Source organism: Longimicrobium sp. (genome assembly GCA_036377595.1).
Lineage (GTDB): Bacteria > Gemmatimonadota > Gemmatimonadetes > Longimicrobiales > Longimicrobiaceae > Longimicrobium.
This window is the reverse complement of record DASUYB010000029.1, coordinates 1-55,452: the sequence shown is the minus strand read 5'-3', so window position 1 is coordinate 55,452 and position 55,452 is coordinate 1. Positions and strand designations below refer to the sequence as shown.

Genomic DNA, 55,452 nt, shown 5'->3' with positions numbered 1-55,452 from the left:
GTCTGGCGACCTCGGAATGACATTTCCGGGAAGAGGGAGCGCATCCGCGGCGTTGCCCGGAGCGCTCCCGACAATTAATGTGTTTACGCCACAACGTCTTCGACGCGGCACCCCTTCCGCCGCACACGCCGATCTCCATCATCCTCCCGAACTTTCCCGCCACGCAGGAGCAGCACCATGCCCGCACCCATTCGGACGGTCCGAGACCCCAAGCTCTCGGCCTGGCAGTCCGCCGTCCAGGAGACGCTGCGGCGCCGCGCCGAGAAGGAGCAGCCCGCCGCGGCCGCCGAGAACACGCCCGTTCCCACCGACCTCCTCGCGGGCGACGCGCGCCTGCTGGGCACCACCGCCTTCGCGCTGGCGCACGCGCCGGGAACGCGCGGCGCGGTGCTCACCGAGGAAGGCCTCGCCATCCCGGCGGCGACGGGCGGCCCGCGGGCGATGAAGAGCGTGGACGGCGCCGCCGCGCCGCAGGGGCTGATGTCCGCGCCGGCGGCGGCCGAGCTTCCCGGCGCGCCCGCCGCCAACCAGCAGCCCGCGCCGCAGACGCTGGAGTCCGCCGCCGCGCAGGTCACCGAGTCGGCCACGGAGGCGGACGAGACGGAGGTGAAGAAGCAGGCAGTGCTCTCGGCTCACTTCTACGACATGGCCGAGTCGGCGCGCACCGGGCACTGGATCCACGCGCTGGCGCTGCTCTTCAAGACCATCTTCTGGTGGGGGATCCGGAAGTACAGCACCGGCGATCTGACGGGATGGATCACCACCGTCACGCAGTACATCAAGACCTACTCGTTCGGCACCCGCCAGCCGATGTACCGCGACTGGAAGACGGACGGCGGCGGCAACTCGCACTACTCCGTGGTCGAGCAGCGCCTTCCCGCCAACGCCACCGTGGCCATCGTGGGCGACTGGGGGACGGGGATGCCGGACGCCATCGCCCTGCTGCGGCACACGCTGGCGGTGCACAAGGTCGACGCGGTGCTGCACCTGGGCGACGTGTACTACTCGGGGACGCGCGGCGAATTCCGCAACAACGTGCAGAAGGTCTACAGGAAGCTCTGCCCGAAGCCGGAGAGCTGCCCGCCGTTCTACCAGATTCCCGGCAACCACTGCTACTACTCGCGCGGCCCCGGCTTCTACGAGACCATCGACCGGATGAACGCCACCGCGCCGGGGCAGCCTGACCGGCACCAGAAGGCCAGCTACTTCTGCCTGCGCACGGCCGACGACGCCTGGCAGTTCCTGGGGATGGACACCGGAATCAACGACCGCGATCCATTGAAGGGGAACAGCAGCCCCGGCGTGCGCGACAGCGAGCTGGACTGGCACCTGGACAAGCTGGCCAACTTCAAGGGGAGCAGCGTTCTCCTCTCGCACCACCAGCTCTTCTCCTCCAACGGCAAGGTGAACCCGGACGCGCAGGCGGGACAGCAGACGCCGGTGAACGTCAATCCCAACCTGCTGCAGCAGTTCGGCGGCGCGCTGGGGCGGGTGGTGGCCTGGTTCTGGGGACACGAGCACAACCTGGTGATCTACGACCCGGTGCGGACCGACGACGGGCGCGCACTGCCGCCGGGGCGCCTGGTCGGCTCGAGCGCCTACGAGGAGACCAGGTTCGAGGACCCGTACGCGCAGAAGTTCCCGTCGGTGAGCTTCAACGCGGTGCGGCTGACCAACCGGAAGGGCTACTTCTGGCACGGCTACGCCATCGCGAAGCTGGGCCCGACGGCGATGGAGGTGGACTACTACCAGTTCCCCTCGTCGGGCACGGACGACTGGGAGAAGTACCAGAAGGCGCCGCGCACGGACACGGGCTTCGGACACCTCTTCCACGAGACCATCCCCGCCGCCGGCCAGCCGCCCATCGCGGTGGAGATCGCCCAGCCGGTAGCCGAGCCCGCGCCGCAGGGCTGAGTCACAAAAAGAAGGGCTCACGCAGAGTCAGCAGGGTTAGCAGAGAACAGCTGTTTTTCTCTGCTAACCCTGCTGACTCTGCGTGAGACTTTCTGTTTCTGTCAGGCCGTCGCCTCGGCGGCCTCGGGAGCGGACTTGGCGGCGGGGAAGACGCCTTCCTCCGTCTCGGCGATCAGGTGGTCGACCACGGCCTCCAGGCTGCCGGTGCGCTCGTAGACGGCCAGCTGGCGGTCGGCGCTGGAGCCCTCGTCCATGATGCGGAAGGCGTACTCGATCGCGTCGCGGCTCCCCAGCTCGTCCACCACGTCGTCCAGGAACCACTCCAGCATCTCGCGGATCAGGTCGCGCGCGGGGCACTCCGCCTTCTTCCCGAAGTCGATCAGCTTGCCGTCGAAGCCGTAGCGCACCGCGCGCCACTTGTTCTCCTCGATCAGGTCGTGCGCGTACACGCGGAAGGTCATGTTGTCGCGCCGCAGCTTCCACAGCTTCAGCACCACCGCCTGCAGCAGCGCCGCCACGCACACCGCCTCGTCGATGCGCGTGCACACGTCCAGGAAGCGGAACTCAAGCGTGGGGAACTTGTGGTGCGGCCGCACGTCCCAGTAGATCTTGCTCCCGTCGGGGATGCAGCCGGTAGCCGCGAGGGTGCTCTGCAGCGACTCGAACTCGCGCCAGTCGCGCATCACGCGCGGCACGCCGGTGCGCGGGAAGTTGCGGAAGATCACGCTGCGGTAGCTCTTCAGCCCCGTCGAGCGACCCATCCAGAACGGCGACGAGCTGCACAGGCAGAGGATGTGGGGAAGGAAGTAGCGCGCGACGTTCATGGCGTCGATCATGAACTCGCGGTCCTCGATCCCCACGTGCACGTGCGTGCCGAAGATCAGCAGCTGCTGGGCGAGGTCCTGCATGTCCTGCTTCACGCCCAGGTAGCGCTCCAGCGGCGTGATCTCCTGCGTCATCCAGCTGCTGAACGGGTGGGTGCCCGCGGCCGCCACCTTCAATCCCTTCCGCGCGGCCAGGTCCATCACCATCCCGCGCAGCCGCGCCAGCTCGGCCTTCACCTCGGCCGGCGTCTGGCAGATCTGGCTGCCCACCTCCACGATGCTCTGGTGCAGCTCGGGCTTGATCTCGCCCAGGATCAGGTGGTCGTGGTCCAGGATCTCGGTGATGTACGAGCGCAGCTCGCGCGTCTCGGGGTCGATGATCTGGTACTCTTCCTCGATGCCGAGCGTCAGCGACGGGGCCTGCATCATGGCGGGTCCTCTCCGCGGGTGGAGATGGAGACGAACGAATCCTGTCGGGATGATGCACCACACCTCACGCCCGCGCCAGCCGCAAAATGTTTACCGCCGTGAGGGGATGGGGATTCGGAGGGGAGACGGGCGAATGGAATTCGCGGCAACAACTGCACGAAGTCCCTGCGGGACTGCCGCCCAGGCATCTGGCGACTCTACCAAGCTCGCCGCACCGAAGGTGATCTTCGCGCTGAGGTCTCCCCTCCCCTGCGAAGCGGGGGAGGGGCCAGGGGAGGGGGCCAGCCGCGGCGGGCGGGATGCATCCTTCGCGAGCCGCCGCCTCTCTCCACGCTGAGGTCTCCCCCTCCCCCAGTCGGTTTTGGGGGAGGGGGCCGGGGGGAGAGGGCCTCCGCGCCGGGCGGGCAGGATCTGTCCGAAGCGGCAGGGAGAGGGCCCCTACCGCCGCTCCACCAGCATCGTGGCCACGGACGAGCCGCCGCCGGCGGTCACGTTCAGCAGCGGGTCGGTGGCGATGCGGGTCAGCGCGCCGTCGATGGTGGCCGTGCGGGTGACGAAGGGGGCGACGTCCACCATCCGGTCGTAGATCTCCACCTTCCCGTCCACCCAGCTGGGGAAGGGCTCCGTGGGGAGGATGATGCGCTCCTGCAGCACGTACGGCGTCTCCAGCGCCGTCTTCAGCGCCGCCCGCCACGCGTCGTCCGACACCAGCCACCCGAGCACGATCCCCCGCCCGCCGTAGTCGTCGTTCGGCTTCAGCACCAGCCGCTCGCGGTTCGATTCCGCCCACGGCAGCAGGTCGATCTCCGTGCCGTGGAAGCGCGTGCGCCGCTCCTCCACGATGCGCGTCCACGGCACGTGCGCCTCGATGGCCGCCTGCTCGTCGGGGGTGAACAGGCGGTCGTTGCGCTCGTCGCCGAGCACGGCCAGCGAGGCCTTCTTGTACAGCACCTTGCAGCGGAACGGGTTCACCATGCACACGGCGCCGTCGCGGACCGCGCGGACCACCGGGTTGTCGATCCCCATCCGCAGCACCAGCTCGTCGATCAGCACGCGCTTGTAGATGAGGGTGACGTGGAAGTCGCCCGCCATCAGCTTCCCGTCGCGGTACTCCAGGTTGCGGGGATCGGCGATCTCGCACGCCACGCCGTGCGCGCGGAAGTAGTCGCGGAAGAAGACGAACTCGCTGTAGGTGGGCACCTCGGCCCAGTCCAGGATGCCGATGCGCGGCGGCTCGCGGCGCCCGCTCCACTGCGCGTGCGCGCCGAGCAGCGCGTGCAGCACCCCGTGCCGCGCGGGGAGCGGATGGACCACGTGCGTGCGCAGGAACTCGCCGGTGACGGGAAGCGCCAGGAACACCTCGCTGAGCGTGTCCATGTACGCGGGCCCGGCCGGCGTCTCGGCGTTGTACTCGGTGAAGCGGAGCGACCCGTCGTCGGGGTTGAAGAACGCGTCGAGCCGCGAGGTGGGGCAGGGAGATTCGAAGCCCGGGTCCTGGCCGATCAGCTCGCGCTCCCAGTCGAGGAGGCGGAACTGCTCCAGCAGCGCGGGCTCGTGCATCGCGGCCACGTGCGCGCGGCGGAAGGCGCGCATCAGCGTCTCCACGCCGCGGCGGATCCCCGCCCACTGCGCGTGGGTGAAGAAGCGCGGGCGGATCACCGTGCAGAGCGCCCGGTCGCCGAAGTACATCCCCAGGCTGCGGTGCTCCTGGTCGAGCCGCTCCGCGCTTTCGCCCGCGAGGTCGGCGTCGTCGAGCAGCGCGTGCCAGGCGTCGATCGCCCGGCGCAGCGCGTCGGCGCTCACGCCTGCTCCCGCGCCGACCGCGAGGCCGCGTCGGGCGACGTGTCCTCCCCCGCCCGCTCCGTCCCCTCGCCGGACGCCGAAGCGCCGATCGCGCCCGTGCCGCGCGGCGGTTCGGAGACGGCGGGCGGCTCCAGGTCCGCCGCGGGCGATTCGTCCACGTACACGCCCGGCGCGCGATCCGACACCGGCGATCCGGGCTCCGTGCCGCCGAGCGCCTCGGCCGTCGAGCCGCTGTAGCCACCGCCCCCGGCGTCGGACGTGGCGGCTGCGCGGCCGCCGGAACCCACCGTCCCGCCGTTGTCCGCGTCGGCCGTCGTGGATTGGGCACGCCCGCCGGTGCCGGACCCATGGCCCCCGCCGGACGGGTCCGTAGACGCACTCGAAGTGGTGTCCACCCGGCCGGCAGACGAGCCGACCTGGCCCGTATCCGCCGCGGAGGTGCCGGCCGCGCGGCCGCCGCTGCCGGACCCCTGCTGCCCACCCGGTGCCTCCGGGGCAGTGCTGGGCGCCGTCGCGCCGGTGCCGCCACCGCCCGAACCGCCCTCCTCCTCGTCATCTCCCCCGCCCTCGAACCCGCCGCCGCCCAGGTAGCCGGGACCCGCGGCGCTGGGCGATCCGCCGCCGGCGCTCGAAGCACCAGCCTCCCGCGAGCCGGAGAAGAGCGCGTCCCAGCGGAGGTCGCGGACCTGGCGGCGAGGGTTCCTCGCGAGATCGATCGCCATGTCCGCCATCGCGCTCACCGCCCACTCGAAGTAGTGCGGGGTCAGCGAGTAGATGTCCATGTCGGGCGCGGGGTTCATGAAGTCGATGGCGTAGGGGATGCCGTCGCGCACCGCCCACTCCATCGAGTTCATGTCGTATCCCAGCGCGCGCACCAGCTTCAGCGAGTCGGCCACCACGCGCGAGCCCAGCTCGGGCGACAGGTGCTCGTGCTCCACGTGGTACTTCCGCTCGCGCGGGTCGTACTTGATGGGCATCACCTTGTCCTGCCCGATGCAGATGCAGCGGATGACCTGGTCCCACTCGATGAACTCCTGCACCACCATCGTCAGCAGCCCCGACGTGTCGTAGTGGTGGATAAGCTCCTCGAGCGAGCGGCAGACGTACACGTCCTTCCACCCGCCGCCATGCGCGTCCTTCAGCACGCAGGGGAGGCCCACGTACTCCACGATCCCCTGCCAGTCGAGCGGATACTGCAGGTTGCGCAGCGACTCCTCGTGCACGATGCCGGGGATGTACTCCTTGTTCGGCAGCACGACCGTCTTCGGGTGCGCGATCCCGAGCCTGGTGGCCAGCGCGGCGCCGAAGAACTTGTCGTCGGCGGTCCACATGAAGGGGTTGTTGACCACGGTGCACCCCTGCAGCACCGCCTGCTTGAGGAAGGTGCGGTAGAACGGCACCTCGTGCGAGATGCGGTCGATGATCACCGCGTACTCGCAGGGCTCGTCCATACGCGGCGCGCCGAGCTTGATGTACTCGGCCACGACGCCCTGGTCGCGCCGCTGCACCTCGTCGATGAACGCGGGGGGGAACGACCACTCGCGCCCCACGATCAGGCCGACCTTCAGCGTCATCTTCATCCCCCCGTGCGAGTTACGATCTACGAGAAACTGATTGGACTTCGTGGTTCGGGCGTGTCCCCCGCTGCGCGGGGGCCGGGCTGCGCGCGCGGTAGGGCACGATACAACTGTGCCCAACCGCGCCGGGCCACCGCCGCGCCCGTCATCCTCGCGTCACGCGGCGACGGTGCAAGCGCGGCGGCGTCCCGGCCCTCCGGGCGCGCATCCCTCACGCAAATGCCCGCCCCGCACTGAGTTCTCCCCTCCCCTGCGCAGCGGGGGAGGGGCCGGGGGAGGGGGCCGCCCGCGGCCGCGCCGGCGCCCCTCGCAGCAGCCTCCGTCCGTCCCCTCCCTGCTGTCCCTGTCCCCTGTGCCCTGTCCCCTAATCGTGCCCGCCGACGTACATCCGCACCATGTCCTTCCACCAGGGCCAGTCGTGGGCCCAGCCGTCCCACAGGCGCAGCGCGTTGCCGATCCCCTTCTCCCACAGGATCCGCGACAGGTACTCGTTGTTGCCCACGAAGCTGTCGTCGCGGCCGGTGGCCAGGATGACGTCCATCCGCCGCATCGCCTCCAGCCGGTGCGGGTCGTCGATGCGGCTGACGTAGTGCGAGGGGTTCTGCGCCGCGATGGCGTCGTCGTAGTAGCCGTCGGTCTGCTCGCGGATGTCGTACAGGCCGCTCATCCCCAGCACGCGGTTGAACGTCCACGGGTTGCGCAGGCCGATGTTGACGGCGTGGTAGGCGCCGAAGCTGGCGCCGGTGGCGATCAGGTAGGAGTTGCCGTTGCGGCCCTGGCTGAAGGGGAGCACCTCGCGGAGGATGTAGTCCTCGTACTGCCCCTGCCGCACCGCGCGGTCGTGCGGATGCCTTCCCTTGGCGTACCAGCTCTCCGCGTCGACGCTGTCGACGCAGAACACCTGCAGCCAGCCGCGGTCGATGTGCTCGCCGAGCGCGTCCATCATCCCGCGGTCCTCCCACTCGAAGTAGCGCCCCATCGAGGTGGGATACACCAGCAGCCGCGCGCCGCCCCAGCCGAACACCAGCATCTCCATGTCGCGGCCGAGCGACGGGCTGTACCAGCGGTGGTACTCTCGGTTCACCGTCAGTCCATCTCCGGAAGGGTCGTGCGTCGGCGGGCTCCACCGGCGGATTCGTGCCCCGCGCGCCGATGCAATCCGCAGGCCCCGCCAACCTACGCGGCGGGCGGGAAAGCGAAAGAGGCGCCGACCGGGGGGGCGCCTCTCCATTGATCGTTTTCGTCCGATCGCGTCAGGGGTACGGGAAGACGGCGCGCGGGGCGCCGAGCTCCCTGTCCCATCCCAGCCACGCCACGTCGGTGGGGCCGATGGCGATGCGCACGACGCGCCACTGGCCGCCGGTGCGGTGGAGGACGGCCACGCTGGCGTCGTCCATCATCCCCTCGTTGCGGGCCTCCTCGTAGCGCGTGCCGCGGTAGTCGAACGGCGAGCCGTCGGGCTTGCGCGGCACCACCTCGGCGAACGCCCAGCTCCCCAGCACGCGCAGCTGGCGCACCTGGAAGATCATCGGCCGGTTCAGCTCGCGCTGCATGCGGATGCGCAGCGCGTCCATCAGCAGCCGCCGCTCGGGCGACCCCGGCTCGGGCGTGTGCACCCGCTGCGCCTCCGCCCGCCCCGCCGCCACCGCGACGACGAGCGCGACGCACGCCGATCTCAGGATTCGCGAAGGAGTTCTCATCTCCAGATGCGGTTGAGGTTCAACGTTTCGATCGATGGAGACACCCCGCCGGGCGCCCCGCCCCGGACCATCGTCAAGACCGAAGCTCGCATCCTCGCGCTGAGGTCTCCCCCCTTCTCCCGTTATCGGGAGAAGGGGGGCCGGGGGGGATGAGGGGCCCTCGCGCGCAGCGCGACCCCGCTGTTCTGGACTGTCGCCGGATTACGTCCGCAGCACCGTGGCCTCGATCAGGCCGTAGGGTTCGGTGGTGGGGACGAACACCTCGTTGGGGTTCTCCAGCCCGAACCGCCCGATGTCGAACAGCAGGTGGTGGCGATTGGGAAGGGAGAGGCGGATCTCGCTCACCTCCGGCGCGGCGTCGATGGCTGCGGCGCCCATCGCGTAGAGCGTCTGCTGCACGGACTTGGAGTCGTGGTCCGCGAACGTCTCCAGCATCGCCGTGCGGACGGCCTCGAAGGTGGCGTCGAGGTCCGCCGGCTCGCTCGCGTACTTCCAGCGCGCGGAGACGATGGTGGCAAAGATGCGGTCCTTCGTCTCCGGCAGCGTCGTGTACTGGTTCCGGATGTAGCCCTCGAACGCGGACTGGGTGGTCTTGAGCACCTCCAGCTCCTCGATCCCCGCCTCGAAGCGCACCGCGCCACGGTCGGCGAAGACCCAGGCCATCCGCCGCTCGCCCGATCCGCGCACGAAGCTGTGCGTGTGCGGCCGCCCGCCCACCGTCATCCGCCCCCATCCATGTTTGGCGATGCGGATGCGCACGCGCTCGGCCTCGCGCGCCTCACCCAGGAAGTGCTGCGCCAGCGCGCGCCCGAACCCCTCGACCGGCTCCACGGGATGCAGCTTCGCGAACGCGTAGACGGTGTTGCGCATGGTGTCCGTTGGCAGCACCTCGGCGTTGTCGCCCTGGAGATGGACGGCCTCGAAGCGCCCCTCGACGGCGACGTCCACGGTGAGGTCGCTGACGTCGTGCCGCGGGCCGTCGCGCGTGACGCGGAACAGGCGCACGCGCGACTTGCCGTAGTTGTTGGGGCCGAGCGCCGCGGGCATGCGTCAGCTCCCGCGGTAGGTGGAGTAGGCGTACGGGCTCAGCAGCAGCGGCACGTGATAGTGCGTCTCGCCCTCGCGCGCGGCGAAGACGATGGACACCTCGGGATAGAAGCCCTCCCCGCCCGTGGCGGTGAAGTACGCGCCGGTGTCGAAGCTCAGGCGGTACGTCCCCGGCTCCAGCGTCTCGCCCGCGGGGAGGAGGTCGAGCACGCGCCCGTCGCTGTTGGTGATGCCGCGCGCGACGGTCTGCATCTGCGCGTTCTCGTCGGCGCGCTCCAGCAGAACGGCGATGCCCATCGCCGGCAGCCCGCGCATGGTGTCCAGCACGTGCGTGGTGATCGCGCTCATCGTGGTCGTGGGTTAGGTGGTGATGATCCAGAACAGCGGGGTCGCGCTGCGCGCGAGGGCCCTCAACCCCCCTGGCCCCCCTTCTCCCGATAACGGGAGAAGGGGGGAGACCTCAGCTCGGGGAAAGGCTTCGGCGGGTTGGGGGGATGCATCGTACCTGCCACGCGACCCCTCCCACGGCCAAACCGCTGCTCGAAACCCTACCCTCTCCCGTTATCGGGAGAGGGCGAGTGCTCTAAGGCACGGGGTGAGGGCGCCCGCGGCCGCGCAAATCTCCGCCCAAAGCACGAATGCAGCCCCCGCCATCACCCCGCGATCAGCTTATCCAGCCGCAGGCGGGTGATCTTCGCCTGCTCGCCCGCGGCCACGCGCAACTCCGTCCGGGGATCATTATCGAGGCGCGCGCGGAGGATGGACAGCATCTCCTCCGCCGTCTTTCCCGTGGCGCAGACGATGTAGATGCGGCCGAAGCGCCGCTCGTACGCGCGGTTCCCCTCCGCCAGCGCGGCGGCCACGTCCTCGCCCGCGGAGGCGGCGCCGGCCTGCTCCTGCGCGGACCACGCGGCGGCCTGCGCGGTCTGCGCCGGCGCCGCCTTGCGCTCGCCGATGCGCGGGTGCGCGGCGAAGGCGTCGTCCCAGTCCGCCGGGTCCAGCGCCCACCAGGTCTCGTCCGCCGCGGCCAGCACATCGTCCATCCCCGCGAACGGGCGCCGCGCCGCCATCCCGCGCGCCCAGCGGGGCGAGCCGCAGCAGGTGAGCAGCGCCGCGGCAGCCTCGTCGTCCGGGAGCGCGTTCAGCTCGGCGAGCGTCACCGCTCGGGCTCCTCCAGCGTGCCAAACACCCGCAGCCGCGCCACGCCGCCGTCGGGGAAGATAGAGAGGCGCACGTGCGTCACCGAATCCGTCTCCGCCAGCTCGTCTTCCCAGCGATGCCGGGCGTGCGGCTGCAGCTTCCGCTCGGGGAGGAGCGGCCGCCAGAAGTCCGCCGCGGCGAGAGCGTCACCGTCCAGCTCCGGCGCGTAGATCCCCTCCAGCGTGCAGCGGTCCGGAGCGTTCCCCTTGAAGTGATCGGTGTCGATCTCCACCCGGTGGATGGTGCCGGGCGCGGCGAGGCGGACGATGGTCCAGTCGTGGCCGGGGCCGCGGCGGCGGCGCGTCTCCCATCCGTCGCCCATGAACCGCGAGCGGCCGGGGAGGATCAGGTTCTGGCGGTGCCCGAAGAACATGTCGCTGCAGATCTCCACCCAGCCGCCGTTCTCCATCGCCGCCAGGTCGATCTCGCCGCCGGCGCGGACGAAGGCGGGGAAGTCGGGACGCGCCACGCCGTGCACGCGCAGCCGCGCCACGCCGCCGTCGGGGAAGATGTTGAGCCGCAGGTGCGTCCACCGGCGGCCGTCGCCGACGATGAACGGGTTGGGCGCGTTCCCCTGCAGCGGCGTCCTGCGGATGATCTCCGTCCACTCCGCCGCCGCCAGCGCCTCGGGCGAGGGGACGCCGGAGAGGTCGCACGCCTCGAGCGAGAACTCCTCGGGATAGTTGCCGCGGAAGAAGGCGGTGTTGACGACCACGCCGTGGATCACGCCGGGCACGCCCAGGCGGATGATGGCCCAGTCGTAGCCCGGCTCGCGGCGGCGGCGCGTTTCCCAGCCGTCCATCCACTTGCCGCGCTCGGTGTACTCGCCCTCGCGCCACTCGGGTTCGGACGGCTTGAGCAGGTTCTCCTTCGGCGCGAAGAACTCGTCGTTCGCCGCCACCACCGCGCCGCCCAGCCGCTCGGACGCCAGGTCCACCATCTCGGTGAAGTCGATCATTTACGAAGCAGCGCTGGAGATGGCGATCCCGCCGTCGCGGATCTGGTCCTCGATCGACTTCGTCATCGGCGATTCGACGTCGCCGGTGTGCGTGGTCTGCGCGGGCTCGACCAGCATCACCCACGTCTCTTCCTCGGCCACGGGGCAGTGCTCGACGCCCTTCGGCACGACGTAGAGGTCGCCTTCGCCGAGCACGGCGTCGGGGCGGTCGCGGAACTTCAGGGTGAGGCGGCCGCGGAAGACGATGAAGACCTCGTCCTCGGCCGCGTGGTCGTGCCAGACGAACTCGCCCTGCACCTTGGCCAGCTTGATGAACTGTCCGTTGGCCGCCGCGATCACCCGCGGCGACCAGTGCTCGCCGATGCGGCCGTACTCGGCGGTGATGTTGCGCACGGTGCTCATCTGCTCATCTCCAACTCTCAACGGCGGATCGGGGTCGGACGATGCGACTGAAGTCGCGGCTACAACCACACGCAGTCCGCCTTCGCGGACTTCACCCCGGCGCGGCTCAGATCTCCGTGCGCAGCAGCAATCGCCCCGTCGCGGGGGAGACGATCTCGCCGGCATTGAACACCTTTGCGCCGCGCACCCAGGTCTGGTGGACGACGCCGGGGAGCACGGAGCCCACGTACGGCGACAGCTTGTGGCGATGGAAGAGGCGGCCGGGCTCCACCAGGAACTCGGCGTCGGGCTCCCACACCACCAGGTCGGCGTCGCGGCCGGGGGCGATGGCGCCCTTGCGCGCGTGCAGCCCCGCCAGCCGCGCCGGCGCGGCCGACATCCACTGCGCCAGGTGCGCGGGAGTGTAGCCGCGCTCCCGCGCGCCGCGCCAGACGGCCGCCAGCCCCAGTTGCAGCGACGCGATCCCGCCCCACGCGCGCACGAAGTCGCCCTGCTCGCGCAGCTTCATCTCCGGCGGGCAGGGCGAATGGTCCGTCGCCACCAGGTCGATCCACCCCGCGCCGAGCGCCGTCCACAGGTCCTCGCGGTTCCCCGCGCCGCGGATGGGCGGCGCGCACTTCATCTCCGTCGCGCCGTCGGGCACGTCCTCCGCCGCGAAGTGCAGGTAGTGCGGGCAGGTCTCGCAGGTGATGGCGACGCCCTCGTCGCGCGCGGCGTGGATCGCCTGCAGCGCCTCGGCGGCGGAGACGTGGACCACGTGCACGTGCGCGCCGGTCTCGCGCGCCAGCCGCACCAGCATCTCCACCGCCGCGACCTCCGCCTCAGGCGGGCGCGACGCGAGCCAGGTCTCGTAGCGCGTCGGATCCGCATCGCCCAGCCCCGCCGCGGCCGCGTCGAGCACGCGCGGGTCCTCGGCGTGGACGAGGAGCGGGGCACCGAGCTCGCGCAGGATCGGCATCGCCCGGCGCAGGTCGGCCTCGGATGCGTGCGGGAACTCGTCCACGCCGGAGGGGGAGAGGAAGCACTTGAAGCCGAGCACGCCCGCGTCCCACATCTCCCGCAGCTCGCCCGCGTTGCCGGGGACCACGCCGCCCCAGAATCCCACGTCCACGTGCACGCGTCCCTCGGCAGCATCGCACTTCTCGCGCAGCGCGGCGGCGTCGGTCACCGCGGGGATGCTGTTGAGCGGCATCTCCACCAGCGTGGTCACCCCGCCGGCGGCGGCGGCGCGCGTGGCCGTGTCCCACCCCTCCCAATCGGTGCGGCCGGGCTCGTTGACGTGGACGTGCGTGTCCACCAGCCCCGGCATCAGCACCTCGTCGCCGCATTCGACCACCTCGACGCCCGCGGGCACGTCGGCGAAGGCGCGCACGGCGGCGATGCGGCCGTCCTTCACCCACACCGCGGCCGCGGCCACGCCGTCGGGCGTCACCACGTGCGCGGAGCGGAGCACGGTTTCGCGGGGGGGTCGATTCAAGTCAGCGGATGGAGAGGGCGATGAGCGTCTGCGCGGCGAAGTAGGTGGCCAGCACCAGGGCGTCCGCACCGCGAAAGTGCCGGACGAAGCGGTTCACCGCAAGCGCCGAGTCCGACGCCACGAACAGCATCGCGCCCGCCGCCGCCAGCCATGCCTGCAGCGCGAGGATGGGGCCGGGAACGTCCAGGTCTCCACCCGCCAGCGCGCACTCCACGGCCTGCCACGCCATCACCAGCAGCACGGAGGCGTAGACGATCACCGGCACCTTCAGCTTGCGCTCGACGTGCGGCAGCAGCACCCGCAGCAGCACCGCCGCGTAGACGGCGAGCGGCAGCATGACCCACCACGTCGCCGCGAACCCGAAGTACACGAACGCACGGATGTACAGCAGGTGTGCGACGAGGAAGGAGACGAGGCCCGCCACGAAGCGGTCCCGCGGCAGCATCAGGAACACGTCGCCCGCCAGCGAGAAGACGAGCCCGCCGATGATGAGAATCTGATACGTGGAGAATGAGCTGTGCTGGAACGCCGCCAGCGCGATGATCAGCAGCGTCGTCACTGGCTTGAAGACGTAGACGCCGCGCTTCCACCCTCGCTCCGTCGCCACGATCGAAGCGATCGCGCAGGCAGCGATGGTGGCGAGGAGAACGATCGTGTAGAGGGACGGGGCGATCAGGACGAAGTCCACGGGAGGACTGGGGGAGACGAAGGGGAATTGGCCTGGGGAAGTCCGCGAAGGCGGACTGCGTGCCGTTTTAGCCGCGAGTTCACTCGCATCGTTCCGAACCTGCCCGACGCGGAGATGATATCGCCCGGCGCCGCGACAGCAAAGAAAAAGCACCACCGGCCGTGTGGCCGGTGGTGCCTTGTTCTGCCGCTTCCCGACGCGATGCCGCTTGGCACCCCGCGTCGCGCGGAGAAGTTCGCTCGTTGCTCGGCTCAGAGGCCGGAGCGGCGATCGCTTGCCCGGGTCAGGATGCAGGCAGCAGTCGTATTGGACAAGGGATCACCTCCTTCGTTGCAGGTTCGACATCGGGCGTGGACACCGTGGGGCTCAGCGCCCCGCGAGTCCGCCGGCGCACCGGCGGCCCTCCAACCAATGGCGATAAAGATATCACCTTCTCGGGTTCCGCGCAACTGCGGGTGCGTCCAGCACTTACATCACCCGCAGCCGCGCGGCTCTTCTCAAAACCCCTCGGGCAGGGAGATGTTCCCCTCGGCCACGACCACCGTCCCCCCGCCCGCCATCACCCGCACCGCGCGCCCATCGCGCTTCTCCGCCGCGGCCTCGATCAAGCTGGGGCGCCCCATCTTCACCCCCTGATTGATGGTCCAGGCGAAGACGCCGTCGCGCTCCGGCAGCCGGTCCGCCAGGCAGCCGGCCAGCGTGGCCGCCGCCGAGCCCGTGGCCGCGTCCTCCTCGACGCCGAACCCCGGCGCCACCATTCGCGCGTACAGCCGGCTCCCCGCGGACAGGTCGCCCGCGAAGAAGAAGATGGCCGACGAGAACGCGCGCTCGAAGTGCCGCGACCACGCCGCGCGGTCGATCACGGCCGCGTCCACCGCCTCGCGGTCGGCGACGTGGACGAAGGCGAAGGCGGTGCCGACGGTGGCGAACCATGCCTCGCGCACCGCGTCCGCGGGAAGCGAGAGCGCCGCCGCCGCGTCCGCGGGAGAGGGATGCGTCGGCGGCATCTCGATCGTCGCCTCCAGGCTCAGCCGCGCGAAGGTGCGCTCGCCGTCCAGCCGCACGTCGACGGAGACGGGGCCGACGCCCAGCTCGCAGACGATGCTCGCCGCGCCGTCCTGCGTCTCGATCCGCCCCAGCCGCGCGAGCACGGCCGCGGTGCCCACGGTCGGGTGCCCGGCGAACGCCAGCTCGGTGGCGGGGGTGAAGATGCGCAGCTGGTACGCGTGCCCGGACGCGCGCGGCGGGAGCACGAAGGTGGTCTCGGAGAAGTTGAACTCGCGCGCCAGCGTCTGCATGGCGCGGTCGGAGATGCCGCGCGCATCGGGGATGACGGCCAGCTGGTTGCCGCCGAACGCGCGGTCGGTGAACACGTCGGCGATGACGAAACGGTGCGCCATGGGCGTCTCCCGCCGGTGGAGGGTGATGGTCAGGCCGGCGCCGCCGCCGGCTCCAGCGCGATCCGCTCGAAGCGCGGCCGCGCGATGCGCACGTAGTCGCGCGTGCGCAGGGCCATGGAGCGGTCCAGCCGCCCCGCGTTGAAGAACAGCTCGTCGTGCCGCAGCAGCGCGGGGTCGGCGATCAGCTCCAGCCGCGCGTCGAACGCGAACGGCAGCACGGTGCCGACGACGCTCCCCGCCAGCTCCTCCGCCACGTCCGCGCTGGCGAACGCGGCGTAGGTGGCGCCGAGCAGCGCCTTCACCGCGCCCAGGTCCAGCCGTGCGTCGCCGGGGACGACGGCCAAGACGTGGCGCGTGGTCTTCTTCCCGATCTTTACCATCAGCACGATGCACTTGGCCGCGGCCGCCAGCTCGTTGCCGCGCATCGCGCTGACGATCTCCGTCCGCCCCTCGGGCGCGTGGTCGATCAGCCGGTACGCCGCGCCCTCCGTGTTGAGGAGGGAGATGAGGCGCTCGTACGCGCCGCCGCCACTCATCGCGCCACCAGGTCGATCTCCACCGCCGCGCCCAGCGGCAGCGCCGCCACGCCGATAGTGGTGCGCGCGGGATACGGCTCGGCGAACCAGCGCGCGTAGACCGCGTTCATCGCGGAGAAGTCGCTCATGTCGGCGAGGTAGACGCCCACGCGCACCACGTCATCCAGCGTGCGCCCGGCGGCCTCGAGCACGGATTGGAGGTTCCGCAGCGCCTGCTCCGTCTGCGCCGCCACGCCGCCGTCGACGAGCCGCCCCGACGCGTCGGTGCCCACCTGGCCGCTGAGGTAGACCGCATCCCCCGGCCCGCTCACCGCCTGCGAGAACGGCCCCGCCGGCGGACCCAGCCGCTCGCTCGTGAAGCTCTCCCGTGGCATGCCGGACTCTCCGTCAAAGTGCGAAAGTGCGTGAGTGCGTGAGTGCGACGGAGCCCACCCCGATGTCATCCTGAGGGAGGCGCCTCACCGAATCCTGCGTACGGACCAAACTCTGGCGCCGACCGAAGGATCTACTTTCCCCCGCCAGGTGATCTGCACGACGAGCCGGCATCTCCGCGGGGGCGAGTAGATTCCTCGGTCGCCCGCATGCTTCGGCGCAGACGCGATCGCGGCGTGCGGGCTCCCTCGGAATGACACCGAGGCGCGTATCCGCCCATTATCACATCATCACATCAGAACAGGCCGGCGATCTGGCCGCCGTCGACCTGGAGGGCGGTGCCGGTGACGAAGCTCGCGCGCTCCGAGGCGAGGAACGCGACCACCGCCGCCATCTCGCGCGGGTCGCCGCTGCGGCCCAAGGGGATGCCGGCGGTGCGGCTGTGCAGCAGCTCGTCCACGCTGCGGCCCTCGCGCTCGGCGCGCATGCGGGCCAGCTCGACGGCGCGGTCGGTGTCGAAGTGGCCCGGAAGCACGGTGTTCACCAGCACGCCGTCGGCCGCCACCTCGTTGGCCAGCGTCTTGGCGAAGCCCAGCAGCCCGGCGCGCGCGGTGTTCGACAGGATCAGCCCGGCGATCGGCTGCTTGGCGGTCATCGAGGTCAGGAAGATCACCCGCCCCCAGCGCCGCGCGCGCATCCCCGGCACCGCGGCCTGGGCCAGGCGGATGGAGCCGAGCAGGTTCAGCTCGATGGCGGCGCGATACTGCTCGTCGGTCGTGGTCTCGAACGTGGTCGACGGCGGCCCGCCCGCGTTGGCGACGAGGATCTCGACCAGCCCCAGCGCCGCCTCCGCCTCGCGCACGAAGCGCTCCGCCTCGCCGGGCTCGCGCACGTCGCCGATGATGGGCTGCGCGCGCCCGCCCGCCGCCGCGATCTCGTCCGCCGCGGCGCGGAGCATCTCGCCGCGCCGCGCCACCATCGCCACGCGCGCGCCCTCGGCCGCCAGCTCCCGCGCGATCGCCAGCCCCAGCCCCGACGAGGCGCCCGTCACCAGCGCCACCCTGTCCCGCAGCCCCAGCTCCATCGTCTCCCCCCTTGTCTCCAGCGCCCGTCCGGCATCATCTTCCGAAAGGATAAACGTCACTTAGCTAATTGGCAATATGTCTATCGAGTCTGCGCTCCGGGCGCTCGCGAACGAGCGGCGGCTGCGGATCCTGGAGTGGCTGAAGGACCCCGTCGCCAACTTCCCGCCGCAGGTGGACGGCGACCTGGTGGACGACGGCGTGTGCGCGGTGTTCCTCGCCGACAAGCTGGGCGTGAGCCAGCCCACGCTCAGCGAGCACATGCGCGTGCTCACGAGCGCCGGCCTGGTGCGCGCCAAGCGCATCAAGCAGTGGACCTTCTACAAGCGCGACGAAGCCCGGATCGCGGAGATCAAGCAGAAGATCGCGGAGGAGGTGTGAGTCCGCCGGTGTCGTGTTCAGCGGACCCACCGCAGCACAGCTAACGCCAATCTTGTCGAGGAGAAGAACGAACGTTACTCTGGGCTGAGAAGTCACATTCATATTGAGATTGACCTGCCAGTACCGCACCTGATCCTGCTTTGCCCGTCTTTCTTCATCTCGTCCCAATTGAAACATGGCGACTCTCTCACCAGCGGCAGCCGGAACGAGCGCTCTGCGCCTCCTCACCCTCGCGTTGGCGGCGGCACTTTCGGCCTGCACGGACGAACCGTTCACCTCGTCGGTGCCCGCCTCCCAACCGGCCCGCCCGCAGCTTCGCGCGGCCGCCAGTGAGTCGGAGAGTCCTTACGGCTGCTATATCAGCGAAGCTGTGCGGACTCCCCTTTATCGCTATCGCTACACCCGCCGAGAGCTTCACTTCCCGGCCACAGCGCTGGCGGCCGACGGCAGTACGCTGAAGTACCGGCTGCGTCTGCAGAATCCAGGAGAGGAACCCGTGTACGTCGCCAACTGCCTCATCCCGCGCACCCAAACGGGCGTCCGGTTCCTGGAGCAGTGGCTGCGCGTGCCGAAGGATGTGCGATACACGGTGACGCATACCCCCGATCGTACCGGCACGGTGACGACGATGGCCACCTCCGTCAATGGGGACCCGTGCGACTCGCAGGTGGGCGACCTCTACGACGAGAACAAGACCTGCTTCGGCCTGGACGAGATCATCGCGATCTCCAAGCCCGCCCCGCCTCCTCCGCCGCCGCCGGAACCCGCCCCTCCGCCCGGCGAGACGACGATCGGTACCGACACCCCGGGTGGCGGCGACGGGCCGTGCTACACGTGCGAGTACAACAACTCCGGGACGCTCGCCTGCACCGCCTCGGTTCAGCGCGGCGGCACCGTCAGTTGCTCCATCAACACCGCAAAGCAGGGAGAAGCGAATCTCGTCGTGCACTCGTGGACGTTCGTGGACGCGGATGGGAACACCTCCCAGAACCTGGATCCGGTGGTGACGTGGTCGGGTACGGCAGTGGTCGGAGGGACGGTGACCGTCCGCTTCGACGACGGGAGCGGCGCGCGGGAGATCGTGTCCAGCTTCATGGTGACTGATCGGGGATGGAGCTGGGCCCGGAACGCCGAATCCGTCTTCAGCGAAAACACCGGCGTACAGTGCTCCTACTGGGGTACGCCGGATCAAGGCGGCTCGAACGGCATCAACCTGCCGCAAGGCGCAGCGAGTTGTGCGGAGACCAAGCGCTTCGTGCAGCCGGACTCATACTCGCCCGCGGGCGACGGCTTTGTCGCCAGAACGGTTCAGAGCGGACCGAACCAGGGGTTCCACTACATCGAATCTGCCCGGCTGAACATCAAGCGAGAATCGTCGGTCAACGTCGGCCTGCGGCCGGACGCTCCTCAGGTTCCCCTGTTGCGGCTGGGCCTGAACCAGCGTTCATGCAGCACCAACCTGATCAATTGGTATCAGTTCACGCTCTGCCAGGGAGTCGACCCCGAGGGTTATATCCGGGGGGTACACAACCACGAGGGCTATGGGAGCACGGGTCACAACGGCCACTACTCGGCTGCTTACGATGCCGCAGTGGATCCGGCAAACGACCTGATGATCTATCTGGATCGGATGATCGGCGTTAACACTATCAATTGGGGCACATTCGTCGAGGATGTCCGACGCGGATTTTTCCCGCGTGCGAAGATGGTAGATGAAGCTACCCAGGATCTTCTCAACGGTGGAACGATCGTCACCGGAAACTATTCAGGGATCTACTACGGCTATTACGCTCGGGAAGGAACGTTCTTGAGCCACTACCGAAACGACTGAGGCAGCATGGACAAACGGGCTCTCGCGCTGCGCTGCTGTGCCTTGGGATTGCTTTCACTGCTCGTCGCCTCCAAGTCCCTTCCAGCCCAAGGCGTACGGGTGATCGCGGCGCGAACATGGCCGCTCGACAGCATCGTGTCCCGCTTCGAGGCAGGTGTTCGCGCAAACGCTGCGAACAACCTCGGATCCGAAATCATGTTCGAGATCGCCCGACTATCAGCGTCCCACACGGCCCGAAAGGACTCGCTGCTGGATCGCCTGGAGCATCTGGTCGTTTCGAATCCCGATAAGCGTGTGCGAGTTTATGCCGCATACGAAATTGCGTTCGCCGGAGAGCGTGGCGGTAACCGTATGCCGATACCGGGAGTCGTACATCGCCTTGCGCGAATCTACCATTCAACAGCGCACGCGGACGTCCGCAGCCCCATTCTCGACCAGCTGCCCCTCCAGGCGGAACGCGCAGCCGCCATAGCGCTCCTCCGCTCCGTGGCCAGCGAGCCGGATCCCGGGAACGACGGCAGGGGTCCGCACGGCTACTTTTCGCTCGGCGACCCTCGGACCGAGGCACTGGCCCGCCTGACCGAGATGGTCCGCGTCGAAGGACATCCCTCGCCGCCGTGAAGGGATTCTCCGAAACCGGATGAAGATGCGCCGGCTCCCACTCGGGAGCCGGCGCACTTCGCACTCACGCACTTCCGCACTTCCGTTTTATCGCGCCAACTCGCCGATCACGGGCTCGTCGCGCATCCGGAGCCAGGCCTCGGCGTGCTGCTCCAGGTACAGCGGCAGCTCGGGCGTGTCGAGGTTGGAGAGGATCTTCTTCCGCGTGCCGTCGTGCATCAGCGCGTTCAGGTTATACGTGACCGACACGCCGTTGCGGGTCTGCGAGACCTTCTGCTCGCAGAAGAGCTGCTTCACCTCGACAATGCCCAGGTCCACGGGGCGGCCCCACGGCAGCGGGTGATGGTGCACGCGCAGCCGGGTGCCGTCGATCCGCACCGATGTGGTGTTCACGAATCCGGCGATCGTCGCGTAGGTGATGAAGATCCCCACCAGCACGTGCAGGATGGGGAAGAGGATCAGCAGCGGGTTCCCCATGTTGAAGGCGATCGTGTACCAGAACGCCAGGAACCCGTCCCAGATGATGCAGAAGACGGCCAGGAAGGCGTACTTCCACGAGAACCACCGGTATTGCAGCGTCAGCTCGCCGTTCGCGTCGGTGGCGATCACGCTGCGCGGCTTCTCGATCGGCGGGCGTGGCCGCGCCGCCGAGGGCGCCAGCCCGGGGAGGTCGCTGAAGCGGAAGACATTGTTGCAGGTGCGGCACTTGGCCAGCCCGGTGGACAGCTCCACGTCTTCGGCGGCCACCGGCACGTGGCACGAGGGGCAGACGATCTTCATAGTGCAGGATTTCGCGCGAGATCTGGGTTCCGGTAGCGAGAGGCGCCATCCTCCTTCCCATACTTAATGCCTGCGCAGCCAGCGGAAAAGCATGTATATCACCGCTAGCCCAACCGCCACGCCCGCCACGTGATACGCGGTCACCACCGCGCTCCATCCCGCGAACGCAGCCACATCTCCCGGCGAAGCGTCGTTGATCCGCCGATCGAGCTGCAGCCTCCCACGTAGCGCGCCCACCGTCTCGTCCAGCAGCGAATCGTGGAAGCGGCCGCCGTACAGGTTCCTGCTGTGCCGCCCGCGCACGAACGCGCGGTACGTCCGCCGCGGCGCGATGACCAGCCCGATCACGAACGCGCCGAAGTTCAGCAGCCACGCCGCCCAGTACCGGCCGCACCCGCCGGCCACCTCCCAGGCGCCGATCTCCGCCTCGCCGCGCCAGTCGGTGCCGTAGCCGGTGGCGATGTGATGGAGGTCGTGGAGCTTAACCGCCGCAACGCGTGATGCGAGGTTTGGCAGGTAGATGGGGATGGGTCGTGTCTCGATCCGGAACCAGCGCTTGCCGTAGCCGCCGTCCGCGTCGAAGCCGTGCTCGGCGAAGAAGCGGGCCCGCGCCTCGCGCAGCGTGAGCGGCTCCGGCTGGAGCGGAGGCGGCGGCTGCATCCCGAACGCTCCGCGGCTAGGAAGTCTCCGTCCACCAGCGCGCCAGCAGGTTGGCGCAGACGCGCTTGCGGTAGTCGGCGGTGGAGCGGAGGTCGTCGATGGGGGTGACTTCGTCCATGAGGATGCGCCGCGCCTCGTCGATCCCCGCGCCGCGGGCGAGGGCGGCCTCGGTGCCGGGGAGGCGGACCACCGTCGGCGCGACACTGCCCAGCGCGACGCGGGGCTGATCGCCGCGCACGCAGGCCATCACCACCTTGCTGATGGCCTGCGCGGCGCGCGTGCCGACCTTGCGGAACCACTGCGCGCCGTCCACGCGCGGGATCTCGATGGCCACGATCAGCTCGTCGGGACGCATCACCGTCGCCCGGTAGCCCGTGTAGAAGCCGGTGAAGGGCACGCGCCGCTCGTCCTCCGCGCTGCGCAGCACGACGATAGCCTCGGCCACCGCCAGCACGGGCAGCGTGTCGCCCGCGGGGCTGGCGTTGGCCACGTTGCCGGCCAGCGTGCCGCGGTTCTGGATCTGCACGCCGCCCACCTGGCTGCATGCGTCGACCAGGATCGGCAGGCGCTCCCGGATCAGCGGCGAGCGCTGCAGCTCCGTGTGCGTCGCCAGCGCGCCCACGCGCACGCCGCCGTCCATCTCCGCGATCCCGCGCAGCTCGTCCAATCCCCAGAGATCGACGAAGCGCGTCGCGGGCTGGGTGCCGAAGTTCAGCGTCACGTACACGTCGGTGCAGCCGGCCAGCGGCACCAGCGGGCCCTCGTCGCGCAGCATGGCCAGCGCGTCGGCCAGTGTCCCGGGCTGCAGGAGGGTGAGGGGGGTGACGGCGGTCTTCACGCGGGCGCCTCCGCCGTCTCCGCGGCGGCCTCGAGCACGGCACGGTAGATGGCCTCGTAGCCGGTGCAGCGGCAGAGGTTGCCGGCCAGACCCGCGCGCACGTCGTCGAGGGTGGAGTTGGGCGGCAGCTTCGTCGCCATCATGATCATCCCCGGCGTGCAGATGCCGCACTGCGCGCCGCCGAGCGAGGCGAACGCGCGCTGCAGCGGGTGGTCGCCGCCGAGCCCCTCGATCGTCGTCACCTCCGCGTCCGCCACCTGCGCGAAGGGGACGAGGCAGGCGCACACCGGCTCGCCGTCGACCAGCACGGTGCAGGCGCCGCACTCGCCCTCGCCGCACCCTTCCTTGGTGCCGGTCAGGCCGCACTCCTCGCGCAGCACGTCCAGCAGCCGCCTCATCGGGTGCGCGCCGACTTCCGCCGGCGCGCCGTTCAGGGTGAAGCGCATCAGGTCGTGGATGGAGATGTGGATCGCACCGTCACCGGCCGTTCTCCGCGGCGGCGGCGGGGGCGAAGATGCGGCAGGAGGCGCCGAGCATGAAGATGTTGCGGTAGCTGTAGCCGAACCAGCCCTTCTTGAAGGGGACGAAGACGTCCAGCGCGTGGCCGTCGACGTGCTCCAGGCTCACGCAGACGGCGTCGAGCGCCACGTCGGCCTCGGCCTGCAGCGTCCGGGTGTCGAAGGCGATGGCGGCGGCGCGGACGGTGCCCTCGGCGGCCTTGCGGCGCACCAGCTCGCGCAGCAGCTCGCGGCTGGCGGCGGGGTCCTGCTCTTCCTCCTCCGTCAGCCCCGTCATCAGCACGCCGCTGCTGCCGTCGGCGCGCAGCTCGATGCCGAAGGGGAAGATCGCGTGGTTGTTCTCCAGGAGCTGCCGGGCCGGCGGCATGATGGTGGTGGACAGCGCGAAGAGCTCCGACCGTGCCGGCTCCGGGATCTCCATCAACGGGTCGCTCATGCTGTCCTCGGGGAAACTGTGTCCGAACCACGGATTATCGCGCACCGGAAGCCGTCTCCGACATCGTCCGGAGAGGGTCCGGACGCGCGACACCCCGTCGGATGTCATCCTGAGGGCGCGGGCGCCGTAACGCGCGTCCGCACCGATGCTTGCCGCGCCCGAAGGATCTTGCCGGGCCACCTCGAGATCTGCCCGAAGTACCGGCATCTCCGTGGGTCGAGCAGATCCTTCGGTCGCGCTCTGATTCGGCGCCGACCGGGGCGCGGTGCGGCGCTCCCTCAGGATGACACCGCTCGCGTCACGAGCATCTCCGCCCGTGAGATCCTCAGGCCGCCACCGGCTCCGCGGCGGACTCGATGCGGGGCGCGTCCATCAGCAGCTCGGGGACGGCGGGGATCTCGCGCACGTCCAGGCCCAGGTGGCGGACGGCGTTCACCACGGCGGCGGCGGGGCCGTCCATCGGCATCTCGCCCACGCCTTTGGCGCCGAAAGGTCCGTGCTTGCTGAGGTTCTCCATCACCACCACCTCCATCCGCGGCGTGTCGAGCGTGGTGGGGATGGTGTAGTTGGTGAGCGTCGCGTTGGCCATCGCGCCGTCGCGCGTCACCACGCGCTCGTTCAGCGCCCACCCCAGCGCCTGCGCGGTGCCGCCCTCGATCTGCCCGCGGACGAGGACGGGGTGGATGGCCTTCCCCACGTCCTGCGCGGTGACGATGGAGGTGGCGCGCGCCTCGAAGGTGTCGGGGTCGAGCTCCACCTCCACCACCGCGCATCCCCAGCCGTACGTCGGATAGGCGTCGCCGCGGTAGGTCTCGTCGCTCCAGGTGACGTCGCCGGGCTTCTCGTACTCGCGGATGATGCGCACGGGGCCGAAGCGGCGGAAGTGCTCGGCGGGATGGAGGCCGCCCAGCTGCGTCCGGAGGTCCTCGCCGCAGCGCTGCAGGATCCCCCCCACCACCATGCAGGTCCGGGAGGCCACGGTGGGGCCGCTGTCGGGGACGACGAAGGTGTCGGGCTGCGCGGGCTCCACGTCGTCGAAGGGGATGCCGAGCGCGTCGGCCACGATCTGCGCGTGCATGGTCCGCGTCCCCTGCCCGATCTCCGTAGATGCGACGAGGATGCGGACCCCGCGGTCACACGTCTCCAGCGCGGCGCGCGACTTCAGCATCACCTCGCCGCTGCCGGTGAAGCCCGAGCCGTGGAAGAAGAGCGCGAGCCCGATCCCCCGCCCCGTTCCCGCGAACTCCCCGCGCTTGCGATGGAAGTCGCTGCGGCGCACGGTCTCGTGCAGCACCTCGATCGCCGAGCAGTCGCCCTGCATCACCTGCCCCGTCGCCGTGGTGTCGCCGGGGCGGAGCGCGTTCCGCTCGCGCAGGGCGACGGGGTCCATCCCCAGCGCCTCGGCGATGCGCTCCATGTGCACCTCGGTGGCGAACTGCGTCTGCGGCGCGCCGAAGCCGCGGAAGGCGCCGTTGGGCGGGCTGTTCGTCATCACCGCGCGGCCGTCGATGCGCACGTGGTCGCAGCGGTACGGCCCGCCCGCGTGGATGCACCCGCGCGACAGGACCACGGGCGAGAGCGTGCAGTACGCGCCACCGTCGAGCAGCACCTCGATGTCCATCGCCACCAGCCGCCCCTCGCGCGTCACGCCGGTGCGGTGGCGGACGATGGAGGGGTGGCGCTTGGTCGTCGCCAGCATGTCCTCCACCCGGTCGTATACGATCTTCACCGGGCAGCCGGATTTTATCGCCAGCAGCGCCGCGTGCCCGGCGATCAGCGACGGGTACTCCTCCTTGCCGCCGAAGCCGCCGCCCGTCTCCGTCTGTACCACGCGCACGCGCTCGTCGGGGAGCGCGAGCAGCGCCTTGAGCGCCTTATGCACGTAGTACGGGCACTGCAGCGAGCCGTAGACGGTGATCCCGCCGTCGTCCACGGGGACGGCGATCACGCCGTTCGTCTCGATGTAGACGTGCTCCTGCGCGCCGGTGCGGTACTCGCCCTCGATCACGATCTCCGCCGTGGCCAGCGCGGCGTCCACGTCGCCCTTGTCGATGCGGATGTGCTTGAAGACGCGCTCCGACGCGCGGGGATCGAGGAGCGGCGGCACCGTGTCGTACTCGATCTCCACCTCGGCGGCCAGCAGCGTCTCTCGGTCCTCATGGGCGAGGAGGAGGATGGGCTCGGCGAGGTGGCGGATCTCCGTCTCGGCCAGGAACGGCTGGTCGAGCTCGATCATCGCCACCGCGTTCATCCCCGGCACGTCGCGGTGGTCGACCAGGGTGAAGCCGTCCTCCGCGCCGAAGGCGGGGCGGATGGAGCGGATGGTGCCGCGGGGGACGGTGGAGCGGATGGTCCGCCCGTGCAGCATCCCCGGGAAGTGCAGGTCGTCGATGTACTTCGCGGCGCCGGTGACCTTCGCCTGGCCGTCCTTGCGCGGCACGTTGGAGCCGACGGCGCGCGCGATCATCCGCGCCTCCCCGCCGGCCGAACGACGTTACGGGAGATGGGGATACGGGTGCGGCGGCGGGTCGGCGGACGGCGCAAAGACAAACCTCCGCGAGCGGGGGGATGATGGTTGGTCGGGGGGAGATGCGACGCGCAACGCGGTCGCACCGAAACAGATAACCGCCGCTGTGGCCCGCGCGCAACACCCGCGCGCGGATTCCCTGTACAATCCTTGTATCACCACCGCGACCCGCCGGCCGATCTCCCGATCACATAAAGAATGAAATCACACGGAGGAAACGGAGGGAACGGAGGGATGACGGTGCGGAACCGATCTTCCTCCGTTTCCTCCGTTCCCTCCGTGTGAGACCCGTTTTTCAGATCACTGCGCCGCCGCGCGGAGCTCGGCGATACGCTGCTGCGCCCAGGCGTACTGCGGGTGCCGGAGGGCCGCGTGGGCCAGGAAGCCCTGGTAGTACTTCACCGCGTCGTCGCGCATGCCGCTGGCGTCGTGGAGGCGGCCCAGCATCAGGTACGGGTCGGCGTACCAGGGATCCAGCTCCACCGCCTGCTTCAGGTGCTCCACCGCCTTCTCGATCTGACCCGCCGCGGCGAGGACGGTCGCCGCGTCCACGCGCAGGCCGGGGTCGCTGGGACGGATCTGCACCGCCAGCTCCAGCTCGCCGAACGCGCCGGCCTGGTCGCCCGCGGCGACGGAGAGCGCCGCCAGGTGCGCGTGCGCGTAGGCGAACGACAGGTCCTCCTGCAGCGCCGCGCCGTACGCCGCGCGCGCCGAGTCGGCGTGCCCGATCCGCGCGTGGATGGCGCCCGCCGTCTGCTGGAAGTGCGCCTTGGAGTTGTAGAGCACGACGAGACGGCGGTTATCCTCGCGCGTACGCTCGGCGACCGCGGAGCTCAGCGCCGCCAGCGCCTCGGGAAAGCGGCCGAGCTGCACCAGCACGCGCGCCTTGTCGGCGTACAGGTCGCTCTTGTAGCGCGCCTGGCGGATGGCCGTCTCGTAGAACTGCAGCGCGGTCTCCAGCTGCCCGTCGGCCGCGGCCAGCCAGGCGCGCGTGCCCGGGGTCTGGTGCGACAGGATCTCGTCCGTCACCACCCGCAGCTCCACGTCGGTCAGCCGGTCGGAGGTGGAGCCGCCGCGGGTGTCGCGGTCGATGGCGGCGGCCAGGTACGCGCGCGCCAGCTCGTCCTCGAGGTTGCGCGACAGGAACGGGTCCATCTCCAGCGCGTGCGCGGCCAGCGAGTCGGCGCGCTGCACGCCGGGGTCGCGCCACACGCTCTCCACGCCGGCGTAGTAGCCCAGCAGCAGTCGGCGGTCGGCCATCAGCAGCGCCGCGCGGCGCGCGTACAGCGGGTCGGCCCAGTGCGGGTCCAGCCGCGACGCCCACCAGAACGCGTCCGCCGCCTGCCGCGGCTCCGCCGAGAGGCGGTCGAGCCCGAAGCGATAGTAGGCCGACGCGTCGTTCGTGTCTGCCTGCGCGGGAAGCTGCGGCCGGCGCGGCGCGGTCTGCTGCGCGGGAGACGAGACCGGCGTCGCCGCGGCGAGCGCGAGGGCGATGAGGATGGGTGAAGAGCGCATTGTCATCAAAGGAGTTGCGGGATGATGATGCGATCGCCCCGGCGCGGCCCGCGCGCCGGGGCGACCGGGGAAGGCGTTACTGCCCGCCGAGGATCTGCGCGGCGCGGGGGAACTGCGCGACGGCCTGGCGCACCTGCGGGTCGAGCACGGCGCGGACGCGGTAGTAGCCCGGCGCGCCCCACTTCGTCCCCGCCAGCGCGGCGGCGAGCGAGCGCTGCAGCCGCGCGTCGGCGTCCGCGCCGTCGGGGACGGGGAGGCCCTGGCGCTGCGCGAAGGCGCGGAAGTCCGCCAGCGCGCCGGCGGGGAGCACCGGGTTCGCGGCGAAGGCCTCCATCGTCCCCAGGCCGTCGGGGTGCGCGGCCAGCCAGGCGTTCATCCAGCGCGTCACCACGTCGTCCTCGTACAGCCGCGCCAGCCACAGCGGCGCGCCCTCGTTCTCCTCCAGCACCACGTCGGGGTAGATGCCGCCGCCGCCATAGACGGTCCGTCCGCGGTCCGTCCGGCACGAGGGGCGGCCGGCGGTGTCGCGCGCGGCGTGGGCCAGGCGGAAGTACTCGCCGCGCGCCATGCCGCGGTACTGGCGCTGGATCACGCGGCCGCAGGGCGTGCTCACGTGTCCGATCACCAGCTCGATGATGGAGCCGTCGGTCATCGGAAAGCCCTGCATCAGCAGCGACTTGCCGAAGGTCGGCCGGCCGACGACCAGCGCGCGGTCGTGGTCCTGCAGCGCGCCGGCCACGATCTCCGACGCGCTGGCCGTCCCCCCATCCACCAGCAGGACCACGGGATACTGGCGCCCGCCGGGGCTCAGGAACGAGTGCGTCACCCGCTGCGTCTTCGCGATCTCGGCCTTGCGCCCCGACGCGCTGTAGATCACCGCGCCACTGGGGAGGAACTCGCTGGCCACGCGGGCCGCCTCGTCCACCATCCCCCCGCCGTTGTCGCGGAGGTCCAAGACCAGCCGCTGCATCCCCTGCCGCTCGAGGGCGACCAGCGCGGCGTGCATGTCTTCCGCCGCCTTCTCGTTGGCGAAGGTGGTCACGCGCACGTACCCCGTCGTCCCGTCGAGCATGAACGACGTGGGGACGGCGGTGCCCTCCTCCACCCGCTCGCGCTTCACCACGCGGTCGAGCTCCACGACGGACCCGTCCACCCGCTCGCGCTCGAAGCGCAGCCGCACCGTGCTGTTCCTGGCCCCCGCGAGGGTGACGTCGAGCTCGAACGGGCTTTCCGCCTGCACCGGGCGCCCGTCGATGGAGACCAGCACGTCGCCGGGGAGGATGTCCTGCCGCGCGGCCTCGGAGCCGGCGCCGACGCTGGCCACCACCGGCTGGTCGCCCACGAAGCGGAAGTCGATGGGAACGGGGTACATGCGCCCCGCCCGGTACTCGCGCTGCTTCTCGGGCGAGAGCCGCGCCGCCTGGATCACGAACGAGTGCGGATCGGCGGCGTGCACCATTCCCTGGATGGCGGCCATGAACAGCTCGTGCGTGTCGATGCTGTCCGGGTGGTTCACGCGGATCTGGTTGAGGACCTGGCTGAACATCTGCAGGTCCTCGTAGGTGGTGCGCGGGCGGACGGCGCGGCCGGGGTCGCCGTCCTGCGCAGCCAGCGAGGTGGCGATCAGCGCGAGCGCCGCCGCGGCGGCAAGGGTTCGCTTCATCGGACGGTGGGGACTGGGGTGCGAGAGTGCGAAGGTGCGAGAGTGCGAGAGTGCGTTGGTGCACTTTCGCACCTTCGCACCCTCGCACTTTCGCACTTCACGGCGTCGGCGCGGCGGGGCGGGAAAGCTCCGCCACGCGCGCCTCCACGCGGGCGCGGTTCGCATCGTCGTTCGCCGCGCGGGCCAGGAAGTGGCGGTAGTGCTCCAGCGCTTCCTGCGGCATCTCGCTCTGGTCGTGCATCAGCGCCAGCAGGTAGTGCGGCGCGGCGTAGTACGGATCGAGCTCCACCGCCTTCTGCAGCTCGGCCGCGGCCTCCATGATCTGCCGCGTCTGCAGCTGCAGCACGGCGCGCTCGTAGCGCAGGTCCGCCTCGTTGGGCGCGATCTCCACGGCCAGCGCCATCTCGGAGTTGGCGGCGGCGGTGTCGCCCGCGGCCAGCGCCAGCAGCGCGAGACGCCGGTGCGCGGGCCAGAACGCCAGGTCCTCGGTCAGCGCGCGGCCATACCCCTCGCGCGCGCCGGCCGCGTCGCCGCCCTGCTCCAGGGCCACGGCGCGGCTGAACTCCATCACCCCCTTGCTCTCGTACACGCGCACGATGTCGCGGCGGTCGCGGCCGCGCTCGTCGTCGATGGCCTCGCGCAGGTACTGCGCGGCGCGCGGGAACTCGCCCGACAGGTAGTGCAGACGCGCCAGGTCGATGCGCAGCGAGCTGGAGTGCGGCTCGCCGCGCAGCGCCCGCTCGTAGCCCTGGATGGCGGCGGGAAAGCGGCCGCTGGCGTAATCCATCCACGCCTTGAACGCGGGGCCCGCGTTGAGCAGCGCGTCATTCAGCGCGTACTCGGCCAGTGCGTCGTTCCGCTGTCCGGTGGACTCCTGGACCCCCTGCGAGAACACCTTGCGGAAGTACATCATCAGGTAGGGCCGGTCGAGCTGCTGGTGCAGGAACGGGTCGCGCTGCAGCGCCCGCAGCACCAGCGAGTCGATGGCCAGCACCTCGGGGTTGTTGGCCAGCGAGCGCTTCCCCTCGATGTAGTCCACCAGCCGCCGCTCGTCGGTCATCATCAGCGCGATGCGGCGGCCGTACAGCGCCTGCGGCCACCCCGGGTTCAGCCGCTCGGCCCAGTAGAACGCGGCGGCGGCCACGCGGGGCTCGCGCTCCAGCCGCTGCACGCCGAGGAGGTAGTAGACGTTGGCGCTGTTGCTGTCGGCGCCGGCCCACAGCGCGGGGCGGGCGGGCACGTCGCGCACGCGCTGCGCGGGCGCCGCGGCGGCCACGGACAGGAGCGCGGCGGCGGCCAGCGCGAATGCCTTCGTGTTCATCAGTCGAACGGTGGGGATGGAGGGTGGACCGCGGGACGAGGGGGACGGGGTCAGGGAGATGCGGAACGGCGGAGCTGTTCGTCAGATGTTTATCCGGCGGCACGGAGGACGGACAGTACCGCGCCGGGGTCACATCCTAATCGCGCGGGTGCCCTCGTGTCCAGTCTGGCGGCGGGCGGAAGGCGCTAATCCGTGCTTCTCCCACACGGCCCGTCCGGATCGTCTCCCGCACAGATCGAACGCGGAGCGCGCGGGGATTCTGTCATCCCTTCCCGATCGAAATCACCAAAGGGAATCACCCCGTGGGGAAGACGAAGATGCGCAGGACGAGCATGGCGATGGTGAACAGCGCGGCCAGGACGAGGATCGCCAGCGAGACGTCGCCGAGGACGCGGATGGGCTTGGAGGGCTCCCAGTAGGGCGTGCGGCCGCTGCGGGGGACCATCAGCCATCCCAGCAGGGCGCCGGAGAGGAAGCCGCCCGCGTGCGCCGCGTTGTCGATGTATCCCCAGCCGAAGATCCCCATCGCCGCGACGACGGCGATGTCGGCCAGGATGGCGCGGCCGAAGCCGGGGGGCATCACGTCGCGGCGGACGCGCGCCATCACCGCCAGGAAGCCGAACAGCCCCAGGATCCCCCCCGACGCGCCGACGGACGCCTCGGCGGTGGAGAGGAAGAGGCTCGTCGTGCTGGCGGCCACCGCGGTCAGCAAGAAGACGAGAGGGACGTAGGCGCGGTGCGCGTATCCCTCCAGGAAGCGCCCGATGGCCAGCAGCGCCATCCCGTTCATCGCGAAGTGCAGCAGCCCGTCGTGCAGGAAGGCGCCGCTCAGCAGCCGCCAGTACTCGTGCCCCTGCCGGATGGCCACCTTCACCACTCCCGCCACCTCCACGCTGGGGGTGATGGCGGAGTTCTCGGGAAGGATGGGGATGTTGAGCCCCTTGGCGTGCAGCATGGCGCTGATGGCCTGCACCAGCACCACCGCGGCCACGCTCCCCGCCAGCACCTGGGTGAAGCGCGCGGGCCCGCGGCGGGGTGGGAGCCGGTCGCGCACCTCCTTCACCCGGGCGGCCAGGCTCTCGGGCGTGAGCCGGCGGAAGCGCCCGTACTCGAGCCACGAGTAGAACGAGAGCGACGCGGCCACGAAGCCCCCGATCACGAAGCCGTTGGCGAAGCGGAAGTGCCCGGAGACGGCCGCGTAGCCCAGCAGCGCCGCGGCGATCACCGCCCAGGTGAGGGCCACGCGCCGCGAGTGCCGCATCCCCCGCGTGCGGAAGGCGTCGAACAGGTAGGGAACCGTCCACGCGTGCACGATGCCGTCGGTCTCCGGCGTCCACACGTAGGGCGTAGGGCGCCCCTCGTGCAGCCGGGCGACCAGCTCCTCGCGGGTGGAGGCGTGGGGCTCGTGCTCGAAGTAGCCGTACGGCGTGTCGGCCGGCTTGGGGCCCAGCACCACGCCGCGCACGCGCACGGGCTCGGCGGCGGCGTTGGGCCCTTCGGGGTTCGGTTCGCTCAACGGGCTCTCCGGGTGTGGCCTCGGGATGCGGCGACCAATGTACGGGGGTACGGCGTGGCGTGCACGCGGGTTCCAGGAGTGCCCAGTGCCAAGTGCCCAGTGCCCAGAACAGAAAGTCCTAAGTCCTGAGTCCCAAGTCCTGAGTGCGAAGAGCACGAGTGTCCACGCTGGGCACTGGGCATTGGGCATTGGGCATTGGGCATTGGGCATTGGGCACTGGGCACTGGGCACTGGGCACTGGGCACTGGGCACTGGGCACTTCCGTTAGATGCGCCCGGCCCCGCATCGGTGTATCTTCCTGCCGATCAACACATCCGCGCGCGAGAAGGACACCGCCATGAGCATCGCCGAGATCTTCGAGACGCTGGAGTACGGGCCCGCGCCCGAAAGCGCCTCGCCCGCCGTCCGCTGGCTGGAGGAGCGGAACCGCACCATGCGCCTGTACGTCGACGGCGAGTGGCGCGATCCCGAAACCGGCGAATACTTCGACTCCGTCAACCCGTCGAACAACCAGCCGCTCGCGCGCATCGCGCAGGCGGGGAAGGCGGACGTCGACGCGGCGGTCGGCGCGGCGCGGCGCGCGCTCGAGGGGTGGCAGGCGCTGGGCGGGCACGGCCGCGCGCGCTACCTCTACGCGCTCGCCCGGCAGGTGCAGAAGCACTCGCGCCTCTTCGCCGTGCTCGAGTCGATGGACAACGGCAAGCCCATCCGCGAGTCGCGCGACATCGACATCCCCCTGGTCGCCCGCCACTTCTACCACCACGCCGGCTGGGCGCAGCTGATGGAGACCGACGCCGAGCTGCGCGACTACGCGTCCGTCGGTGTCGTCGGCCAGGTCATCCCCTGGAACTTCCCGCTGCTGATGCTGAGCTGGAAGATCGCCCCGGCGCTGGCGATGGGAAACACGGTGGTGCTGAAGCCCGCCGAGTTCACCCCGCTGACCGCGCTCCTCTTCGCGGAGATCTGCGACGAGGCCGGGCTGCCGCCGGGGGTCGTCAACATCATCACCGGCGACGGGCGGACGGGCGCGCTCCTGGTCGAGCATCCCGACGTGGACAAGGTCGCGTTCACGGGATCGACCGAGGTCGGCCGCATCATCCGCGTCGCCACGGCGGGGAGCGGGAAGAAGCTGTCGCTGGAGCTGGGCGGGAAGAGCCCGTTCATCGTCTTCGACGACGCGGACCTGGATTCCGTGGTCGAGGGCGTGGTCGACGCGATCTGGTTCAACCAGGGGCAGGTCTGCTGCGCGGGAAGCCGCATCCTGGCGCAGGAGGGGATCGCGCAGCGGCTGACGGAGAAGCTGCGGGCGCGGATGGAGACGCTGCGCGTGGGCGACCCGCTCGACAAGGCGGTGGACATCGGCGCGATCGTGGCCCCCGTGCAGCTGCAGAAGATCCAGGAGCTGGTACAGCAGGGCGTGGAGGAAGGGGCGACGATGTGGCAGCCGTCGTGGAGCTGCCCGCAGGAGGGATGCTTCTTCCCCCCCACGCTCTTCACCGACGTGGCGCCGTCGTCGACCATCGCGCAGGTGGAGATCTTCGGCCCCGTGGTCGTCTCCATGACCTTCCGCACGCCGTCGGAAGCCGTCGAGCTGGCCAATAACACGCCGTACGGGCTGGCCGCCAGCGTGTGGACGGAGAACATCAACCTGGCGCTCGACATCGCCCCCAAGGTCAAGGCGGGCACGGTGTGGGTGAACAGCACCAACGTGTTCGACGCGGCCAGCGGCTTCGGCGGCTACCGCGAGAGCGGCTACGGCCGCGAGGGCGGCCGCGAGGGGCTGTACGAATATGTCAAGCCCAAGTGGGAGAAGGCGCTGGGGAAGGTGAGGGGCGACGGCGCGCAGCAGACGAAGACCAGGGCGCCGAAGGGGGATACGGGCGCGAAGGCGAAGGGGCCGACGCTGCCGCCCATCGACCGCACGGCGAAGCTGTACGTCGGCGGGAAGCAGGCGCGGCCGGACGGCGGCTACTCGCTCCCCGTCCACGGCGCGGGGGGACGGCTGGTGGGCGAGGCGGGGCTGGGGAACCGCAAGGACGTGCGCAACGCGGTGGAGGCGGCGCACAAGGCCGCCGGCTGGGGGAAGCAGACCGGCCACAACCGCGCGCAGGTGCTGTATTACATGGCCGAGAACCTGGCCGCGCGCACCGACGAGCTCGCCCGCCGCATCGCTTCGATGACGGGCGACGAGGCCGCCGCCGCGCGCGAGGTGGACGCGACCATCCGCCGGCTCTACACCTACGCCGCCTGGGCCGACAAGTGGGACGGCGACGTGCACGCCACCCCCTTCCGCATGGTCACGCTGGCCATGCGCGAGCCCATCGGGGTGATCGGCGCCGCCTGCGCCGACGACGCGCCGCTGCTGGGCTTCGTCTCCCTCATCGCCCCCGCGATGGCGATGGGGAACGCCGTCGTCGCCATCCCCTCGGAGCGCTGGCCGCTGGCGGCGACCGACTTCTACCAGGTGCTCGACACCAGCGACGTCCCCGGCGGCGTGGTGAACATCGTCACCGGCAAGCGCGACGAGCTGGCGCAGACGCTGGCCGCGCACGACGACGTCGACGCCATGTGGTACTTCGGCACGGCGGAGGGGAGCGAGATGGTGGAGCGCCTCTCGGCCGGCAACATGAAGCGCACCTGGGTGGGCTACGGCCGCCCGCGCGACTGGCTCGACCCGGTGCAGGGCGAGGGCCCCGAGTTCCTGCGCCACGCCACGCACATCAAGAACATCTGGGTGCCTTACGGGGAGTAGGGTTCACCCGGGAAGGCGAGGGGGAGCCGATCTGCTCCCCTTTCGTCCGATGTTTTTTCACGTTTCATGAAACGTGAAAAACCAGTTTCTTGACTTGTCGGTTCTGGGAACGCTAACGTGATTTTCACGATTCGTGAAACGTGAAACCACCGCCTCTTATGAACGTCGCGCGCCAACCTTCGCTGCGGCCGGCCGATGTCGTGATCACGCTTGCGCTCACGGCAACGCCGAACATGCTCTACGAGGAGCTCTCGGCCCGCTTGCACCTGAGCCTGGGCGCCGTTCACGGCGGAGTCAGGCGGCTCCAATCGGCGATGCTCCTCATTCCCGGCACGCGGCTGCCGAATCGCCCGAATCTGAAGGAATTCCTGCTGTTTGGCGTGCCGTACGTCTTCTTTCCATCGTTGGGCGCGATCACTCGCGGCGTGCCGACGGCGCATTCGGCTCCCCCGCTCCGCGATGCGTTCACGGGTGGCGGCGACCTGGTGTGGCCGAGTCCGGACGGTACGGTACGCGGAGAAAGCATCACGCCGCTCTACCCCGGTGCGCCGCTGCTGGCAGGCGAGGACCCCGAGTTGTACGGTGCGCTTACGGTCATCGATGTGCTGCGTGTAGGCCAGTCGCGCGAGCGCGAGCGGGCGCGGGAGTGGCTTGCTTCTTACCTGGCACAGCGATGAAGGCGAGCTCCAACTCGCGGCTCCTCGAACCGATGGCGCGCCAGCTTGGGCCTCTTCTCGACGAAGTCGTGTTCGTCGGCGGACAGGTGACCGGGCTCCTCTTCACCGACCCCGCGGCGGCACGGACGCGCGTGACCGTGGACGTCGACGTGATCTGCTCCGCCGTGACCCGCGTCCAGTACGAGCGTGTGGCGGAACGGCTGCGGGCCCTCGGCTTCCGCGAGGATTCCTCCGCCGGCGCGCCGATCTGCCGGTGGCGCTCCGAGGCGGGGATTCTCGATGTCATGCCGTTAGGCGAGCGCGCGCTCGGCTTCGCGAACCGGTGGTATCCGCTGGCGTTCGAAACCTCACGCACTCACACGCTTCCGTCCGGCATGCGCATCCGCATCCCGCGCGCAGAGGTCTTTCTCGCGACCAAGTGGAGCGCCGTGGAAGGACGCGCCGGCGGCGACTACATCGGCAGCCACGACCTCGAAGACATCGTGTCGCTGTTCGCGGGCCGGCCGGAGCTGCCGGACGAAGTCGCCGCAGCCGAGCCGGAGCTCCGCGGCTGGATCGCCGAGCAGACCCGGAATTTCCTCGCTTCGAGCGATGCCGCGTATGCCATCGCCGGCGCGCTTCCCGACGCCCGCTTCGACCCGGCGCTGCCCATGCGCGTGGAATCGCGTCTCCGCCGGGTTGCCGAGGCGTCGGACGTCGGGGAGTGACTTGCATCACCCTGGCAGCTTAATACCCCTCTGCTACCGGCAGACGGAAAACGCCGTTAGATTGGGTGTCCGGCAACTCCTTCCCGCCGGAGCCGGTGAACCCCGCAGGAGCCCGATTCCATGCGCAACCGCGTGCTCGCCGCCGCGACCCTGATCCTTGCCGCCGTGGCCACGGCCGCCTGCGACGGCGGCTCGGCCACCGCGCCCAGCGACGCCCAGCTCACCCGCGCCCAGGCGCTCGCGCTCAACCACGCCGTCTTCGCGGTGGGCGCCGGCTTCAGCGACGGCGGCGTGCCCGCCGGCGCGCGCGGGGCGCGACTGCAGTCGGCGAACGGCAGCAGCACCTTCTCGTTCACCTTCGACACGCGGCAGCAGTGCCCGGCGGGCGGCGACGTGGCCGTGGCCGGCACCATCGGCGGCGCGGTGGACGCGCAGGCCAGCACCGCGCAGGTGGCCGCGAACCTGGCCGTGGCCCACACCGGCTGCAAGGTGCGCACGGACGACGGCGCGGTCTTCACCCTGAGCGGCGACCCCAAGATCGACGTGACGCTGCGCGCGGCGGCCAGCGGCGCCAGCGGGGTGACGGACTTTCACCTGACGGAGATCGGCGGGTTCACCTGGGACAACGGCCGCGGCGGCTCCGGGCGCTGCACCGTGGACCTGAGCGCCGACCTCGTCACGGGAACGCAGAACGTGCGGCTCACCGGCAACTTCTGCGGCTTCGCCGTCGACGGCGTGATCGAGCACGTCGGCAGCTGACGCGCGGCATCGCCCTAGACGCATACGAGCCCCCGCCGGCACTTCGCCGCGCGGGGGCTCGATTCATCCATATATCAGAGGAACAGCAAAGAAGGCTCACACGGAGGGAACGGAGGAAACGGAGTGCCGCACCGGCTTCCCTCCGTTTCCTCCGTGTGACACTTCAGTTCGTCGTTAATGCGTGTCCGATTTCCTGGTCGAGCATGACGGATCGCTTGCCCGCCGCCGCGCCTGCGCAGAGATTGCGAGCCACACACCCTACATCCGCTCCATCCACCCCGAGGACTCATGACCCGCTCACGTTTTGCGGCCCTCGCGGCCGCCGCGCTGGTGCTGGCCGCGTGCGGCAATGACGACGCGCAGCCCGGCGCCGCTCCCGCCTCCGACGCGTCCGCGCCCGCGGCCCCCGCGCCGGCTCCCGCCGCACCCGAGGCCGCGCCTCCGACCGGGATGGCCGGTGCGCCGGGCGTGGCGCGGCGCGGCGTCGACAGCGCCAACGCAGCCTACCAGCGGCAGGAGGACGAGGTCAACCGCATGAGCCAGCCGGGCGGCACCACGCCGTGACGCGCATCCGCGGCATCGACGGGCGGCGCCGCGCGCGACGTGGCGCCGCCCGTCGCGTCCATCGACACCCACGCGCGAGGCCGCGATGAGCGACGCCGTTCCCGCCGCGCCCGGACGCTTCCTGACCGCGGCGTGGCGTACGCTGGTGATGCTGAACTGGGAGGTGGACCCGGGCATCCTGCGCCCGTACGTCCCGCGCGGCACCGAGCTGGACGCGTGGCAGGGGCGGACGTTCGTCAGCGCCGTGGGGTTCATGTTCCTGGACACGCGCGTGCTGGGCGTTCCCATCCCCTTCCACCGCAACTTCGAGGAGGTGAACCTCCGCTTCTACGTCGGGCGGCAGGGGCCGGAGGGGTGGCGGCGGGGCGTGTGCTTCATCCGCGAGATCGTGCCGCGCTGGGCCATCGCGACGCTGGCGCGCCTGGTCTACAACGAGCGCTACGTGGCCCTGCCCATGCGCCACGCGGTGCGGATCAGCGACCCCAGCGGCGAGGCGGAGTACGGCTGGAGGTTCGGGGGGAGATGGAGCTCGCTGCGCGCCCGCTTCTCCGGCGGCTCGGCGCCGCTGGTGGCGGGGTCGGAGGAGGAGTTCATCACCGAGCACTACTGGGGATACACGGCCCAGCGCGACGGCGGCACGGTCGAGTACCGCGTGGAGCACCCGTCGTGGCGCGTCTGGTCCGCCGACAAGGCCGCGCTCGACGCCGACGTGGCCGCGCTGTACGGCGCCGAGTTCGCCGGGCCGCTGGCCGCGCCGCCCTCGTCCGCGTTCGTGGCCGACGGCTCGCCCATCGTCGTGCGCCGCGCCCGCCGCATCGTCTGAGGGCGGCATCGCTGGATGGCTCTCACGGAGGGCACGGGGGACACGGAGAACAGAAGGTTTTTCTCCGTGACCTCCGTGCCCTCCGTGAGAGAATTCAAAAGAATCGGTGACGGCGCGGATGTTTGCTGGCGCGCCGGAGGAGCGGCCGCGTAGCTTGGCTCGCCGTGTTTCGGCGCTCGGTTTGCAGGATGTGGCCGCGCGCGTGAGGGATGCGCGCCCGGAGGGCCGGGACGCCGCCGCGCGCGCGCCGTCGCCGCGGACCGCTTGGATGCCGGGCGCGGCGGTGGCCTGGCGCGGTTGGGCACGGTGGTATCGTGCCCTACCGCGCGCGCAGCCCGTTTTGGCGTCTCGGCGCCAAACACGCCCAAAGCCTGCAGTTCCATCTGTTGGAGGATCGATCCCGAAGCGCAGTTCCTGACCCCGGGGCGGAGCGAGCGGAGGTGGCGTTGACGGAGACGGAAGCCGGCGCGGGCACGCACCCCGAGCCGCGGCGCGAGGCGGGACCCTTCCTGACGCCCTACGAGATGGCGTTCGGCGAGCCGGCGTTCGAGAACCGCATCTTCCCGCGCATCCTGGCCGAGGCCGAGATGCACGGCGAGGACCCGCTGGCGCGCGAGCGCTTCGGGTTCCTGACGCTGGCCGGCGACGCCGCGCGCGACATGGTGCCGCAGGACGCGCCGCCGGAGATGCTGGAGGAGTACCGCGCGCTGCTTTACCACGCGTTCAACTTCTGGCGCTTCGGGCGGCGCATCTACTGCCTCGACGCGCCCGTGGCCCGCTACCTGGTGGAGGCCGCGCCGGCGCTGGAGGACTGGACGCTCACCCTCCCCGTGCCCAGCGTTTACGTGCAGCTGCCCGCCAAGCTCTTCTGGGCCAGCATCTCCACCGACGTGCCGCCCGAGCCGGTGGACGGCTTCTTCGCCACCGTGTGCGAGGGGCGCGACCCGCTGGGCGGCGGCGCGTACCAGGACCTGAACGTGCTGATGGTGCTCGGCCTGCGCCGCGGCCGCGCGGGGTTCAGCGTGATCCCCTTCGACACCGAGGCGGGTCCGGGCATCCCCGCCACCTGGGCCGAGGCGCCGGGGCGCGAGGGCGCGCGCGACTTCGACAACATCCTCCCCGGCGGCGAGATCGCGGGGCTGTACTCGATCCTCACCACGACGGAGGCGCTCAAGCTGCTGGCTCGCGCGCTCTGGTACGTCGACGCGCACCCCGCCGACGTGGAGGCCGAGCCGGCGCCCGAGCGCCGCGCCGAGGACCGCCCCGGCCAGGTGCCGCTCAGCCGCCTTCCCTACCACCGCGTGCGCCTCTCCGGCGCCGGGTTCCCCGCGGAGGGCGCCGAGGGATGAAGGCGCCGGAGGTCGCCGGGGTCCTCTCCGAGATCTCCATGCTGCTGGAGGTGGTGGGGGGCGACCCCTTCCGCGCCAAGGCGTACGCCACCGCCGCCCGCCGCCTGGAGGCCAGCGGCGCCGACCTCGTGCAGCTGGCCGCCGAGGGCCGCCTGACCTCGCTCCCCGGCGTGGGCGCGGGGATCGCCGAGGTCATCCGCGAGCTGGTGGAGACGGGGCGCTCGTCGCTGTACGACCGCCTGGCCGCGGAGACGCCGATCGGGCTGTACGACCTGATGCGGATCAAGGGCCTCGGCCCCCGGCGCGTCCGCACGCTCTACGCGGAGATGGGGATCGACTCGCTCGACCGGCTGGAAGAGGCCGCGCTCGCCGGCCGTCTCGCCTCGCTCCCCGGGATGGGCGCGAAGACGGAGCAGAAGATCCTCGAATCCATCGCCTTCGCGCGCGCGGCGCGGGGAAGGCGGAGACTCTACGCCGCGCTGGAGGTGGCCGAGCGGCTGCTGGAGTGGCTCGACACGCTCGACGGGGTGACGAAGGCCGACACCGCGGGCGAGGTGCGGCGCGACTGCGAGGTGGTCGACTCGGTCGATCTCGTCGCCGCCGCGAAGGATCCCGCCGCGGTCCTCGCCGCCTTCCGCGCGCTGAGCGGCGCGGCGTCGAAGCGAGGTGGGGACGAGGATCGCGCGGAGATCCAATTCTCCGACGGGCTGAAGGCGCGGCTCGTCTGCGTCCCCCCCGCGCGCTGGGCGACGGCGCTGCTCTACGCCACGGGAAGCGCGGAGCACCTGACCCAGCTCGAGGCGCGCGCGCAGGAGATGGGGATGCGGCTCTCCGCGGACGGCCTGTGGCGGGACGGAAAGCGCGTCGCCGCGCGCGACGAGGCGGCCGTCTACCGCGCGCTCGATCTGCAGTTCATCGAGCCGGAGCTGCGCGAGGGGTGGGGGGAGATCGAGGCCGCGGCGGCGGGGACGCTCCCCGAGCTCGTGGAGATCGGCGACCTCAGGGGCACCTTTCACTGCCATACGACGTATTCGGACGGGCGCGCCACGCTGGCCGAGATGGGCGAGGCCGCACGCGAGCGCGGGTGGAGCTATCTGGGGATCGCGGACCACTCGCAGACCGCCTCATACGCGGGGGGATTGAGCCCCCACCGCGTCCGCGACCAGTGGGCGGACATCGACGGCTGGAACCGCGCGCACGGCGGGAAGGGGAAGAAGCGCGTCCGCCTGTTCAAGGGGGTGGAGAGCGACATCCTGGCCGACGGGTCGCTCGACTACGACGACGACGTGCTGGCCGGGTTCGACTACGTGGTCGGCTCCGTCCACAGCGCGTTCAACCTGGGGCGGAAGGAGATGACGGCGCGGCTGGTGCGCGCCGTCTCCAATCCCCACCTCACCATCCTGGGCCACGCGACCGGGCGCCTGCTGCTGCGCCGCGACGGCTACGAGGTGGACGTCGTCGCGGTGATCGACGCGGCCGCGGAGCACGGCGTCTGTATCGAGATCAACGCCGACCCCGCGCGGCTGGACATCGACTGGAAGAACGCGCGGTACGCGGCGTCGCGCGGCGTGCTCGTTCCCATCGACCCCGACGCGCACTCCACCAGCTCGCTCGACCACGTGCAGTGGGGCGTGCGCGTGGCCCGCAAGGGATGGCTGGGGCCGCGCAACGTGCTGAACTGCTACGAATTAGAGGAAGTTGAGGAGATCCTTGCCCAGAGAAAGCAGGGCCGCCCGGCGTGAGCGCCTGATCCGTGTGCTCGACCGGCTGCACGCGGAGTACCCCGACAGCAGGTGCTCGCTCGACCACGACACGCCGCTGCAGCTGCTGGTGGCCACGGTGCTCTCCGCGCAGACGACGGACGCGGCGGTGAACCGGGTGACACCCGCGCTCTTCGCCCGCTTCCGCACGGCCGCGGACTTCGCGGAGGCCACGCAGGAGGAGATGGAGGAGCATCTCAAGACGCTCAACTTCTTCCGCAACAAGAGCCGGTCGCTGATCGGCCTGGGCCGCGCGCTGGTGGAGCGCTTCGGCGGCGAGGTGCCGGCCAGCATGGAGGCGCTCGTCACACTCCCCGGCGTCGGCCGCAAGACCGCGAACGTCGTCCTCGGCGTGGGCTTCGGCATCGCCGAGGGCGTGGTGGTGGACACGCACGTCAAGCGCAACGCCGCGCGGCTGGGGCTGACGAAGGAGGAAGACCCGGAGAAGATCGAGACGGACCTGGTCGCGCTGCTCCCCCCCGAGCGCCGGGTGATCTTCACGCACCTGCTGATCGACCACGGCCGCGCCGTCTGCACCGCGCGCCGGGCGTTCTGCGAGCGCTGCGTCGTCGCCGAGCTGTGTCCCTCCGCGCCGGCGGCCTATCGCCAGGCCGCGGCGGCGCCGGCCGTATCCGACGCGATGGAGCCGGTGCCGGCCTGACTCCGCCGTCTCGCCCGTATCCCTTGTACCGAAGTCAATGTTGCGGCAATGACTTGCACCGGAAACATCCTATTGCCCCACATTCAAGGAATGTTCGAGTAGATTCGTGAATCCAAAGAGATGGGACGCTGGGCAGCGGCCTCATCGGGACCTCGCAACCGCGTCATGGCAGCCGCCGTGACGCGGTTTTTTGTCGCAGTTACAACAACATTTGACGCCATATTGCGCACCCTAAAAAACGCCATTATCATCGTCGTTCCCGTGCCGTGTGCCCGCGGCGCGGGGGCTCTTCGCTGGCGCCCCGCCACGAAAGATCCCGGAGCACACCGACTGCATCCGGCGCGCTGACCACGGGACGGTTCTCACCGTACCCTCTCCCCTCACCCGCGGCCACTCCCTTCCGGCCGCGTACCGGGCACCTCGCCCAGGACACGTCCGTCTGGAGCGTTGCATCTCCCACTCTCGTCCCGGAGATCGTCCCATACTGAACCCCGATGACCTGAGGGTCGATTCGTTCGACACCATCCCCCTGGGTCCGGACGGCGAATGCTGCACCGGTTGCGTCAGCGGCTGCGGCTACATCCCCACCCAGGGTGGCTGCGAGAGCGCCGACACCGGCGACGTGTTCATCTGCGCGGGCGGGGGAGCGGTGCCGGGCGCCGGCGACTGCTGCACCGGGTGCGTGAGCGGGTGCGGCTACATCCCCACCGAGGGTGGCTGCGAGAGCGCGGGCCCTGCCTGAGCGGCATCTCGCCGGACGTGAGGTGAGATCCACCCGACCCCTTCCGGCCGTAGTCGAGATGCCGGTTCACCCGACGCTCCGCTTGGGGCGTCATTCCCCCCATCGCAAGGAGACACTCCCATGCTCAACCCCGACGACCTGAACGTCGAGTCCTTCGACACCTCCGCCGCGATCGCCGCCCCGGGCGGCGGCTTCTGCTGCACGGGCTGCGTCAGCGGCTGCGGGATCAACCCCACCGCGGGCGGCTGCGCCAGCGCCAGCGGGCAGGTCATCTGTATGCAGGAGCCGGTGCTGGCGTACTGACCGGCAGCCTGCCAAGGGGCGGAGCGGCGAGGGACGCCGCTCCGCCGATTCACGTCCCCTCACAGGAGCATCAGCCATGCTGAACCCCGAAGACCTGCAGGTCGATTCGTTCGAGACCTCTTCCGCCCTGCCGACCGGCGGAACCCTGGGCTGCTGCACGGGCTGCGTCAGCGGCTGCGGCATCAACCCCACGGCGAGCGGCTGCGCCAGCGGCGGCGGCGATCCGGTGCTGTACTGAGCGGCGATGGGTGGGGCGGCGGAGAAGGGCCGCCCCGTCCGGAGCCTCCATTCCCCCATCCGGAGGAGATCGTCCCATGCTCAATCCCGAGGACCTGAAGGTCGAGTCGTTCCTGGCCGCGGCCATCCCGAGCACGGGCGGGACGCTCAACTGCTGCACCGGCTGCACCAGCGGCTGCGGCATCAACCCCACCGCCGGCGGCTGCGAGAGCGCCAGCGGCGACCCGTTCCTCTGCAAGGACGGCACGATCATCGCCGTCGACTGACCGTGGCGGGCGGGGCGGCCGGGGTGCCGCTCCGCCCGCTCTCCATCTCCCTTCCTACGATCCTGGAGCGCGCGTGCCGAAGAAGCTGAGGCTGGAGGAGATCCGGGTGACGGCGTTCGAGACGGGCGCGCCGACGGCGTTCCTGGCGCGCTACACGCCCGACTGCTGCACCGACGACAACAGTGGGTGCGCCACCGGGCCGGAGACGGGGTGCGTGGACACCACCATCGCGACGGGACTCTGAACCGGAGACACGGCCATGACGCTGAGCCTGGACGAGCTCGAGGTGATGTCGTTCGAGACGGGCGCGGGGACGGACGCGGACACCACGACGTCGCCGATCCCGTACAGCCCGTACTGCTGCACGCAGGACAACAGCGGGTGCGACACCGACGTGGAGGCCGGCTGCACCGACGCGCGGATGGGCTGCGCCGGCGACAACGGATACATCGTCCCCGGCGGGATCTGATCCACCCCGGCGGGATGCGGGCGGCGGCCCGATCGCTTATGATTCCGGCGCAAGCCCGGCGCCCGGCGCGGGACCCCCCGCGCCGGGCGCGTTGTCGAAACGGACCGACGATCGCCCGCATCATGCTTCGCCCGACCATCAAGGACCTGCTCTCCGGCGCCGTGGAGCCCGGCAGCGCCGTCACCGTTCAGGGGTGGGTGCGCACCCGCCGCGACTCCAAGGCCGGCATCTCGTTCATCAACGTGAGCGACGGCTCGGCCTTCGCCATGATCCAGGTGGTCGCCGGGAAGGAGCTGCCGAACTACGAGAGCGAGGTGCTGCGGCTGAGCGCCGGCTGCTCGGTGGTGGTCGAAGGCGAGCTGGTGCCCACGCCGGGGCGTCCGCAGCCGGTGGAGGTGCGCGCCACGAAGATCGAGGTCGCCGGCTGGGTGGACGATCCCGAGACGTATCCCATCCAGCCCAAGCAGCACTCGATGGAGTTCCTGCGCACGGTCGCGCATCTGCGGCCGCGCACGAACACCTTCGGCGCGGTCGCCCGCGTGCGGCACACGATGGCGATGGCCATCCACCGCTTCTTCGACCGCAACCAGTTCTTCTGGGTGCACACGCCCATCATCACCACCAGCGACGCCGAGGGCGCGGGCGAGATGTTCCGCGTCTCCACCCTCGACCTGCTGAACCTCCCCCGCACCGACGGGGGCGAGGTGGACTTCGCGCAGGACTTCTTCGGGCGCTCGGCCTCGCTCACCGTGTCGGGGCAGCTGAACGTGGAGGCGTACTGCCAGGCGCTGGGCCGCGTGTACACCTTCGGCCCCACCTTCCGCGCGGAGCGGAGCAACACCACGCGGCACCTGGCCGAGTTCTGGATGGTCGAGCCGGAGATCGCGTTCGCCGACCTGAACGACGACGCCGACCTGGCCGAGGCGTTCCTGAAGTCGATCTTCACCGACCTGCTGAACGAGCGGGCCGACGACATGGCGTTCTTCGCCGAGCGCGTGGACCCGGAGTGCGTCCGCCGGCTCGAGGCGTTCATCGAGAGCAGCTTCGAGCGGATGGACTACACCGAGGTGGTGAAGCGGCTGGAGGAGAGCGGCGAGAAGTTCGAGTTCCCGGTGAAGTGGGGGGTGGACCTGCAGAGCGAGCACGAGCGCTGGCTGACCGAGAAGCTGGTCGGCCGCCCCGTGGTGGTGATGAACTATCCGCGCGAGATCAAGTCGTTCTACATGCGCGAGAACGACGACGGCAGGACGGTGGCGGCGATGGACGTCCTCGCGCCCGGGATCGGCGAGATCATCGGCGGCTCGCAGCGCGAGGAGCGGCTGGACGTGCTCGACCGGCGGATGGCGGAGATGGGATTGGACGCGGCGAGCTACTGGTGGTACCGCGACCTGCGCCGCTACGGGACGGTGCCGCACGCGGGCTTCGGCCTGGGCTTCGAGCGCGCGGTCCAGTACGCCACCGGCATCGCCAACATCCGCGACGTCATCCCCTATCCGCGCGCCACCGGGAGCGCCGATTTCTGAGCGGTGAATTGGAACGATTTGATCTCACGCAGAGTTAGCAGGGTCAGCAGAGAACTGCAGCCGTTCTCCTGCTGACCCTGCTGACTCTGCGTGAGACTTGCTGTTTGATGCTGCTATCGGCGCGGGAACCAGCCACAGCAGCCGAATCCCCGGTACTTGATCCTATAGGGTCAGGGGGTTATGCTGGATCGCACACCGCACCTTTAAGCTCACGAAAGAGCGCATGCGCATGCGTCACGCGCAAATCGTTCCGGTACCGGCTGACGCCGCGACGGCGCAACGGCAGGCGTGCACCTGTCGCTGTCGCATGACGATCCTTCGTGCCCGCACGGACCGCTCGCCCATCCCGGGTGCGCGGTCCGTTTCGTTTCCATCCCCCTTCACCGCGAGGAGCGCATGAACAAGCTGTCGCTGAACGTCGAGGAGCTGGACGTGGAGACCTTCGCCACCGCGCGCGGCGACGGGTTCCGCGGCACGGTGGACGCCCGCGGGGTCTCCACCGGCACCAACACCTGCTACTGCACGTCGCGCAACATCGGCTGCTGGTGCACGGAGCAGTGCTGAGCGGCGTCCCGCCGCATCCCCCACCCTTCGGACCGGAGACGGAGCGATGAACAAGCTGAACCTGGACATGGACGCGCTGCGCGTGGAGAGCTTCGAGACCTCGCGCGACGGCGCCGGGCGCGGCACGGTGAACGCCGCGATGGTCTCGCAGGGCGCCAACACCTGCTACTGCACGTCGATCAACATCGGCTGCTTCTGCAGCGAGCGGCAGACCTGCTGGGACTGCGTCTGAACCGGTGAACCCGATCCTGGAGGCATGATGACGAAGAAGCTGAGGCTGGCGGTCGACGAGGTGCGCGTGGAGTCGTTCCCCACCGCGGCGGCCGTTCCGGCGCGGGGCACCGTGCGCGGCGCCGAGGCCACCCCCCGCACCGGCTGCGCCCTGTGCGGCACCGCCGCGGCGGGAACGTGCTTCAACGGCTGCACCATCGACGATTGCTGAGATCCGCCGGCACGCGGATCCCCACGCCGCCGCCCCACCCGCGACGGACGCACCATTCACCGCAGGAGGGGGAAGATGAAGAAGCTCAGCCTGAACGTGGAGCAGATCGACGTCGCCTCGTTCGAGACGGACGAGTACGAGGACGTGCGCGGCACCGTGGAGGCCAACGACGACGCGACCAAGCCCTACGTCTCGTGCGTGCACATCTGCGGCACGGTGAAGTTCGGCCCCGGCGGCGACGACGACTGCACCAGCGGGTGCGTCTGCTGCCGCTTCCGCCCCGCGCCGAAGCCGCAGATCTGACCGGGCGGGTGGGCCATCCATCACGGGAGGGAGAATGATGAAGAAGCTCAGCCTGAACGTGGACCAGGTCAGCGTCAGCTCGTTCGAGACGGACGAGTACGAGGACGTGCGCGGCACCATCGACGCCAACGCGGCGGCGCCCACCGCCACGTGCGTGCGCGTCTGCGGCACCGTGCGCTTCGGCCCCGGCGGCGGAGACGATGACTGCACCAGCGGATGCGTCTGCTGCCGCTTCCGCCCCGCGCCGAAGCCGCGGATCTGATCCACCGCGGTCCATCCCGCACCACCCCGAGCGCGCCCGGCCTCCCACCAGGCCCGGCGCCTTCGCATCTCCAGCACTGGGCACTGGGCACTGGGCACTCGACTCTCGGCACTCAGCACTCAGCACTTCCGTAACCCCCGTGCATGGTCCGAAGCTTGCGCCTGCGGGCCGGCATGGAACCCCCCATCCAGAACGAGAGGCGCCGCGGCTCCGACCGCAGGCGCGGCGGCGGCCTCGGCGGGCCCGGCCGCTTCGGCGTGGGCCCGCTCCTCTTCGGCTTCATGGCCCTGATCGCCCTGACCATGCTCTTTGGCGGCATGCAGGGGAGCGGGCGGATGAAGTACAGCGAGCTGAAGAACCGCATCCAGGCGGGGCAGGTGGAGCAGGTCACCATCACCCCCACCGCCGTGGTGGCGGTTCCGAAGAAGGCCATCCGCGACAGCGCGCGCGTGCGCCAGTGGACCGCCACGCGCGACAACACCGTCGACGACCCCGAGCTCATGCGCCTGCTGGACACCCGGCAGGTGCCCTACGACTTCGCCTCGGAGGGGAAGCTCTGGAGCCTTCTCATCTGGCTCCTCCCGGTGGCCATGATCGTGGTGTTCTGGAGCTTCATGATGCGGCGGATGAACCCCACGCAGGGCGTGCTGACCGTGGGGAAGAGCCGCGCGCGCATCGTGGGCGAGGAAGGCACCGGCGTCACCTTCGACGACGTGGCGGGGGTGGACGAGGCCAGGCAGGAGACGCAGGAGATCGTGGAGTTCCTGCGCAGCCCGGAGAAGTTCGCCAAGCTGGGGGCCAAGATCCCCAAGGGCGTGCTGCTCGTGGGCCCGCCGGGGACGGGGAAGACGCTGCTGGCGCGCGCGGTGGCCGGCGAGGCGGGCGTCACCTTCTTCCAGCTCTCGGGCGCCGAGTTCGTGGAGATGTTCGTGGGCGTGGGCGCGGCCCGCGTGCGCGACCTGTTCGCGCAGGCCAAGAGCCAGGCGCCGTGCATCATCTTCATCGACGAGCTCGACGCGCTGGGGAAGGCGCGCACCCCCGGCGGCGTGCTGGGCGGCAACGACGAGCGCGAGCAGACGCTGAACCAGCTCCTGGTGGAGATGGACGGCTTCGACCCGCGCATCGCCGTGATCATCATGGCGGCGACCAACCGGCCGGAGATCCTGGATCCCGCGCTGCTCCGCCCCGGTCGCTTCGACCGGCAGATCCTGGTGGACCGGCCCGACTGGAAGGGGCGGCTCGACATCCTCAGGATCCACTCGCGCGGGGTGTCGCTGGCGAAGGACGTGGACCTGGACCGCATTGCCCGGCGCACGCCGGGGTTCGTGGGCGCCGACCTGGCCAACCTGCTGAACGAGGCCGCGCTCCTGGCCGCCCGGCGCGACAAGCCGGAAGTGACCATGCTCGAGATCGACGACGCGGTGGACCGCATCGTGGCCGGGCTGGAGAAGAAGAACCGGCTGATCAACGAGAAGGAGCGCACCATCGTGGCCTATCACGAGGCCGGCCATGCCATCGTGGCCGAGCGCGTGCCCACGGCCGACCCGGTGCACAAGATCAGCATCATCCCGCGCGGGGTGGCGGCGCTGGGCTACACGCAGCAGCTGCCCACGGAAGACCGCTATCTCCTCACCAAGCAGGAGCTGATGGACCGCATCGCCGTGCTGCTGGGCGGGCGTGTGGCCGAGGAGATCGTGTTCAACGAGATCTCCACCGGCGCGGGGAACGACCTGGAGCGCGTGACCGAGCTGGCGCGCAGCATGGTGATGGAGTACGGGATGAGCCGCGAGCTGGGCCCGGTGAACCTCAGCGGCCCGCGGCGGATGCAGTTCCTGCAGGCCGACGGCGACCACGCGGGCGGCCGCCAGTACAGCGAGGACACGGCGCGCGAGATCGACAGCGAGATCCGCGGGCTGATCGACGGCACCTACGAGCGCGTGCGCAAGCTGCTGACCGAGGACCGCGGCGTGCTGGAGGTGCTGGCGCAGCGGCTGCTGGAGAAGGAGGTGGTGGACGAGTCGGAGCTGCGGGAGATCATGCACCTGCCGCCGCGCACGCGCGAGCCCAGCGAGGACCGCGTGGTCACCCCGCCGCCCGCCGCGCCGCTGGGCGACGCCAGCCAGGCGCGCGCGGCCACGTCGCCGGCGGACGAGCCGGCGGCGGACTGAGTCGATCGAAGGAGATGGAGACGCGAATGGATGCCAACGGCGGGAAGGACCCGCGCTACAGCGACAAGAGCCCGCACTCCGCGGACGAGCAGGCGCAGCCCGAGCCCGAGCGCCCGGTGCCGGCCACCGAGCGGCGCGAGGGCAGCGGCCAGCCCGACAAGCCGTCGCAGGCGGAAGGCGAGCGCTGACGGAACAGCCTCACACAGAGGGACAGAAGGGGAAAAGAGAGCCACGGAGAACCGATTGCCGTTCTCCGTGGCTCTCTTTTTCTCTGTGCCTTTGTGTGAATTCCTTTTGACATAGATCGCCACCGCGACGCATGGGCGCGTAATTTGCGCAATGCCGTCGGCCGATCAAAGATCACGTTGGCACGTTGAAAGCGTCCAATGTCCCCTGTACCCGATGGCGGGCTGGGGAATTCACGCTCTCACGAGGAGGGACGTATGGCTCATACGGCGAAGTACATCCGGTACGGCGCGTTCGCGTGGACGGCGGCGGCGGCGCTGGCGTTCGGGGCGGCACAGGCGGTCGCGGCCCCGCAGACGCCCGTCACCGCGCGCGCGTGCGTGGACGAGAGCTGCGACGGCGCCTGCATCGCCCGCGGCTTCAACGGCGGCGTCTGCAACCCGGGGTGCACCTGCTTCTGATCACCCCGAGATCGGGAGAAAAGAAGGGCTCACGCAGAGTCAGCAGGGTCAGCAGTTGAACAGCGGTTCTCTCTGCTAACTCTGCTGACTCTGCGTGAGCCATATATCTTTTTAAGATCGTTTCAGAAGAACGGCTCTTCGCGGGCCCGCTTCCGCGTGAGGCGCACGACGGTGCTGTCGCCCTCGCGCGCGGTGACGGGCACCTGCCACTCCAGCACCTCGTCGGGGAGGACGTAGCGCGCCACGGCCCACCACTTCCCCGGCTCGGCCTCGAAGCTCGCGCGGCCGGCGGCGTCGGTGGTGTCGGCCTTCTCCATCAGCCCGCTGCGGCCCACGCGATCCTGCACCGCCTTCTCGAAGTCGTCCTTCATTTTCTCCAGCCACTTCTCCTGCGCCTTGCGGATACTGTCCACTTCCAGCAGCAGCGCGCGCCGCTGGGCCTGGATCCTGCCCACCGCGGTGTCGCCCCGCGCCTTGACCGCCGCTTCGGCGGCCTGCAAACTGCGCAACCGCGCCAGGGTGCCGGGCGCGAACTTCGGCTCGGGATCCTCGTTCTCGGTGCCGAGTGAATCGAGAATGCCCTGCCGGTCGTACGGAAGCAGGCGCACGGGAAGGTCGCCGATCGGCTGCCGCCCGCCGTCCTCGAGCGAGGCGCGCACCACCACGTTGTCGCCGCCGCCGCACGCGGCGGCCGCGAGCAGGGCGATGACCCACACGGAACGCTTCATCGGCCGGTATCGGAATGACGGTCTGGAGGGTGGACTGAACGGGAGCACCGAGCGCGCGGACGCCCCCCGCGCCGCGCCATGCACGCGATTTGCGCGCCGCCGCGGCCGGATCGCGCTGGCCCTGGCGCTGGCAGCCGGGGCGGCCGCGCCGCCCGCGCGCGCGCAGCAGCTGCAGATCCCCGAGCCCACGGGGTACGTCAACGATTTCGCCGGCGTCATCCCCGCCGAGTACCGCGACAGCATCCAGGCGGTGATCGACGACGTGCGCGCCAAGAGCGGCGGCGAGATCGTGGTCGTCACCCTTCCCAACGCGCAGGGGCGCGACGCGTCGACGGTGGCGCGCGAGATCGGGCGGCAGTGGCAGGTCGGCAAGAAGGGCGATCCCAACACGCCGGACCGCAACACGGGCGCGGTGGTGCTGGTGACCATGGAAGACCGCCACTGGCGGATCGAGACCGGCACCGGCACCATGACCTTCATCCCCGCCGGCGAGGCGGGGCGCATCGGGCGCGGGGTGCTGGTGCCCGAGCTGGCGGCGGGGAACCCCGGGCGCGGCATCTACCTGGCCGTGTCGGCGCTGGCGCAGGCGTACGCCGAGCACTTCGGCTTCCAGCTCTCCCCCGTGGTCGCGCCCGTCTCCGTCCCCCGCGGGGAGCCGGCGGGGGACCGGGGGTACCGCGGCGGCGGCGGGTCGCAGATCTGGATCTTCATCGCCTTCATCGTGATCATGCTCCTCCTCTCGGGGGGCGGGCGGCGGCGGGGATGCCTCCCGGTCTTCCTCCCCTTCCCCATGGGCGGCGGCGGGGGACGTCACGGCGGGGGCGGCTGGGGCGGGGGATGGGGGGGCGGCGGCTTCGGCGGCGGAGGGGGCGGGTTCGGGGGATTCGGGGGCGGCGGCGGGTTCAGCGGCGGCGGCGCGGGAGGCGACTGGTGAGCGCGGGAGCGACGATGGGGAAGGAGACTGAGCGCGCGCAGGCCTTCGCGCGCGACCTGGCCGGCGCGTACGGCGACGCGCTGCGCTCGGTGGTGCTGTACGGCTCGGCCGCGCGCGGCGAGTACCGCGACGGGGTGAGCGACCTGAACCTGCTGGTGCTGCTGGGCGACACGCAGGCCGCCACGCTGCGCCGCGGGAGCGCGCTGGCCCGCGCCTGGGCCGCGGAGAGCAATCCCCCGCCGCTGGTGATGAGCGAGGCGGAGTTCCGCGACAGCGCCGACACCTTTCCCATCGAGCTGGCCGACATCCGCGACGCGCACCTGGTGCTGCACGGCGCCGACCCCTTCGCGGGGGTCGAGATCCGGCCGGCCGACCTGCGGATGCAGCTGGAGCGCGAGCTGAAGGGCGCGCAGATCCGCCTGCGCACGCGCTACCTGACGCAGGCGGGCGAGGCGCTGAAGTTCGAGCCCGTGCTGCTCAAGTCGCTCTCCACCTTCCTGGTGATGTTCCGCACCGTGCTGCGGCTGTCGGGCGTGGAGGTTGCGCGTGACCCGCAGGCGGTGGTGGCGGCCACCGCGTCGCGCGTGGGGTTCGACCCCGGGCCGCTGCTGGAGATCCTGCGCGCGCGCGCCGGACAGACGAAGCTCGACGTGCGGCCGGATTCGCCCGTGGTCACGGGGTATCTGGACGCGGTGGCGCGGGTGGTGGAGTACGTGGACCGGTTCGAGGCGCCGGCCTGACCCCAACCGTCAGGCCTGGGCTTTCCCACTCCCGGAGGAGACGATGCGGCAGAGACGGATGGCGGTGGCGGTGGCGATGTCGCTCACGCTGGCGGGGTGCGGCTACAACCGCATCCAGCAGCTCGACGAGACGGCCGAGCAGTCCAAGTCCAACATCGGGGTGGAGCTGACGGCCAGGAACCAGCTCATCCCCAACATGGTGGCCACCGTGAAGGGCGCCGCCAGCTTCGAGCGCGGCACCTACACCGACGTGGCGCGGGCGCGCGCGGGGCAGCTGCAGGCCGCCGAGCAGCAGCTGAACCAGGCGCAGGCGCAGACGCGCACGGCGGTGGAAAGCAAGAACGTGAACCAGCTGCAGCAGGCCGAGGCCGCGCAGACGCGGGCCATCGGCACCTACCTGAACATCGCGGTGGAGGCGTATCCCAACCTGCGCGCCACGCAGAACTTCCAGGCGCTGCAGGACCAGCTGGCCGAGAGCGAGAACCGCATCGCCGTGGCACGGCGCGACTACAACGAGGCGGTGCGCAACTACAACACCTACATCCGCCAGTTCCCTCAGGCGGTCACGGCCAAGGTCACGGGCGCGCAGCGCAAGGAGCCGTACCAGGCGCCCGCCGGCTCCGAGCAGGCCCCCACCGTGAACTTCGACAGCGCCACGTAGCCGATCGTCGAGGCGATGCAATGAAGACGGGGCCGCATCTCCAGTCGGAGGTGCGGCCCCGAAGCTTTTTGGAACTGCGGGGTTTGGGCGTGTTGGGCGCTGAGACGCCCAAACGGGCTGCGCGCGCCGTAGGCCACGATACCGCTGTGGCCAACGGCGCCGGGCCACCGCCGCGCCCGGCATTCCCGCGAACGGCCGGCTACGGTGCACGCGCGGCGGCGTCCCGGCCCTCCGGGCGCGCATCCCTCACGCAGAGTCTCGTCGCCACGCTGAGTTCTCCCCTCCCCTGCGCAGCGGGGGAGGGGCCGGGGGAGGGGGCCAGCCTGCGGCCGCGCGAATATTCGCCACCCGCGCGGGCATCCTCACCCCTACCTCTCCCGGTACGGGAGAGGTGGCGAGCCTGGGCGAGCCGGAGAGGGCGCCCCTAATCCCACCAGCAGTACAGCGACTGCGTCTTGCGGATCTCCGCCGCCAGGGCGCGGACGCTGCCGGTGCCCTGCGTCACCACGTCGGGGCAGAAGCGCGTGACGCGCGCCGCGAGTGCCCGCGCCTCGGCGGGCGATACGGGGTCGCGGAAGCGCGCGCCCACGAAGTCGAACCCCGCCTGGTTCACCGTCAGCGGGTGCTCGCGGTCGACCTCGTGCAGCCACGCGACCACCCGGTCGGGATCGATGCCGTAGTTCCCGCCGTTGGTGTTCAGCTTGCGCAGCACGTCGTACGCATCGCCCAGCGGAAAGAGCGCGAGCGCATCCGGGTCGGCCGGCAGCTGGCTGAAGTCCTGCGTGTGCAGCAGCACGAACCCGCGCGCGGCGAACGCCGGCTGCGCGGTGGCCAGCAGCCCGTCGACCCGATTCTTCGCGACGGGCACCTGCATCCCCACCTGGTCGCCGCCGGCGTAGCCATCGTTCGCCTCGAGCGGCCGCGCCGGCGCGCCCGCCAGCCGCGACAGCGCCGCCACCGCACCGTCGTAGTCGCGCGGCACCGCGAACCCCGCCGGCAGCGGCTCGGGGACGACGCGGTCCGGGCGCCCCAGCAGCGGCGCCATCCCCACGATCCCGCCGCGATCCGCCATCCACGGCCAGACGATGCCGAACATCAGCAGCGCCGCCACCGTCGCGGCGTTCACCCCGCCCGCGGTGAGCCACCATTTCGGCTTGCGCGTGACGGAGGGCCATAGCTTCACCCGGATCCCCAGTTCCTTCAGCACCCGGTCCTGCTCGCGAAGCGCCGCACGCACGCCCAGGTGGCGCAGGGGGAAAAGGCGGTACCAGTTCGCGAGCACCGCGCCGCGGAGCGTCCAGCGGCAGCCCTCGCCCGCGCGGCGGTACCATCCAAGTGCCGTCATCTCCTCCTCATGGTCGCCCGCGTTGGCGGCCATGAACTCCGCCGCCGTGGCGCCGGGCGGCAGCGTGCGCGGGGCATCTCCCGCCACGGAGGCGACAAAGGCGCGAAAGGCCGTCAGCAGCACGTCGGCGTCGCGGATCTCCGGGAAGCGCGCGCTGGCGTGGGGTGGGCGGGTGGCGTGCGTCCGCGGGCCGGAAAAGTTCGAGACCCCGATCTGGCGTCCGTCCTCCAACACCGTGTAGAACGTCAGCGCGCCGTCGGTCGCCACGGCGGGCTGCGCTCCCGCGCCGGCCAGCACCATCGCGCGCACACCCTCGCCGGCGTGGTCCAGCATCACCATGCGGATCGCCTTGCCGCCCGTCAGCCACCGCCCGACGTCGTCCACGGGGACGAAGCCGTCGGCCATCAGCTTGCGGCACGCCCGCGAGGCCCACTCAGCCGCCACGGGCGAGAGCGGATGCCGCTTCAGCTCGTACGGCTCGGTGGGGTAGTCGGCCGGGTTGGGCGTGCGCGTCCGCCACATCTTCAGCGGCGTGACGACCCACGGCGCCAGGAAGACGGCGGCGAGCGGCAGCAGCATCACCCAGCGCCACGGCGACGCGCCGATGGTCACGAAGAACAGGTCCCACAGGACGGCCACCGCGAGCGCCGCCGCGCATGCGGTCGGGAGGCGACGCAGCTTGAAGAGCGGCGCCATCAGAAACCCGAGTATCGCCGCACCGATGACCGGCCACAGCCGTATCGCCTGCAGCCACAGCAGGAGGAAGAGATACACCCAGGACATGTGGAGCGGGAGGAGAGCGGAAAGCAACGCGGGGGGGTGTGAACGAAGATGCAGAGAATGTCGCGGCGGCAGCGCCCCGGCGTCAACCCGCGCGAGGTGCCGTCCTCGATCAGAAGGAGAAAGGTCTTATACCAAATCCGGCTATACAGTTGACGCATTTGCGTCCGTGGGCCACCACCGGAAGCAGGTGGTACTTCGGATGATTTCGGTCTGCTCGCCGAGCTCGCAGCAACGCTTGCTCAGCGTCGCTTCGAGCTCGGCCAGCGA

At 70.5% G+C, this 55,452-nt stretch carries 58 protein-coding genes; 30 read left to right on the top strand and 28 right to left on the bottom strand.

The features are described from left to right. Positions 1-177 precede the first annotated feature (177 nt). Entirely contained in the window at positions 178-1,914 is a 1,737-nt protein-coding gene (locus tag VF092_05205; GenBank protein HEX6746673.1) for a metallophosphoesterase, read from the top strand. 101 nt (positions 1,915-2,015) lie between these two features. Here VF092_05205 and VF092_05200 read toward each other — a convergent pair whose 3' ends face one another. From VF092_05200 to VF092_05125, 16 genes are all read right to left on the bottom strand, one after another. Next, on the bottom strand, positions 2,016-3,167 hold the full coding sequence (locus VF092_05200; GenBank protein HEX6746672.1) for a carboxylate-amine ligase: 1,152 nt from the start codon (positions 3,165-3,167) through the stop codon (positions 2,016-2,018). Between the two features lie 438 nt (positions 3,168-3,605). Further along, on the bottom strand, positions 3,606-4,970 hold the full coding sequence (locus VF092_05195) for a circularly permuted type 2 ATP-grasp protein (GenBank protein HEX6746671.1): 1,365 nt from the start codon (positions 4,968-4,970) through the stop codon (positions 3,606-3,608). Then, positions 4,967-6,550 carry a hypothetical protein gene (locus VF092_05190; protein ID HEX6746670.1) on the bottom strand — a complete coding sequence of 528 codons (1,584 nt, stop codon included), beginning with the start codon at positions 6,548-6,550 and terminating at the stop codon, positions 4,967-4,969. The genes VF092_05195 and VF092_05190 overlap by 4 nt, the downstream gene beginning before the upstream one ends. A gap of 361 nt (positions 6,551-6,911) precedes the next feature. Beyond that, positions 6,912-7,631: an alpha/beta hydrolase-fold protein gene (locus VF092_05185; GenBank protein ID HEX6746669.1), complete on the bottom strand. Its 720-nt coding sequence runs from the start codon at positions 7,629-7,631 to the stop codon at positions 6,912-6,914. Between the two features lie 169 nt (positions 7,632-7,800). Further along, positions 7,801-8,247 (bottom strand): hypothetical protein, encoded by a 447-nt coding sequence (locus VF092_05180; protein ID HEX6746668.1) that lies wholly within the window; start codon positions 8,245-8,247, stop codon positions 7,801-7,803. A gap of 201 nt (positions 8,248-8,448) precedes the next feature. Further along, on the bottom strand, positions 8,449-9,294 hold the full coding sequence (gene pucL, locus VF092_05175; protein HEX6746667.1) for a urate oxidase: 846 nt from the start codon (positions 9,292-9,294) through the stop codon (positions 8,449-8,451). A gap of 3 nt (positions 9,295-9,297) precedes the next feature. Beyond that, the gene (gene uraH / locus VF092_05170; protein ID HEX6746666.1) at positions 9,298-9,642 is read right to left on the bottom strand and encodes a hydroxyisourate hydrolase; all 345 of its coding nucleotides are present in this window, start codon (positions 9,640-9,642) and stop codon (positions 9,298-9,300) included. Positions 9,643-9,947: 305 nt separating this feature from the next. Then, positions 9,948-10,454 carry a 2-oxo-4-hydroxy-4-carboxy-5-ureidoimidazoline decarboxylase gene (gene uraD, locus VF092_05165; GenBank protein ID HEX6746665.1) on the bottom strand — a complete coding sequence of 169 codons (507 nt, stop codon included), beginning with the start codon at positions 10,452-10,454 and terminating at the stop codon, positions 9,948-9,950. Further along, complete coding sequence (alc, locus tag VF092_05160; GenBank protein HEX6746664.1) at positions 10,451-11,452, bottom strand: allantoicase; 1,002 nt, start codon at positions 11,450-11,452, stop codon at positions 10,451-10,453. The genes uraD and alc overlap by 4 nt, the downstream gene beginning before the upstream one ends. After that, the gene (locus VF092_05155; GenBank protein ID HEX6746663.1) at positions 11,453-11,854 is read right to left on the bottom strand and encodes a cupin domain-containing protein; all 402 of its coding nucleotides are present in this window, start codon (positions 11,852-11,854) and stop codon (positions 11,453-11,455) included. It lies immediately after the preceding gene. A 106-nt stretch (positions 11,855-11,960) separates the two neighbouring features. Continuing rightward, positions 11,961-13,307, bottom strand: coding sequence for an allantoinase AllB (allB, locus tag VF092_05150; GenBank protein ID HEX6746662.1), 1,347 nt, complete (start codon positions 13,305-13,307; stop codon positions 11,961-11,963). A gap of 25 nt (positions 13,308-13,332) precedes the next feature. Further along, positions 13,333-14,019, bottom strand: coding sequence for a lysoplasmalogenase (locus tag VF092_05145; protein HEX6746661.1), 687 nt, complete (start codon positions 14,017-14,019; stop codon positions 13,333-13,335). A 497-nt stretch (positions 14,020-14,516) separates the two neighbouring features. After that, entirely contained in the window at positions 14,517-15,419 is a 903-nt protein-coding gene (locus tag VF092_05140) for a PhzF family phenazine biosynthesis protein (protein ID HEX6746660.1), read from the bottom strand. A 29-nt stretch (positions 15,420-15,448) separates the two neighbouring features. Further along, positions 15,449-15,955, bottom strand: coding sequence for a YbaK/EbsC family protein (locus tag VF092_05135; GenBank protein ID HEX6746659.1), 507 nt, complete (start codon positions 15,953-15,955; stop codon positions 15,449-15,451). Next, the gene (locus VF092_05130; GenBank protein ID HEX6746658.1) at positions 15,952-16,329 is read right to left on the bottom strand and encodes a Rid family detoxifying hydrolase; all 378 of its coding nucleotides are present in this window, start codon (positions 16,327-16,329) and stop codon (positions 15,952-15,954) included. The genes VF092_05135 and VF092_05130 overlap by 4 nt, the downstream gene beginning before the upstream one ends. A gap of 293 nt (positions 16,330-16,622) precedes the next feature. Continuing rightward, on the bottom strand, positions 16,623-17,411 hold the full coding sequence (locus VF092_05125; protein HEX6746657.1) for an SDR family oxidoreductase: 789 nt from the start codon (positions 17,409-17,411) through the stop codon (positions 16,623-16,625). 76 nt (positions 17,412-17,487) lie between these two features. Here VF092_05125 and VF092_05120 point away from each other — a divergent pair, with 76 nt between their 5' ends. The 3 genes from VF092_05120 to VF092_05110 all read left to right on the top strand — a co-directional run bounded on the left by VF092_05120 (position 17,488) and on the right by VF092_05110 (position 20,242). Further along, positions 17,488-17,790: a metalloregulator ArsR/SmtB family transcription factor gene (locus tag VF092_05120; GenBank protein ID HEX6746656.1), complete on the top strand. Its 303-nt coding sequence runs from the start codon at positions 17,488-17,490 to the stop codon at positions 17,788-17,790. Positions 17,791-17,965: 175 nt separating this feature from the next. After that, positions 17,966-19,621 (top strand): hypothetical protein, encoded by a 1,656-nt coding sequence (locus VF092_05115; GenBank protein HEX6746655.1) that lies wholly within the window; start codon positions 17,966-17,968, stop codon positions 19,619-19,621. A gap of 6 nt (positions 19,622-19,627) precedes the next feature. Next, the gene (locus VF092_05110) at positions 19,628-20,242 is read left to right on the top strand and encodes a hypothetical protein (protein HEX6746654.1); all 615 of its coding nucleotides are present in this window, start codon (positions 19,628-19,630) and stop codon (positions 20,240-20,242) included. Positions 20,243-20,329: 87 nt separating this feature from the next. On the opposite strand, the gene VF092_05105 is transcribed toward VF092_05110, so the two are convergent. The 10 genes from VF092_05105 to VF092_05060 all read right to left on the bottom strand — a co-directional run bounded on the left by VF092_05105 (position 20,330) and on the right by VF092_05060 (position 32,016). Then, positions 20,330-21,022 (bottom strand): hypothetical protein, encoded by a 693-nt coding sequence (locus VF092_05105; protein ID HEX6746653.1) that lies wholly within the window; start codon positions 21,020-21,022, stop codon positions 20,330-20,332. A gap of 63 nt (positions 21,023-21,085) precedes the next feature. Further along, positions 21,086-21,682, bottom strand: a complete 597-nt coding sequence (locus tag VF092_05100) for a hypothetical protein (GenBank protein ID HEX6746652.1) — start codon at positions 21,680-21,682, stop codon at positions 21,086-21,088. Between the two features lie 16 nt (positions 21,683-21,698). Beyond that, a complete protein-coding gene (locus VF092_05095; protein HEX6746651.1) occupies positions 21,699-22,520 on the bottom strand; it encodes a xanthine dehydrogenase family protein subunit M in 822 nt (273 codons plus the stop codon). Then, a complete protein-coding gene (locus VF092_05090) occupies positions 22,517-22,966 on the bottom strand; it encodes a (2Fe-2S)-binding protein (GenBank protein HEX6746650.1) in 450 nt (149 codons plus the stop codon). The genes VF092_05095 and VF092_05090 overlap by 4 nt, the downstream gene beginning before the upstream one ends. 31 nt (positions 22,967-22,997) lie before the next feature. After that, complete coding sequence (locus tag VF092_05085) at positions 22,998-23,474, bottom strand: hypothetical protein (protein HEX6746649.1); 477 nt, start codon at positions 23,472-23,474, stop codon at positions 22,998-23,000. Between the two features lie 325 nt (positions 23,475-23,799). Next, a complete protein-coding gene (locus VF092_05080) occupies positions 23,800-25,941 on the bottom strand; it encodes a xanthine dehydrogenase family protein molybdopterin-binding subunit (GenBank protein HEX6746648.1) in 2,142 nt (713 codons plus the stop codon). A gap of 360 nt (positions 25,942-26,301) precedes the next feature. Then, a complete protein-coding gene (locus VF092_05075; GenBank protein ID HEX6746647.1) occupies positions 26,302-27,516 on the bottom strand; it encodes a tetratricopeptide repeat protein in 1,215 nt (404 codons plus the stop codon). 76 nt (positions 27,517-27,592) lie between these two features. Next, on the bottom strand, positions 27,593-29,179 hold the full coding sequence (locus tag VF092_05070; GenBank protein ID HEX6746646.1) for a S41 family peptidase: 1,587 nt from the start codon (positions 29,177-29,179) through the stop codon (positions 27,593-27,595). Positions 29,180-29,276: 97 nt separating this feature from the next. Beyond that, on the bottom strand, positions 29,277-30,500 hold the full coding sequence (locus VF092_05065; protein HEX6746645.1) for a tetratricopeptide repeat protein: 1,224 nt from the start codon (positions 30,498-30,500) through the stop codon (positions 29,277-29,279). A 295-nt stretch (positions 30,501-30,795) separates the two neighbouring features. Further along, a complete protein-coding gene (locus VF092_05060) occupies positions 30,796-32,016 on the bottom strand; it encodes a rhomboid family intramembrane serine protease (GenBank protein HEX6746644.1) in 1,221 nt (406 codons plus the stop codon). Between the two features lie 337 nt (positions 32,017-32,353). Here VF092_05060 and VF092_05055 point away from each other — a divergent pair, with 337 nt between their 5' ends. From VF092_05055 to VF092_04945, 23 genes are all read left to right on the top strand, one after another. Beyond that, positions 32,354-34,768 carry an aldehyde dehydrogenase family protein gene (locus VF092_05055; protein HEX6746643.1) on the top strand — a complete coding sequence of 805 codons (2,415 nt, stop codon included), beginning with the start codon at positions 32,354-32,356 and terminating at the stop codon, positions 34,766-34,768. Between the two features lie 158 nt (positions 34,769-34,926). Next, entirely contained in the window at positions 34,927-35,445 is a 519-nt protein-coding gene (locus VF092_05050; protein ID HEX6746642.1) for a hypothetical protein, read from the top strand. Then, complete coding sequence (locus VF092_05045; GenBank protein HEX6746641.1) at positions 35,442-36,152, top strand: hypothetical protein; 711 nt, start codon at positions 35,442-35,444, stop codon at positions 36,150-36,152. The genes VF092_05050 and VF092_05045 overlap by 4 nt, the downstream gene beginning before the upstream one ends. Before the next feature lie 120 nt (positions 36,153-36,272). Further along, on the top strand, positions 36,273-36,911 hold the full coding sequence (locus tag VF092_05040; protein ID HEX6746640.1) for a hypothetical protein: 639 nt from the start codon (positions 36,273-36,275) through the stop codon (positions 36,909-36,911). 288 nt (positions 36,912-37,199) lie between these two features. Beyond that, complete coding sequence (locus VF092_05035) at positions 37,200-37,475, top strand: hypothetical protein (protein HEX6746639.1); 276 nt, start codon at positions 37,200-37,202, stop codon at positions 37,473-37,475. Positions 37,476-37,560: 85 nt separating this feature from the next. Continuing rightward, a complete protein-coding gene (locus tag VF092_05030) occupies positions 37,561-38,298 on the top strand; it encodes a DUF2071 domain-containing protein (protein ID HEX6746638.1) in 738 nt (245 codons plus the stop codon). 446 nt (positions 38,299-38,744) lie between these two features. After that, on the top strand, positions 38,745-39,647 hold the full coding sequence (locus tag VF092_05025; protein ID HEX6746637.1) for a hypothetical protein: 903 nt from the start codon (positions 38,745-38,747) through the stop codon (positions 39,645-39,647). Further along, complete coding sequence (gene polX, locus VF092_05020; GenBank protein HEX6746636.1) at positions 39,644-41,389, top strand: DNA polymerase/3'-5' exonuclease PolX; 1,746 nt, start codon at positions 39,644-39,646, stop codon at positions 41,387-41,389. The genes VF092_05025 and polX overlap by 4 nt, the downstream gene beginning before the upstream one ends. Positions 41,390-41,402: 13 nt before the next feature. Next, a complete protein-coding gene (gene nth, locus VF092_05015; protein ID HEX6746635.1) occupies positions 41,403-42,068 on the top strand; it encodes an endonuclease III in 666 nt (221 codons plus the stop codon). Between the two features lie 862 nt (positions 42,069-42,930). Next, the gene (locus VF092_05010) at positions 42,931-43,113 is read left to right on the top strand and encodes a hypothetical protein (GenBank protein HEX6746634.1); all 183 of its coding nucleotides are present in this window, start codon (positions 42,931-42,933) and stop codon (positions 43,111-43,113) included. A gap of 76 nt (positions 43,114-43,189) precedes the next feature. Beyond that, the gene (locus VF092_05005) at positions 43,190-43,351 is read left to right on the top strand and encodes a hypothetical protein (protein HEX6746633.1); all 162 of its coding nucleotides are present in this window, start codon (positions 43,190-43,192) and stop codon (positions 43,349-43,351) included. Between the two features lie 76 nt (positions 43,352-43,427). Continuing rightward, positions 43,428-43,616: a hypothetical protein gene (locus VF092_05000; protein HEX6746632.1), complete on the top strand. Its 189-nt coding sequence runs from the start codon at positions 43,428-43,430 to the stop codon at positions 43,614-43,616. A gap of 73 nt (positions 43,617-43,689) precedes the next feature. Next, on the top strand, positions 43,690-43,860 hold the full coding sequence (locus VF092_04995) for a hypothetical protein (protein ID HEX6746631.1): 171 nt from the start codon (positions 43,690-43,692) through the stop codon (positions 43,858-43,860). Positions 43,861-43,875: 15 nt separating this feature from the next. Next, on the top strand, positions 43,876-44,085 hold the full coding sequence (locus VF092_04990) for a hypothetical protein (GenBank protein HEX6746630.1): 210 nt from the start codon (positions 43,876-43,878) through the stop codon (positions 44,083-44,085). 122 nt (positions 44,086-44,207) lie between these two features. After that, positions 44,208-45,608 (top strand): asparagine--tRNA ligase, encoded by a 1,401-nt coding sequence (gene asnS / locus VF092_04985; protein ID HEX6746629.1) that lies wholly within the window; start codon positions 44,208-44,210, stop codon positions 45,606-45,608. 396 nt (positions 45,609-46,004) lie between these two features. After that, the gene (locus VF092_04980) at positions 46,005-46,172 is read left to right on the top strand and encodes a hypothetical protein (protein ID HEX6746628.1); all 168 of its coding nucleotides are present in this window, start codon (positions 46,005-46,007) and stop codon (positions 46,170-46,172) included. A gap of 46 nt (positions 46,173-46,218) precedes the next feature. Next, the gene (locus VF092_04975) at positions 46,219-46,404 is read left to right on the top strand and encodes a hypothetical protein (protein ID HEX6746627.1); all 186 of its coding nucleotides are present in this window, start codon (positions 46,219-46,221) and stop codon (positions 46,402-46,404) included. Positions 46,405-46,431: 27 nt separating this feature from the next. After that, positions 46,432-46,614 (top strand): hypothetical protein, encoded by a 183-nt coding sequence (locus VF092_04970; GenBank protein HEX6746626.1) that lies wholly within the window; start codon positions 46,432-46,434, stop codon positions 46,612-46,614. 75 nt (positions 46,615-46,689) lie between these two features. Next, positions 46,690-46,917, top strand: a complete 228-nt coding sequence (locus tag VF092_04965; GenBank protein HEX6746625.1) for a hypothetical protein — start codon at positions 46,690-46,692, stop codon at positions 46,915-46,917. A 37-nt stretch (positions 46,918-46,954) separates the two neighbouring features. Continuing rightward, positions 46,955-47,179, top strand: coding sequence for a hypothetical protein (locus VF092_04960; GenBank protein ID HEX6746624.1), 225 nt, complete (start codon positions 46,955-46,957; stop codon positions 47,177-47,179). Between the two features lie 173 nt (positions 47,180-47,352). Then, a complete protein-coding gene (gene ftsH / locus VF092_04955) occupies positions 47,353-49,347 on the top strand; it encodes an ATP-dependent zinc metalloprotease FtsH (GenBank protein HEX6746623.1) in 1,995 nt (664 codons plus the stop codon). 14 nt (positions 49,348-49,361) lie between these two features. Then, on the top strand, positions 49,362-49,535 hold the full coding sequence (locus VF092_04950) for a hypothetical protein (protein HEX6746622.1): 174 nt from the start codon (positions 49,362-49,364) through the stop codon (positions 49,533-49,535). Positions 49,536-49,790: 255 nt separating this feature from the next. Continuing rightward, positions 49,791-49,994 (top strand): hypothetical protein, encoded by a 204-nt coding sequence (locus tag VF092_04945; GenBank protein HEX6746621.1) that lies wholly within the window; start codon positions 49,791-49,793, stop codon positions 49,992-49,994. 122 nt (positions 49,995-50,116) lie between these two features. Here the strand turns inward: VF092_04945 and VF092_04940 are convergent, their stop codons facing one another. After that, a complete protein-coding gene (locus VF092_04940; protein HEX6746620.1) occupies positions 50,117-50,722 on the bottom strand; it encodes a hypothetical protein in 606 nt (201 codons plus the stop codon). On the opposite strand from VF092_04940, the gene VF092_04935 reads away from it, so the two are divergent. The 3 genes from VF092_04935 to VF092_04925 are packed head-to-tail and all read left to right on the top strand — an operon-like array spanning position 50,700 to position 53,057. Further along, positions 50,700-51,656 carry a TPM domain-containing protein gene (locus tag VF092_04935; protein HEX6746619.1) on the top strand — a complete coding sequence of 319 codons (957 nt, stop codon included), beginning with the start codon at positions 50,700-50,702 and terminating at the stop codon, positions 51,654-51,656. The genes VF092_04940 and VF092_04935 overlap by 23 nt on opposite strands. Positions 51,657-51,670: 14 nt before the next feature. Further along, the gene (locus tag VF092_04930) at positions 51,671-52,396 is read left to right on the top strand and encodes a nucleotidyltransferase domain-containing protein (protein HEX6746618.1); all 726 of its coding nucleotides are present in this window, start codon (positions 51,671-51,673) and stop codon (positions 52,394-52,396) included. A gap of 43 nt (positions 52,397-52,439) precedes the next feature. Beyond that, positions 52,440-53,057, top strand: coding sequence for a LemA family protein (locus VF092_04925; GenBank protein ID HEX6746617.1), 618 nt, complete (start codon positions 52,440-52,442; stop codon positions 53,055-53,057). Between the two features lie 424 nt (positions 53,058-53,481). On the opposite strand, the gene VF092_04920 is transcribed toward VF092_04925, so the two are convergent. Beyond that, entirely contained in the window at positions 53,482-55,098 is a 1,617-nt protein-coding gene (locus VF092_04920; GenBank protein ID HEX6746616.1) for a DUF4253 domain-containing protein, read from the bottom strand. Positions 55,099-55,452 lie beyond the last annotated feature (354 nt).

What these genes read in the sequence shown, in the direction of transcription:
- VF092_04950 (HEX6746622.1), top strand. Translation starts at nt 49,362, where the DNA reads ATGGAGACGCGAATGGATGCCAACGGCGGGAAGGACCCGCGCTACAGC.
- polX (HEX6746636.1), top strand. Translation starts at nt 39,644, where the DNA reads ATGAAGGCGCCGGAGGTCGCCGGGGTCCTCTCCGAGATCTCCATGCTG.
- VF092_05200 (HEX6746672.1), bottom strand. Translation starts at nt 3,167, where the DNA reads ATGATGCAGGCCCCGTCGCTGACGCTCGGCATCGAGGAAGAGTACCAG.
- VF092_05065 (HEX6746645.1), bottom strand. Translation starts at nt 30,500, where the DNA reads ATGAACACGAAGGCATTCGCGCTGGCCGCCGCCGCGCTCCTGTCCGTG.
- VF092_05005 (HEX6746633.1), top strand. Translation starts at nt 43,190, where the DNA reads ATGCTGAACCCCGAAGACCTGCAGGTCGATTCGTTCGAGACCTCTTCC.
- VF092_05010 (HEX6746634.1), top strand. Translation starts at nt 42,931, where the DNA reads ATGCTCAACCCCGACGACCTGAACGTCGAGTCCTTCGACACCTCCGCC.
- VF092_05130 (HEX6746658.1), bottom strand. Translation starts at nt 16,329, where the DNA reads ATGCCACGGGAGAGCTTCACGAGCGAGCGGCTGGGTCCGCCGGCGGGG.
- pucL (HEX6746667.1), bottom strand. Translation starts at nt 9,294, where the DNA reads ATGCCCGCGGCGCTCGGCCCCAACAACTACGGCAAGTCGCGCGTGCGC.
- VF092_05075 (HEX6746647.1), bottom strand. Translation starts at nt 27,516, where the DNA reads ATGCGCTCTTCACCCATCCTCATCGCCCTCGCGCTCGCCGCGGCGACG.
- VF092_05100 (HEX6746652.1), bottom strand. Translation starts at nt 21,682, where the DNA reads ATGCAGCCGCCGCCTCCGCTCCAGCCGGAGCCGCTCACGCTGCGCGAG.
- VF092_05125 (HEX6746657.1), bottom strand. Translation starts at nt 17,411, where the DNA reads ATGGAGCTGGGGCTGCGGGACAGGGTGGCGCTGGTGACGGGCGCCTCG.
- VF092_04920 (HEX6746616.1), bottom strand. Translation starts at nt 55,098, where the DNA reads ATGGCGCCGCTCTTCAAGCTGCGTCGCCTCCCGACCGCATGCGCGGCG.
- VF092_04925 (HEX6746617.1), top strand. Translation starts at nt 52,440, where the DNA reads ATGCGGCAGAGACGGATGGCGGTGGCGGTGGCGATGTCGCTCACGCTG.
- VF092_05205 (HEX6746673.1), top strand. Translation starts at nt 178, where the DNA reads ATGCCCGCACCCATTCGGACGGTCCGAGACCCCAAGCTCTCGGCCTGG.
- VF092_05000 (HEX6746632.1), top strand. Translation starts at nt 43,428, where the DNA reads ATGCTCAATCCCGAGGACCTGAAGGTCGAGTCGTTCCTGGCCGCGGCC.
- VF092_05105 (HEX6746653.1), bottom strand. Translation starts at nt 21,022, where the DNA reads ATGAAGATCGTCTGCCCCTCGTGCCACGTGCCGGTGGCCGCCGAAGAC.
- VF092_04965 (HEX6746625.1), top strand. Translation starts at nt 46,690, where the DNA reads ATGAAGAAGCTCAGCCTGAACGTGGAGCAGATCGACGTCGCCTCGTTC.
- VF092_04930 (HEX6746618.1), top strand. Translation starts at nt 51,671, where the DNA reads ATGGGGAAGGAGACTGAGCGCGCGCAGGCCTTCGCGCGCGACCTGGCC.
- VF092_04975 (HEX6746627.1), top strand. Translation starts at nt 46,219, where the DNA reads ATGAACAAGCTGAACCTGGACATGGACGCGCTGCGCGTGGAGAGCTTC.
- VF092_05050 (HEX6746642.1), top strand. Translation starts at nt 34,927, where the DNA reads ATGAACGTCGCGCGCCAACCTTCGCTGCGGCCGGCCGATGTCGTGATC.
- VF092_05155 (HEX6746663.1), bottom strand. Translation starts at nt 11,854, where the DNA reads ATGAGCACCGTGCGCAACATCACCGCCGAGTACGGCCGCATCGGCGAG.
- VF092_05110 (HEX6746654.1), top strand. Translation starts at nt 19,628, where the DNA reads ATGGACAAACGGGCTCTCGCGCTGCGCTGCTGTGCCTTGGGATTGCTT.
- VF092_05180 (HEX6746668.1), bottom strand. Translation starts at nt 8,247, where the DNA reads ATGAGAACTCCTTCGCGAATCCTGAGATCGGCGTGCGTCGCGCTCGTC.
- VF092_05135 (HEX6746659.1), bottom strand. Translation starts at nt 15,955, where the DNA reads ATGAGTGGCGGCGGCGCGTACGAGCGCCTCATCTCCCTCCTCAACACG.
- asnS (HEX6746629.1), top strand. Translation starts at nt 44,208, where the DNA reads ATGCTTCGCCCGACCATCAAGGACCTGCTCTCCGGCGCCGTGGAGCCC.
- VF092_04990 (HEX6746630.1), top strand. Translation starts at nt 43,876, where the DNA reads ATGACGCTGAGCCTGGACGAGCTCGAGGTGATGTCGTTCGAGACGGGC.
- VF092_05140 (HEX6746660.1), bottom strand. Translation starts at nt 15,419, where the DNA reads ATGGCGCACCGTTTCGTCATCGCCGACGTGTTCACCGACCGCGCGTTC.
- uraH (HEX6746666.1), bottom strand. Translation starts at nt 9,642, where the DNA reads ATGAGCGCGATCACCACGCACGTGCTGGACACCATGCGCGGGCTGCCG.
- ftsH (HEX6746623.1), top strand. Translation starts at nt 47,353, where the DNA reads ATGGAACCCCCCATCCAGAACGAGAGGCGCCGCGGCTCCGACCGCAGG.
- VF092_05040 (HEX6746640.1), top strand. Translation starts at nt 36,273, where the DNA reads ATGCGCAACCGCGTGCTCGCCGCCGCGACCCTGATCCTTGCCGCCGTG.
- VF092_04980 (HEX6746628.1), top strand. Translation starts at nt 46,005, where the DNA reads ATGAACAAGCTGTCGCTGAACGTCGAGGAGCTGGACGTGGAGACCTTC.
- VF092_05115 (HEX6746655.1), top strand. Translation starts at nt 17,966, where the DNA reads ATGGCGACTCTCTCACCAGCGGCAGCCGGAACGAGCGCTCTGCGCCTC.
- VF092_04945 (HEX6746621.1), top strand. Translation starts at nt 49,791, where the DNA reads ATGGCTCATACGGCGAAGTACATCCGGTACGGCGCGTTCGCGTGGACG.
- VF092_05035 (HEX6746639.1), top strand. Translation starts at nt 37,200, where the DNA reads ATGACCCGCTCACGTTTTGCGGCCCTCGCGGCCGCCGCGCTGGTGCTG.
- VF092_04940 (HEX6746620.1), bottom strand. Translation starts at nt 50,722, where the DNA reads ATGAAGCGTTCCGTGTGGGTCATCGCCCTGCTCGCGGCCGCCGCGTGC.
- VF092_04935 (HEX6746619.1), top strand. Translation starts at nt 50,700, where the DNA reads ATGACCCACACGGAACGCTTCATCGGCCGGTATCGGAATGACGGTCTG.
- alc (HEX6746664.1), bottom strand. Translation starts at nt 11,452, where the DNA reads ATGATCGACTTCACCGAGATGGTGGACCTGGCGTCCGAGCGGCTGGGC.
- VF092_05120 (HEX6746656.1), top strand. Translation starts at nt 17,488, where the DNA reads ATGTCTATCGAGTCTGCGCTCCGGGCGCTCGCGAACGAGCGGCGGCTG.
- VF092_05085 (HEX6746649.1), bottom strand. Translation starts at nt 23,474, where the DNA reads ATGAGCGACCCGTTGATGGAGATCCCGGAGCCGGCACGGTCGGAGCTC.
- VF092_04960 (HEX6746624.1), top strand. Translation starts at nt 46,955, where the DNA reads ATGAAGAAGCTCAGCCTGAACGTGGACCAGGTCAGCGTCAGCTCGTTC.
- VF092_05030 (HEX6746638.1), top strand. Translation starts at nt 37,561, where the DNA reads ATGAGCGACGCCGTTCCCGCCGCGCCCGGACGCTTCCTGACCGCGGCG.
- VF092_05090 (HEX6746650.1), bottom strand. Translation starts at nt 22,966, where the DNA reads ATGCGCTTCACCCTGAACGGCGCGCCGGCGGAAGTCGGCGCGCACCCG.
- VF092_05045 (HEX6746641.1), top strand. Translation starts at nt 35,442, where the DNA reads ATGAAGGCGAGCTCCAACTCGCGGCTCCTCGAACCGATGGCGCGCCAG.
- VF092_05055 (HEX6746643.1), top strand. Translation starts at nt 32,354, where the DNA reads ATGAGCATCGCCGAGATCTTCGAGACGCTGGAGTACGGGCCCGCGCCC.
- VF092_05070 (HEX6746646.1), bottom strand. Translation starts at nt 29,179, where the DNA reads ATGAAGCGAACCCTTGCCGCCGCGGCGGCGCTCGCGCTGATCGCCACC.
- VF092_04970 (HEX6746626.1), top strand. Translation starts at nt 46,432, where the DNA reads ATGACGAAGAAGCTGAGGCTGGCGGTCGACGAGGTGCGCGTGGAGTCG.
- VF092_05080 (HEX6746648.1), bottom strand. Translation starts at nt 25,941, where the DNA reads ATGATCGCGCGCGCCGTCGGCTCCAACGTGCCGCGCAAGGACGGCCAG.
- VF092_05190 (HEX6746670.1), bottom strand. Translation starts at nt 6,550, where the DNA reads ATGAAGATGACGCTGAAGGTCGGCCTGATCGTGGGGCGCGAGTGGTCG.